Annotated in this window: 41 protein-coding genes (1 of these 41 running past the window's edge); 7 read left to right on the top strand and 34 right to left on the bottom strand. The window is 72.8% G+C overall.

What is annotated here, in order from left to right:
• Positions 1-38: 38 nt before the first annotated feature.
• Entirely contained in the window at positions 39-4,025 is a 3,987-nt protein-coding gene (locus ACFQ79_RS09255; RefSeq protein ID WP_383580615.1) for a discoidin domain-containing protein, read from the bottom strand.
• Positions 4,026-4,353: 328 nt separating this feature from the next.
• Between ACFQ79_RS09255 and ACFQ79_RS09250 the strand changes: the two genes are divergently transcribed.
• Positions 4,354-5,235: an endo alpha-1,4 polygalactosaminidase gene (locus ACFQ79_RS09250; RefSeq protein ID WP_383580621.1), complete on the top strand. Its 882-nt coding sequence runs from the start codon at positions 4,354-4,356 to the stop codon at positions 5,233-5,235.
• Between the two features lie 56 nt (positions 5,236-5,291).
• Here the strand turns inward: ACFQ79_RS09250 and ACFQ79_RS09245 are convergent, their stop codons facing one another.
• The 4 genes from ACFQ79_RS09245 to ACFQ79_RS09230 all read right to left on the bottom strand — a co-directional run bounded on the left by ACFQ79_RS09245 (position 5,292) and on the right by ACFQ79_RS09230 (position 9,125).
• Entirely contained in the window at positions 5,292-6,170 is an 879-nt protein-coding gene (locus ACFQ79_RS09245; protein WP_383580613.1) for a hypothetical protein, read from the bottom strand.
• Positions 6,167-8,029, bottom strand: a complete 1,863-nt coding sequence (locus tag ACFQ79_RS09240; RefSeq protein WP_383580610.1) for a GMC family oxidoreductase — start codon at positions 8,027-8,029, stop codon at positions 6,167-6,169. The genes ACFQ79_RS09245 and ACFQ79_RS09240 overlap by 4 nt, the downstream gene beginning before the upstream one ends.
• The gene (locus ACFQ79_RS09235; RefSeq protein WP_383580607.1) at positions 8,026-8,448 is read right to left on the bottom strand and encodes a hypothetical protein; all 423 of its coding nucleotides are present in this window, start codon (positions 8,446-8,448) and stop codon (positions 8,026-8,028) included. The genes ACFQ79_RS09240 and ACFQ79_RS09235 overlap by 4 nt, the downstream gene beginning before the upstream one ends.
• Before the next feature lie 80 nt (positions 8,449-8,528).
• A complete protein-coding gene (locus ACFQ79_RS09230; protein WP_383580604.1) occupies positions 8,529-9,125 on the bottom strand; it encodes a hypothetical protein in 597 nt (198 codons plus the stop codon).
• Positions 9,126-9,326: 201 nt separating this feature from the next.
• Between ACFQ79_RS09230 and ACFQ79_RS09225 the strand changes: the two genes are divergently transcribed.
• The 3 genes from ACFQ79_RS09225 (at position 9,327) to ACFQ79_RS09215 (ending at position 14,515) form a co-directional block, all read left to right on the top strand.
• Positions 9,327-11,666 (top strand): hypothetical protein, encoded by a 2,340-nt coding sequence (locus tag ACFQ79_RS09225; protein ID WP_383580601.1) that lies wholly within the window; start codon positions 9,327-9,329, stop codon positions 11,664-11,666.
• A gap of 192 nt (positions 11,667-11,858) precedes the next feature.
• Positions 11,859-13,253, top strand: coding sequence for a glycoside hydrolase family 1 protein (locus ACFQ79_RS09220; protein WP_383580598.1), 1,395 nt, complete (start codon positions 11,859-11,861; stop codon positions 13,251-13,253).
• Positions 13,250-14,515, top strand: coding sequence for an MFS transporter (locus ACFQ79_RS09215; protein WP_383580595.1), 1,266 nt, complete (start codon positions 13,250-13,252; stop codon positions 14,513-14,515). The genes ACFQ79_RS09220 and ACFQ79_RS09215 overlap by 4 nt, the downstream gene beginning before the upstream one ends.
• A gap of 12 nt (positions 14,516-14,527) precedes the next feature.
• On the opposite strand, the gene ACFQ79_RS09210 is transcribed toward ACFQ79_RS09215, so the two are convergent.
• The 4 genes from ACFQ79_RS09210 to ACFQ79_RS09195 all read right to left on the bottom strand — a co-directional run bounded on the left by ACFQ79_RS09210 (position 14,528) and on the right by ACFQ79_RS09195 (position 19,217).
• The gene (locus tag ACFQ79_RS09210) at positions 14,528-16,537 is read right to left on the bottom strand and encodes an alkyl/aryl-sulfatase (RefSeq protein WP_383580592.1); all 2,010 of its coding nucleotides are present in this window, start codon (positions 16,535-16,537) and stop codon (positions 14,528-14,530) included.
• 68 nt (positions 16,538-16,605) lie between these two features.
• Entirely contained in the window at positions 16,606-17,238 is a 633-nt protein-coding gene (locus ACFQ79_RS09205; protein ID WP_383580589.1) for a TetR/AcrR family transcriptional regulator, read from the bottom strand.
• Between the two features lies 1 nt (position 17,239).
• Positions 17,240-17,788, bottom strand: coding sequence for a GNAT family N-acetyltransferase (locus tag ACFQ79_RS09200; RefSeq protein WP_383580587.1), 549 nt, complete (start codon positions 17,786-17,788; stop codon positions 17,240-17,242).
• Between the two features lie 28 nt (positions 17,789-17,816).
• Positions 17,817-19,217, bottom strand: coding sequence for a M1 family metallopeptidase (locus tag ACFQ79_RS09195; RefSeq protein WP_383580584.1), 1,401 nt, complete (start codon positions 19,215-19,217; stop codon positions 17,817-17,819).
• Between the two features lie 184 nt (positions 19,218-19,401).
• Here ACFQ79_RS09195 and ACFQ79_RS09190 point away from each other — a divergent pair, with 184 nt between their 5' ends.
• Together ACFQ79_RS09190 and ACFQ79_RS09185 are read left to right on the top strand one after the other, a co-directional pair.
• Positions 19,402-20,226: a S1 family peptidase gene (locus ACFQ79_RS09190; protein WP_383580582.1), complete on the top strand. Its 825-nt coding sequence runs from the start codon at positions 19,402-19,404 to the stop codon at positions 20,224-20,226.
• 520 nt (positions 20,227-20,746) lie between these two features.
• On the top strand, positions 20,747-21,367 hold the full coding sequence (locus ACFQ79_RS09185; RefSeq protein WP_383580618.1) for a phosphatase PAP2 family protein: 621 nt from the start codon (positions 20,747-20,749) through the stop codon (positions 21,365-21,367).
• A 76-nt stretch (positions 21,368-21,443) separates the two neighbouring features.
• On the opposite strand, the gene ACFQ79_RS09180 is transcribed toward ACFQ79_RS09185, so the two are convergent.
• From ACFQ79_RS09180 to ACFQ79_RS09070, 23 genes are all read right to left on the bottom strand, one after another.
• Positions 21,444-22,814, bottom strand: coding sequence for a glutamate-1-semialdehyde 2,1-aminomutase (locus ACFQ79_RS09180; protein ID WP_383580579.1), 1,371 nt, complete (start codon positions 22,812-22,814; stop codon positions 21,444-21,446).
• Between the two features lie 22 nt (positions 22,815-22,836).
• The gene (locus ACFQ79_RS09175; RefSeq protein WP_383580577.1) at positions 22,837-23,385 is read right to left on the bottom strand and encodes a dTDP-4-dehydrorhamnose 3,5-epimerase family protein; all 549 of its coding nucleotides are present in this window, start codon (positions 23,383-23,385) and stop codon (positions 22,837-22,839) included.
• Complete coding sequence (locus ACFQ79_RS09170) at positions 23,382-24,626, bottom strand: polysaccharide pyruvyl transferase family protein (RefSeq protein ID WP_383580575.1); 1,245 nt, start codon at positions 24,624-24,626, stop codon at positions 23,382-23,384. The genes ACFQ79_RS09175 and ACFQ79_RS09170 overlap by 4 nt, the downstream gene beginning before the upstream one ends.
• A complete protein-coding gene (locus ACFQ79_RS09165; RefSeq protein WP_383580573.1) occupies positions 24,623-25,570 on the bottom strand; it encodes a glycosyltransferase family 2 protein in 948 nt (315 codons plus the stop codon). The genes ACFQ79_RS09170 and ACFQ79_RS09165 overlap by 4 nt, the downstream gene beginning before the upstream one ends.
• Positions 25,567-26,880 (bottom strand): hypothetical protein, encoded by a 1,314-nt coding sequence (locus ACFQ79_RS09160; protein ID WP_383580571.1) that lies wholly within the window; start codon positions 26,878-26,880, stop codon positions 25,567-25,569. The genes ACFQ79_RS09165 and ACFQ79_RS09160 overlap by 4 nt, the downstream gene beginning before the upstream one ends.
• 1 nt (position 26,881) lies before the next feature.
• On the bottom strand, positions 26,882-28,180 hold the full coding sequence (locus ACFQ79_RS09155; RefSeq protein ID WP_383580569.1) for a DUF4910 domain-containing protein: 1,299 nt from the start codon (positions 28,178-28,180) through the stop codon (positions 26,882-26,884).
• Positions 28,177-29,202 (bottom strand): NAD-dependent epimerase/dehydratase family protein, encoded by a 1,026-nt coding sequence (locus ACFQ79_RS09150; RefSeq protein ID WP_383580567.1) that lies wholly within the window; start codon positions 29,200-29,202, stop codon positions 28,177-28,179. The genes ACFQ79_RS09155 and ACFQ79_RS09150 overlap by 4 nt, the downstream gene beginning before the upstream one ends.
• A gap of 3 nt (positions 29,203-29,205) precedes the next feature.
• Positions 29,206-29,853 carry a PIG-L deacetylase family protein gene (locus ACFQ79_RS09145; protein ID WP_383580565.1) on the bottom strand — a complete coding sequence of 216 codons (648 nt, stop codon included), beginning with the start codon at positions 29,851-29,853 and terminating at the stop codon, positions 29,206-29,208.
• Positions 29,850-30,659, bottom strand: a complete 810-nt coding sequence (locus tag ACFQ79_RS09140; RefSeq protein ID WP_383580563.1) for a glucose-1-phosphate cytidylyltransferase — start codon at positions 30,657-30,659, stop codon at positions 29,850-29,852. The genes ACFQ79_RS09145 and ACFQ79_RS09140 overlap by 4 nt, the downstream gene beginning before the upstream one ends.
• Positions 30,656-31,891, bottom strand: coding sequence for a class I SAM-dependent methyltransferase (locus ACFQ79_RS09135; protein WP_383580561.1), 1,236 nt, complete (start codon positions 31,889-31,891; stop codon positions 30,656-30,658). The genes ACFQ79_RS09140 and ACFQ79_RS09135 overlap by 4 nt, the downstream gene beginning before the upstream one ends.
• Entirely contained in the window at positions 31,888-33,168 is a 1,281-nt protein-coding gene (locus ACFQ79_RS09130; RefSeq protein WP_383580558.1) for a glycosyltransferase family 4 protein, read from the bottom strand. Before ACFQ79_RS09130 ends, ACFQ79_RS09135 begins: the two co-directional genes overlap by 4 nt.
• Positions 33,169-33,175: 7 nt before the next feature.
• A complete protein-coding gene (locus tag ACFQ79_RS09125) occupies positions 33,176-34,468 on the bottom strand; it encodes an O-antigen ligase domain-containing protein (protein WP_383580556.1) in 1,293 nt (430 codons plus the stop codon).
• A 1-nt stretch (position 34,469) separates the two neighbouring features.
• Complete coding sequence (locus tag ACFQ79_RS09120; protein WP_383580553.1) at positions 34,470-36,071, bottom strand: right-handed parallel beta-helix repeat-containing protein; 1,602 nt, start codon at positions 36,069-36,071, stop codon at positions 34,470-34,472.
• A gap of 8 nt (positions 36,072-36,079) precedes the next feature.
• Complete coding sequence (locus ACFQ79_RS09115; protein WP_383580550.1) at positions 36,080-38,041, bottom strand: alginate lyase family protein; 1,962 nt, start codon at positions 38,039-38,041, stop codon at positions 36,080-36,082.
• A complete protein-coding gene (locus tag ACFQ79_RS09110) occupies positions 38,038-40,218 on the bottom strand; it encodes a bi-domain-containing oxidoreductase (RefSeq protein WP_383580547.1) in 2,181 nt (726 codons plus the stop codon). Before ACFQ79_RS09110 ends, ACFQ79_RS09115 begins: the two co-directional genes overlap by 4 nt.
• A gap of 16 nt (positions 40,219-40,234) precedes the next feature.
• Entirely contained in the window at positions 40,235-42,169 is a 1,935-nt protein-coding gene (asnB, locus tag ACFQ79_RS09105; RefSeq protein WP_383580545.1) for an asparagine synthase (glutamine-hydrolyzing), read from the bottom strand.
• Positions 42,170-42,172: 3 nt separating this feature from the next.
• The gene (locus ACFQ79_RS09100; protein ID WP_383580542.1) at positions 42,173-43,696 is read right to left on the bottom strand and encodes a Wzz/FepE/Etk N-terminal domain-containing protein; all 1,524 of its coding nucleotides are present in this window, start codon (positions 43,694-43,696) and stop codon (positions 42,173-42,175) included.
• Positions 43,693-45,087, bottom strand: a complete 1,395-nt coding sequence (locus ACFQ79_RS09095) for a polysaccharide biosynthesis protein (protein ID WP_383580539.1) — start codon at positions 45,085-45,087, stop codon at positions 43,693-43,695. Before ACFQ79_RS09095 ends, ACFQ79_RS09100 begins: the two co-directional genes overlap by 4 nt.
• On the bottom strand, positions 45,084-46,337 hold the full coding sequence (locus ACFQ79_RS09090; RefSeq protein WP_383580536.1) for a glycosyltransferase family 4 protein: 1,254 nt from the start codon (positions 46,335-46,337) through the stop codon (positions 45,084-45,086). The genes ACFQ79_RS09095 and ACFQ79_RS09090 overlap by 4 nt, the downstream gene beginning before the upstream one ends.
• A gap of 1 nt (position 46,338) precedes the next feature.
• Positions 46,339-47,655, bottom strand: coding sequence for a nucleotide sugar dehydrogenase (locus ACFQ79_RS09085; protein ID WP_383580534.1), 1,317 nt, complete (start codon positions 47,653-47,655; stop codon positions 46,339-46,341).
• A 73-nt stretch (positions 47,656-47,728) separates the two neighbouring features.
• Positions 47,729-49,207: a sugar transferase gene (locus tag ACFQ79_RS09080; protein WP_383580532.1), complete on the bottom strand. Its 1,479-nt coding sequence runs from the start codon at positions 49,205-49,207 to the stop codon at positions 47,729-47,731.
• 575 nt (positions 49,208-49,782) lie between these two features.
• On the bottom strand, positions 49,783-50,568 hold the full coding sequence (locus ACFQ79_RS09075; protein WP_383580529.1) for a heparin lyase I family protein: 786 nt from the start codon (positions 50,566-50,568) through the stop codon (positions 49,783-49,785).
• Between the two features lie 126 nt (positions 50,569-50,694).
• Positions 50,695-53,148, bottom strand: a complete 2,454-nt coding sequence (locus tag ACFQ79_RS09070; protein ID WP_383580527.1) for a polysaccharide lyase 8 family protein — start codon at positions 53,146-53,148, stop codon at positions 50,695-50,697.
• Positions 53,149-53,358: 210 nt separating this feature from the next.
• On the opposite strand from ACFQ79_RS09070, the gene ACFQ79_RS09065 reads away from it, so the two are divergent.
• The gene (locus ACFQ79_RS09065) at positions 53,359-54,423 is read left to right on the top strand and encodes a substrate-binding domain-containing protein (protein WP_383580525.1); all 1,065 of its coding nucleotides are present in this window, start codon (positions 53,359-53,361) and stop codon (positions 54,421-54,423) included.
• A 48-nt stretch (positions 54,424-54,471) separates the two neighbouring features.
• Here ACFQ79_RS09065 and ACFQ79_RS09060 read toward each other — a convergent pair whose 3' ends face one another.
• Together ACFQ79_RS09060 and ACFQ79_RS09055 are read right to left on the bottom strand one after the other, a co-directional pair.
• The gene (locus ACFQ79_RS09060; protein ID WP_383580522.1) at positions 54,472-56,565 is read right to left on the bottom strand and encodes a SpoIIE family protein phosphatase; all 2,094 of its coding nucleotides are present in this window, start codon (positions 56,563-56,565) and stop codon (positions 54,472-54,474) included.
• A 171-nt stretch (positions 56,566-56,736) separates the two neighbouring features.
• Positions 56,737-57,247, bottom strand: the 3' end of a protein-coding gene (locus tag ACFQ79_RS09055; RefSeq protein WP_383580520.1) for a glycerol-3-phosphate dehydrogenase/oxidase. It continues 1,073 nt past the right edge of the window; only the last 511 of its 1,584 coding nucleotides appear in the window; its start codon lies off the right edge, out of view — the gene reads right to left on this strand; the stop codon is at positions 56,737-56,739.

Here is a 57,247-nt window from a genome sequence, read left to right as displayed (position 1 = left end):
CGCCGGCGCGGGCCGCACCCCCTCCTCCTTCCTGCCGGTCAGGGCGTGACGGGGACGTTCGTCAGGCCGCTGCCGGCGTTCGTCACCGTGTTGGAGGCGTGCACGACGTTCAGGTCGGCGGCGCACTTCGACGTCGAGGTGATCCTGATGGCGTACGCACCCACGCCCCCGAGGTCGGAACGGTTCCCGCGCCAGACGTTGCCGCAGCCGTTCGGGAACGACGGCGTCGTCGACGGGTTGTGGGTCTCGTAGCCGTTCGCGAACGTGCCGGGCGAGGAGAACGTCCCGGTGTTGTCCTCGATGAGATAGCCGACGCCCTTGGCGTCCACCCACGAGTCGGCGGAGTTGGAGCCGCTGATCCCCGTGCCGTCGAAGGTGTTCCCGCGGATCACGCCGTCGGACGTGCCCTCCTTGATGTCGATGTGCTCGGCGGCGACCGACGGGCCGATCCTGTTGTCCAGCACCTGGACGCGGTCCGAGCGGTCCACGCCGCCCTGGTTGCCGTGGCAGGCCCAGTTGGAGCTCGCCGAGCCGATGTAGACCGCCTCGCCGTACCCGGCCTGGACCAGGCCCGTGTGGGTGATCGTCGAGTTCTTGACGACGCCGTCGGCCGAGGAGCGCCGGAAGTGCACCGCCTCCTCGTCGACGTGGTGCACGGAGAGCCCGTCGAGCGTCACGTGGGGCGAGTCGTCGAGGACGACGCCCTTCTTCGACTCCTTCACCGTGAAGCCGGTCAGCCGCCAGTACGGCGCGCCGTACAGCCAGAGTCCGTAGCCGGAGTCCCAGCCGGCGGTCGGAGCGGGGCAGGACGGGGCCGTACCCGACGGGCCGTCGTTGACGAGGACGGCGTTCGGCGGACCGGTGAGCGTGATCGGCGCGGCGGCCGTCCCCGCCCGCTGCGTCACGAACGAGCCCCGGTACTCACCGGCGGCCAGCCGGATGGTCTGCCCCGGCTGCGCGTCCGCCAGCGCGCTCCGCAACTGTCCCGCCGTGGACACCTCGACGACCGGACCGCCACCGCCGGCCGGTCCGGTGGTCACACCGACGGAGCCGCTCGCGGCGGACAGGTTCCCCGCCGCGTCCCGCGCCCTGACCGTGTAGGCGTACGGGGTCGAGGCCGCGAGCCCGGTGTCCGTGTACGCGGTCGACGCGGTGCTCCCGACCCTCGTACCGCCCCGGAAGACCTCGTAGCCGGTGACCCCCACGTCGTCCGTGGCGGCGTCCCAGGCCAGCGAGACACTGCTCGCGCTCGTGCCCGTCGAGCGGAGCCCGCCGGGGACGCTCGGCGCCGTCGTGTCCGCGCCGCCGCCCGGTGCGGGGGAGCCGTACACGTCGAACTCCCACAGCGAGTAGCCGTACGCCGTGCCGCGCGCCGTCCCGAGTACCCGGACGTAGCGCCCGGTGCCGGTCACCGCGAGGTCGTCCACGCCGCCGTCGCCGGTGCCGGTGGAGTGGACGTCGGTCCAGTTCGTGCCGTCGTTCGAGGTCTGGATCCGGTACGCCTTCCCGTACGCGGCCTCCCAGGCGAGCCTGACCCGGGAGACGGCGTGCGGGGTGCCGAGGTCGACGCGGATCCACTGCGGGTCCACGCCCTCCGCGCTGGCCCACCGGGTCCCGCCGTCGCCGTCCACCGCCAGTGAGGCCTCGAAGCCGGCCGACTCGACGGAGGAGGCCGTCGCCGGCCGGCCCCGCGAGACCAGGGTCGGCGTGGGCGTGCCCCCGCCGCTCTGCGTGGTGGCGGAGACCGTGGCGCTCGCGCCGGAGGCGTTCCCGGCGGCGTCACGGGCCCTGACGGTGTAGCCGTACGCGGTGGAGGCCGTGAGGCCGGTGTCGGTGTACGTGGTCGAGGTCGACGTCCCCACCGGGGAGCCGCCCCGGTACACGTCGTAGCCGGTCACGCCCACGTTGTCGGTGGACGCGTTCCACGCGAGCGAGACGCTGTTCGCCGTGGTGCCGGTGGTCCGCGGCGAACCCGGGACGCTCGGCGCCTCGGTGTCGCCACCGGGTCCCGAGCCCGTCGACTTCAGGAAGAGCGACCCGGAGGTGTCCGTCCTCGTCGCGTTCACACCGAGGTGCGGGGCCCTGCTGTAGTCCAGGTTCTCCCGGCCCGCCCAGTCCGGGATCGGCGCGCCGTTCTCCGCCAGGTGCTGGTACGCCGCCGGGTCCGCGGCCGCGCTGCCCAGCTGGTACAGCCGCCGGCGGTCGGCGTAGTAGGGCTGGTAGGCGCCGCCGGCCGTGGTCTGCTTGCTGAGGTCGTTGCCGTAGAAGACGTTCTGCGGGCCGGTGGCCCCCGACCACTTGACGGCCTTGGGGCCCGCGCCCCACCAGATCGGCCACCAGGTCGAGTCGTCGGGGCCGCCGCCGCCCTCCTCGCCGCAGTTCGCGCGGCAGTTCTTCGAGGAGTTCTCGAAGGGGACCGCGGCCTTGTTGTTCTCGAAGAGGTTGCGCCGCTCCCAGCCGCCGTGCAGGTTCAGATCGCTGTCGAAGTCGTTGCCGACGACGACGTTGTCCGAGGCGGACCACTGGAAGGTGAAGTGGCGCAGGTTGCGGCTGGTGTTGTACGCGTACAGCGAGTCCCAGACCCGGGAGCCGCGGAAGTAGCCGTTGCCGCCCTTGCCCTTGTTCCAGGAGCCGTCGAAGGAGGACTCCTGCACCTGGATGTTCTTGGCGCTCTCGGTGACGACGGCGTGGGAGCCGGTCATCCGGGTGCCGACGCGCCGGATCCAGACGTTGGCCGCCCACTTCAGGACGATGCCGTGCTGGGCGTACTCCGGGGCGATGTTGCCGAAGTTCGCCTCGGCGTCGGCCGGCTCGACGTCGTAGGTGCCGCCGCCGAGCCTGGGCATCCCGTCGAGCTCCTGGGTGATGCTCAGGTCCTCGATGCCGACGCCCTGGACGACCTTGAGCGGGGTGACACGGCTCGGGTAGACGGTGCCGCCGATCGCGGCCGAGCCGTCGGAGGTCGAGTTGAGCGGCAGATCGTACTCGAGGGGCTTGTCGAGGGTGAGGTTCCTGCCCGCGGTGTCCACCGCGGCGATCTGGAAGATCTGCTGACGCATATGCAGGTTCACGTACGTGGACGAGTCGGTGATCGTCTGCTGCTGGTAGAACTTCGCCGTGTTCGCCGCGCCGACCCAGAGGTGGGCGCCGGCCTTGAAGCGCGACATGTCCGCGGAGGCGGCGAGTCTGATCTGGGTGGTGCCGATCGCCGAACCCTCGCGCAGCGGGACTCCGCTCGCCCAGTGCTGGTTGACGCTGCCCTCGAAGATGTCCTTGCGGTTGGCCGGGGCTGAGGCGTGGTCGCCGGTGTACTTCGGCGAGACCTCACGGGTCTGCACCCGGAGCAGTCCGCGGCCCGGCCAGGTCCAGCCGCCCTTCCCGGCCCCGTGGGTCATCCCGTCCTCGTCCCAGTCGCTGCCGTCCGGGGTGAGGGTGTCGTAGCGGGTGTCGGCGTCCGGCCGGAACGCGAGCGTGGTCTGCGCCATGCCCGCACCGCGGAGCACCAGGTAGTCGGCGTCCAGGGAGAGTTGACGGGTGACGAGGATCCGGCCGGCAGGCAGGGTGATCGAGGAGAGACGGGTGTAGCCGGCCGACGGGGTGCAGCCCGTCCTGATGGCGTCGACGGCCCGCTGGAGGCCGGTCGTGGCGTTGCTGCCGTCGGCGCGCACGCCGTACTGGGAGGCGAGCTCCTGTGCCGTGATGTGGCAGGCGGCGTCGGGGTGGGCCTCGGCGGGCCCGGGCAGTGCGGCGCCGCCCCGGTATCCCGCCTTGCTCCAGTCGGGCAGGCCCGCGACGGGCGTCCGCCGGTTCGCGCTGGTCAGGTCGGGTATCGCGGCGGCGGCCGCCGTGCGGGTGGTGGCCGTGGTGCCGGCCCGTCCCCCGTCGGGGGCCGCGGCGGCGGTGCCACCGGCCAGGCCGGTGATGCCGGTCAGTGCGGTGGCGACGGCCGCGGCGACCGCCAGGGGGCGGCGCCATCGGGGGATGCGGTCTCTGTGTGCGGGGCGTGCCTGATGTGCGTAGGACATCCGACGTCCTCCGGGTGAGTGCTGCGCGAAGGCAGCGGTGGGGGCTCACATCGATGTGCGGTCGAAGGTTAGGAAATGTTCCTAACCATTGCGCGGGAGAGTAGAGACGGCCGAGGGGGCGGCGCAAGACCCCGCGCACGATCCGCAGACATGACTTCGGTTCAGGTATGTGGTCGGTGAGGGGGTTTGAGGCCCGTGCGGACCGTGTCGGGTCGTTCGCGTGGCGTCCGGCAGGCCGCTACGAACCGGTCGGAGAGCGCCCGTACCGTAGGCCCGTGGGCGGCCGTGCGCCGCCCGAGGAATCGACGACCAGGAGCCCCGCACCGTGATCGCCCGCGAACCCCGTCCCCTCCGCAGCGTGCGCCGCCGCCGTCTGCCGGCCCTGACCCTGGTCGGCCTCCTCGCTGTCGGCGCGGCCGGATGCACCTCGTCCGGTGACGGGGGAGACGGCGACTCCGCCCCCTCCTCCCCGCCGCCCTCCGCCGCCCGCACGGTCGTCCCGCCCGAGCCCCACGTCGGATTCGACTACCAGATCGGCGGACCCTACGCACCGCCCCACGGGGTGGGCGCCGTCTCCCGCGACCGTACGGCGAAGCCCGCCGAGGGCCTCTACAACATCTGCTACGTCAATGCCTTCCAGGCCCAGCCGGACGCCACCGACTGGTGGGAGGAGAACCACCCCGACCTGCTCCTGCGGAGCGCCGGGGGAGCACCGATCGTCGACCAGGACTGGGACGAGGCCCTCTTCGACGTCTCCACCCCGGCCAAGCGCGAGCGGCTCGCCGCGATCGTCGGCGAGTGGATCGACGGCTGCGCCGACGCCGGCTACCAGGCCGTCGAGGCGGACAACCTCGACTCCTACGAACGGTCCCAGGGCCGCCTCACGCGCGAACACGACCTCGCCTTCGCCCGGCTGCTCGTCGCCCGCGCCCACTCCGCCGGACTCGCGATCGGGCAGAAGAACGCCCCCGACCTCGCGCAGCAGGGCCGGAAGCTCGGCTTCGACTTCGCGGTCGCCGAGGAGTGCGGTCAGTACGACGAATGCGGCCCCTACGCGAGCGCCTTCGACGACCGGGTGCTCGTCATCGAGTACGAGCGGAAGGGCCTCGACCGGGCCTGCGCCCGATGGGGCGGAACGCTCTCCGTCGTCCTGCGCGACACCGACGTCCGCCCGGCGGGCGAAGCCGGGTACGTCCGCGAGACCTGCTGACGGGGGCGGCCGGCGGCGTGGACCCGGCTCTGCCGCGGGCCACCCCCCCGGGCGGGTCAGGGACGAGCCGCGGCCGGCACGTAGTACGGGCGGTTGTGGGCGGCCACCGGGGGCGACTGGTACGTCCAGGCGCCGGCGGCCGGTGCCTCGTCGCCGACCAGGGCGAGCACGTCGCGGCCCAGGTCGCTCTCCGGGGCGTGCACCGCGAGCCGTGCGCGTCCCGCGCGGGCGGGCGCGGCCAGGTCGTACCAGCGGTACGGCTGGTAGACGTTCATCGGGCCGGCGAGCAGGCGTCCCTCGAGGTCGGTGCCGTAGCCGGTGATCGGGGCGGAGTTGGCGACGGCGGGGGCGAGGCCGTCGAGTTCCGCCGTGAGGGCCAGCAGGGGGCCAAGGTCCTGCTCCAGGGCGTCGTCCGCGCCGAGGGAGGCCGCCGCGCACCGTACGCTCCAGGTCTCGCCCGCAGGCCCGTTGAGCGACGGCAGATCCACCTCGAAACGGCCCGGGTACTTGGGTTCGGCGTAGAGTTCGCGCCCCGCCCTGATCGCGAACGGGTTGTCGCAGACGACATGGACGCGTGCGATGCCGAGCAGCTTCGTCTGGTCCCAGCCCTGCGCGTACTGGGCGTAGCTCAGCCGCGGCAGCCGCCCCTCCGCACCGGTCGGGAAGGCGACGACGCTGAACTCGATCTCCTGCGTGACCCCGCCGCCGAAGGCGTACTGCGCGAAGTACAGCTGGTAGTTGAGGGAGACCAGGGCACGCCCGTCCTCGAACCCGGCCGCGGTCAGGTCAGGGTGGTGCTTCGCGAGCAGCTCCCGGACCGGCCCGGGAGCGACCAGCCAGTCGAGGCCGATCTGGTGCAACGCCCCGTAGTGGAAGGGGAGTCGGAAGGGCTCGCTCACGGGCGGCAGGGGCAGCGGGGGCACGGGTGCGGTCATTCCGGGACTCCTCGGGTCGGTGCGTTCTCGCTGGTGGCGAGGGAGGTCGGAGGCGGGGCGGGGGACACCGGACGGTCACGGGAGGCCAGGTCCGCCTCGACGCGCTCCGCGCTGCGCAGCGCGAGCGCGGCCATGGTCAGCGTCGGGTTGGAGGTGGCCACCGAGGGCATGCTGCCGCAGCCGACCGCGTACAGACCGGGGTGGTCCCAGCAGCGCTGCCAGGCGTCGACCACCGACGTGCCGGGGGAGTCGCCCATGATGTGGGTGCCCGCGGCGTGGCCCGCCCCGCGATAGCCGTACGTACGGCCGCGGTGCTCGAAGCGGCCGGGCCAGGCCGCCGCCGGAGCGAAGTCGGTGTGGTCCTCGGCGCCGAGGAGCCCGAAGATCTGGTCCGAGACCGCACGGGCCGCGGCCATCCCCTCCTTCACGTGCTCGTCGAGGTCGTAGGTGACGAGGGGGCGGGGCAGACCCAGCGGATCGCGCTCGGTCGGATGGAGCCTGACCCGGTTCGCCGGGTCGGCGCTCTGCTCCATCTCGAACTGCAGGGTGAACTGACGGCGGAGCCGGTCACCGACCGCCTTCCGCAGGTCGGCCCCGAACAGCCCGCGTTCGGCGAGGAAGTGCCGTACGTCGGTGTCGACGGGGCCCTTCGCCCAGACCCACCCCCAGGTCCCGAACTCGATGCGGAACGGGGCCCGGAGCCGACGCGCCGGGCCCGCCCGGAAGCCCTCGAATCCGGAGACCGAGCCGGGCCCCCGGTACGGTCCCGCGTCCTCGGGCAGCAGGCCCCAGGTCAGCAGGACGGGGTGGTCCATCAGATTGCGGCCGACCTGGCCGCTGCGGCCGGCGAGCCCGGAGAGAAGCAGCAGCCGGGCGTTCTCCACCGCGTGCGCGGCGAGCACCACCACATCGGCGTGCGCGACGGAGACCCTCCCGTCGTGCGCGTGGTACTCCACGCCCGTGGCCCGCCCGCTCGCGTCGACGAGGACGCGGCTCACCACGGACCGGTCCCGGAGCGTGACGCCCGGGCTCCAGCGGCCCTGGGTCTTGAGCGGGGTGTACTTCGCGTACGAGGGGCAGTGCGGGATGCAGCTCGCGTTGCCCACGCAGCGGCTCTCCGGGTCCGGCCGCCCGTGGCGGCCGCGCGGGACGTACCCGCGACCCGCGTCGTACCGGGGGTCCGGGACGCCGTTGCGCGCGTGCGGGGTGCCGACCACCCGCAGTTCGACCTCGCGGCGGGCCACCGGATCCTTCACACGGCGCCCGTCGAGGCGGGCCGCGAGGACGCCGTCAAGGCGCGCGGCCGGCAGCGGCCGCATGGGAAACGCGTAGCCGTCGGGCAGGGGCAGCCCGACGTGCTCGCGCTGCTCGTCGGCATCGCCGGCGACCCCCAGCTCCTCCTCGGCCGCCCGGTAGTGGGGCTCGAGATCCTCGTATCCGAGGGGCCACCGCCGCCCGTACCCGAAGACCTCGGTGTCGAAGTCCTCCGGCAGCATCCGGGGTGCGAGCCCGGTCCAGACGTTGCCGGTACCGCCGTTGGCGCGGACGTATCCGCTGGCGTACGGCAGCGGCCCGTCCTGCCGGAGATGCCCGGCCGTCCGGTACCCGGGGGTCCCGCCCGCGCCGGTGATGTCCGTCGCCTGGGGCGCGGGCGCCTCCGGACGGGGCCCGAGGGGCGCACCGGGCACCAGGCCCGAGGCGGCGAGATACCTGGTCAGCGGGGCGTCGGCAGCTCCGTCTCCGGAGTCCGCCGCGCCCGCCTCCAGGACCAGGACACGTCGCCCGTGGTGTCCGAGCCGGTGCGCGACCAGCGAGCCCGCGACGCCGGCGCCGACCACGATCACGTCGTACCGCGTCACGGCCCGCTCCCCTCGACCGCGTCACCCCGGCCGCGGCCTTCGGGACGGCCGGGCGCCTCGGCCCAACTCCCGTACCCGCCAGGACCGGTGGCAGGTGCCTTCAGACCGGCCGCCTTCCACACCAGGCCCTCGGCGTAGGCCCGCGGGGACACCAGGAACGGCGGCGGTCCCGGCCAACTGCCCGTGTACCAGAGGTACGTGACCGCTTCCGCCGCCTTCCGCAGCTCCCGGTCCCCGGCGTCGTCGGGGTCCTCCGGCAGCTCGCGCAGCAGCCGCGCGTACCGCTGCGCGCCGAGCTGCTCCGCGGCGACCGCACGGTACACCTCGGCCATCCCGGTGGCTTCCAGGTCCGCTCCGTCGAAACCGGTCAACCGTGCGGACAGGGAGGTGAAGTGCTGTGACTCGTCTGTAGGGTGCACGCGGGCATGGGTGCCCCACCGCCTCCCCGGCCATGCGCCGCACCCCGGGAAGGGCTTGATCACGTCCCTGGGCGTACGGATCACTCCGCCCCGTCGTCACCGCCGGGCTCGTACGCGTCCAGTTCGGCGCGGAGCGAGCCCGTGCCGGTGGCGGAACCCTCCCGGAGGAGGGCGAGGAGGCCGCTGAGGGGATGGTGCAGCGGACGGGCGTCGTAGTCGATGCCCTCGGGGTCCCGGTACGCGTCCAGCACCGCGAACGGCACGATGACGTAGGGGCGCCGGGACCAGGGGTGGCTGTCGGCGGGGTCGGGGTCCAGGCGCCACTCGGTGCCCCGGGTGCGGTTGTGGACCTCGCCGACGTACCAGCAGGCGATCTGGACCAAGGGGGTCCGCTCCCGGGCGAACAGGTCGTCGACGGAGGTGACGTGCTCACGGACGAGGGCCTCCACGCGGTCCAGGGAGCGCTCGTCGAAGTCCCATCCGCCGCCGTGGCGGCGGCTCCAGTCGGCGAAGCCCTCCCGCTGCTCGTCCAGCCATGCGCTCAGGCGGGGGTTGTCGGCGTGCGCCCTGTCGATGCGCTCGGCGACGGCGTGCTCGTCGCCGTCCTCGCCGTCCTCGTCGGCTGCGCCGTCCCCGTCGGCCCCTTCGGCCCCGTACTCCCAGATTTCATCGCTCACAGCAGCTAAGCCTATCCCTCCGTGTGACGGCAAGAATCCGCAATCTGCACGGAGTTAACACATGCCACGCCGTCGAAACCACATTGCGGCGGCAAAGAGAGCCCCTAGTATCGGAGCGCTTGCGCGGCGCCTACTTGAGCATCGGGGGCCCTGGTGCCGCGCAACTCTGAATCGACCCGTGGGGCTCCCGGGGGAAGCACTGTGAAGCCAGCTCGAATAACGCGCCGCTGGCGTGCGCTCAGGAACAGCCTGTCAGCACTCGCCTGTGCCACCGTCATCACGATCACCGGCCAGCCCGTCGGAGGCGTCGCCGAGGCCGCGCCCGCGCCGCCGAAGCTGAAGCCGGGCAAGCGCTGCGACGAGATGTACGGGGTGAAGAACGTACCCACGGGCGGCCTGCCCCAGGGCGACGCCTCCCGTGCGGTGGACCGTTGGGACACGTACGACTACACCAACCCCGGTCTCCAGTTCGACGGCCTCAACCCCACCCGCGCCGAACTCGACGCGGCGGGAACCGACTACAAGAAGTACGACCACAGCGACCCGAGGCGCATCTACGCCCGCTTCAACGCGCAGCGGCGGTGGACCTCCTTCGGCGACTACCTCTCGAAGGTCTACATCCCGAACCAGGGCTACGACGCCCGGGGCAAGGCCTTCATGGGCAAGGTCGTGCGGGAGATGGGCCTGACCGGCCCGGACTGGATCTGCGAGAAGGAGTTCTACTTCAAGGACCCCGACACGGGCAAGCAGCACCTGCGCCGCCTCGACGCGTACAACAAGCGCACCCGGGAGATCGTGGAGGTCAAGTCCAACGGCAACCCCGACGGCCGCGAGAAGCCCGCGGACCGCGCCTGGGCCAAGAACCAGGGCTGGCGCTCGTACAAGTACACCTACGTCTTCGCCGAGAACCAGACCCGCGACGCCAAGAACTTCATGAAGGAGCTCAAGGACACCGCGGGCAAGGACACGCTCGGCCGCGACCGGGTCCGTAGCTACGACTACCAGTCCCACCACAAGGGCGTACCGCCCAAGGGCACCGAGAACGGCCCGTACCGCGCGAACAGCACGACCATGTCGCCGGGCAACGGCGCCTCCACCGGATCCCGCGGCTCCGGCAACCAGGTCATCAACCAGTCCCCGCCGAACCCGCAGACCCTCAAGGACCAGCTCGACCGGCTCGGGAGGACCGGCGAGCGCGCCCAGATGAACCGCGGCCTCGGGGGCATCGACTTCACCACCCTCGACCTGCGCTACATCGGCAAGGGCAAGGCCGGCAAGGGCCTGGACTACGCGTTCTCCGCCAAGTCGGTCGAGGACGAGTACGCGGCCGGCTGGGGCGGCCAGGAGAAGGGCAACCTGATCTCCGACGCCTTCTTCACCTGGCTCGCCCTCGACCCGTCCACGTTCTGGGTCAACCTCAACCCGGACGAGCCGAACCGCATCATCGACGCGGGCTTCGGCAAGACCGACGCGGGCCGCGTCCTCCTGGAGGCCGACCTGGAGCTGAAGCACGACATCTTCAAGGCCATGGACCCGGAGACGGACGCGGGCCGCGACTTCATGAACGCCCTGCCCCAGCGCAACGGCTTCCCCTGCTGGGCCGGCTTCCGGTACTGGATCGAGCCGGAGACCGCGGTCGTGCGCGAGCAGGACGGCGGCATCCACATCCTCGACACCCCGCTCAAGCTGTCCACGGTGCCGCAGGAGACCACCACGCAGCCGCCCGGCGGGAAGGGCTGCGACCTCACCGAGGCGGAGACGCAGCAGTCGGACCGCGTGCTCGACCGCTACATCACCCCCCTCGTCGCGGAGAAGGTCAACAACGGCGACTACTACGCCGACCTGCGCCGCGTCTACACGGCCCGGGTGGCCGCCGAGTGGGTGCGCCAGAACGCCGCCGACATGCCCGCCGAGTACCGCGGGATCATCGACAGCAACGACGTGCGTCGCTGGCCGCTGCGCGCCCCGCACCAGAACTGGACCGGCAAGCAGGTCTGGGACCGCTACTACAAGGCCTTCACCGAGGGCACGTTCAAGTACAAGTGGTCCAACGGCGAAGAGGTCTACGTCTACACCGTGGGCGGGGTCGACTTCTCCAAGCAGCCCAAGAGCAACATGAACCCGGTGCGCTTCCGCACCGAGCAGCGCTACAAGCCCCGCACGGTCGGCTACGCGGTCGACACGATCGCCGACGACCCGAACAAGAAGGGCTATCTGATGTTCGGCGGCAACAGCGCCGGACGGTCCGAGACCGGTACGCCCACTCCCACTCCCGCCCCGACCGGTACGGCGGGTCCGACCGCTACCCCGTCCCCGACGGGCACGGGCAAGCCGACTCCGACCCCGTCGGATCCGGGGACGACGGCCCCCCAGTCGCCCGGGGCCACCCCTCCGCCCGGTCCGAAGGACCCCGACGGCGGCCTCGCCGACACGGGCAGCAGCGCTCCCGTCGGTCTGATCGCCGGCACCGCGGCCGTCGCGATCGGCGCGGGCGGGGCCCTCGTCTGGTGGCGCCGCCGCCGGGCGCACAGCGGAGGCTGACCGGTACCGCACCTGTACGGAGGACGGGCCCTTCCCTCATGGGGTAGGGCCCGTCCGCGTGTGCGGGAAGCGCCCGTCCCGCGTCCCGCGTTCGGAAAACCTGAGAATTGTTCACTTTCCATTGACAGGCTGGACCCGGGGACCCGAAAGTGCCGTGAGCAGCCCGCACGCCGCCGATCGAAGCGAGTCCTCATGACAGCGTCCGTACCCGAGTTCCCGGCCGGTTTCCTCTGGGGAGTCTCGGCCTCCGCCTTCCAGATCGAAGGCTCGCTCACGGCCGACGGCCGCGGCCCCTCCAGCTGGGACGCCTTCACCGGAGAAGAGGGACGCGTCAAGGACGGCTCGCACGCGGACGTGGCCACCGACCACTACCGGCGCTACCGCGAGGACGTGGCGCTGATGGCCGAACTCGGCGTCGGTGCCTACCGGTTCTCGGTCTCCTGGTCCCGCGTCCTGCCCGAGGGACACGGCCGCGTCAACGAGAAGGGGCTGGACTTCTACGACCGACTCGTCGACGAGCTCTGTGCCTCGGGGATCGCCCCGGTGCCGACGCTCTTCCACTGGGACACCCCGCTCGCCCTGGAGAAGGACGGCGGCTGGCTCAGCCGTGACACCGCCGAGCGGTTCGCGGCGTACGCCTCGGTGGTCGCGGAGCGGCTCGCCGACCGCGTGCCCCGGTGGATCACCATCAACGAACCCGCCGAGGTCACCCTCCTCGGCTACGGCCTCGGCGAGCACGCCCCCGGCCGGCGCCTGGTCTTCGACGCCCTGCCCGCGGCGCACCACCAACTCCTGGCCCACGGCCTCGGCGTGCAGGCCCTGCGCGCCGCCGGCGCCCGCGAGATCGGCATCGCCGCCTCCCACAGCCCCGTCTGGACCGCCGGCGACAGCGACGACGACCGGGCGGCCGCCGAGCTGTACGACACCCTCACGAACCGCCTCTTCGCCGACCCCATCCTCACCGGCACCTACCCGGCGGGCCTCGACTCGCTCCTCCCCGGCCCGGTCGCGGAGGACCTCGAGGTGATCTCCGAACCCCTCGACTGGTACGGGATCAACTACTACAACCCGATGCTCATCGGCGCCCCGCAGCCGGCCGCCGCCCCGTCCGCCGCCCCGTCCGCCACCGGCTCCTCCTTCGGCGGCATCGAGATTCCGGCGGACCTGCCCTTCGCCATCCGGCAGATCGAAGGACGCGAACTCACCGACTTCGGCTGGCCGGTGGTCCCGGACGGACTGCGGGAACTCCTCGCCACGATGCGCGAGCGCTACGGCGACCGGCTGCCGCCGCTCTGCATCACCGAGAACGGCTGCTCGTACGGTGACGGCCCGGACCCCGGGACGGGGCGCGTCGACGACGCCCGCCGGATCGCCTACCACGACGGCCACGTCCGCGCGCTGCACCAGGCGATGGCCGAGGGGGCCGACGTCCGCGGCTACTTCATCTGGTCGATCCTCGACAACTTCGAGTGGGCGGAGGGGTACCGGCAGCGCTTCGGGCTCGTCCACGTCGACTACGAGACGCTGGTACGGACGCCCAAGGAGTCCTTCGCCTGGTACCGCGACCTGATCAAGAGCGGCAGATGACCGCCGAGGGGGCGGCGGCGGAGGGAACCGCCGCCGGTCCGGCCCCCGAGCCCGCCACCCCGGCCGGCGGGCGGTGGGTGGGCGCGCTCTCCCTCGCCAACCTCGGGGTCTGGGTCGGCTGGTTCGGGCCGCTCCAGCTGCTCCTGGCCCGCCAGGCCGAGCAGCTCACCCCCGACCACAAGGCGTCCACCCTCGCCCTCGTGACGGGAGTCGGAGCGGCGGTGTCGATGATCGCCAACCCGGTCTTCGGAGCGCTCTCCGACCGGACGACGACCTCCGTGGGACGGCGGATCCCCTGGGTGGCCGGCGGAGTCGCGGGCGGCGCGGCCGGGCTGCTCGTCCTCGCCGCGGCGCAGAGCGTCGCGACCGTGATCGCCGGCTGGTGTCTGGTCCAGCTCGCCCTCAACGCGGCCTTCGCCGCGCTCACCGCGGCCGTCCCCGACCAGGTGCCGCCGCGGCAGCGCGGTCTGGTCGGCGGCTGGCTCGGCGTCTCCCAGGTCGTCGGCATCCTGGTGGGCACGGCGCTGGCCACGGTCGCGGGCGGGGTGGTCGGCGGGTATCTGGCCTGTGCGGTCTTCACGGTGCTCGCGGCCGTTCCGTACGTCGTGATGCGGCGCGACACCGCGCTCCCCCCGGCCGCCCGGCCGGCCTTCCGGTGGCGGACGTTCCTCGGCGGCTTCTGGATCGACCCGCGCCGCCATCCCGACTTCGGCTGGGCCTGGCTCACCCGGTTCCTGATGAACCTGTCGTACTCCATCAGCACGATGTACCTGCTCTACTACCTGACCGACGCCGTGCGGTACGACGGCGACGCGGACAACGGCGTACTGATCCTCACGGCGCTCAACGCGCTCACCCTGCTCTCCACGGTGGTGATCAGCGGCATCCGGTCGGACCGCAGCGGCCGGCGGAAGTCCTACGTCATCCGCTCCGGTCTCGTCATCGCCGCGGCCACGCTGCTGCTCGCCGTCTGGCAGACCTGGACGGGCGCCGTCGTCGCCTCGCTCGTGCTCGGCCTCGGCTTCGGCGTGTACACGGCCGTGGACTTCGCCCTGCTCACGGACGTGCTGCCGACGGCGGAGGACCGGGGCAAGGACCTGGGCGTCATCAACATCGCCAACGCGCTGCCGCAGGTCCTCGCGCCCGTGATCGCGGCCCCGGTGGTCACCCACTTCGGCGGATACACGGCCCTGTACGCCCTCGCGGGCGCCCTGGCTCTCGCGGGGTCGGTGCTGGTACGCCGCATCCGCTCCGTCCCCTGACGCTCACCGGTGTCACGGTGTCACGATCGGGAACTCCGGATCGGGGGCTTCGAGGACCGAGAGCAGCCGGGGGAGGAGCCTGCGGTCGCCCGTCATGGCGATGCCGTCCGTTCCCTTCCCCGCGAGCAGGGAGATGAGCTGGGGCTTGGTCATCGTCAGGGTCAGGTCCGCGTCGGCGGCGGGCCGGGCGTCCTGGGTCCAGGTCAGCAGCCCGTTGGCGAGGCGCAGATGCCAGTGGTCGGCGCCGATGTGCCAGTCCATGGCGATCCGCAGCGACCAGGCCTTCGGACCGTCGACGCGGACGGCGAGGCTGTCGATGATCTGGCCGACGGTCAGGGCCAGGTACATGTCGGGGCCGAGCGCGGCGGACGCGTGCGGGGTGATCCCGTGGAGGAGCTCCTGCGCGCCGGTGAGGTAGAAGTTCCGCCAGACGGCGTTCTCGACGGCCTGCCCCAGGCGGGTGTAGAGCGCGGCGAGCCGGCGCTTGGCCCGGTCGTCCCGGGGGTCGTTGAAGACGGCATGGTTGAGCAGGGTGACCGCGAAGCGCAGCTCGCCCCGCTCGGCGTAGTGCCGGGCGCGGGCGCGGACCGCGGCCTGGCCGCCGAGGGACTCCACCCAGAGCCGGGCCTCCTCGGCGGGCGGGTGCTCCCAGAGGTGGGCCGGGTTGCCGTCGAACCAGCCCATGTACCGCTGGTAGACCGCCTTGACGTTGTGGCTGAGTGAGCCGTAGTAGCCGCGGTCGGCCCAGACGCCCTCGAGCTGGGGCGGGAGCCGGAAGGTCTCCGCGATCTCGGTGCCGGTGAGGCCCCGGTTGATGAGCCGCACGGTCTGGTCGTGCAGATAGCCGTAGAGGTCCCGCTGGTGGGTGAGGAGGCCGACGATGGCGTCGTTGCCCCAGGTGGGCCAGTGGTGCGAGGCGAAGGCGACGTCGGCGACGCCGTCGTAGAGGCCGATCGACTCGGTGAGGTAGCCGGCCCAGGCATGGGCGTCGCGCACCTGGGCGCCGCGCAGGGTGAGGATGTTGTGCATGGTGTGGGTGGCGTTCTCCGCCATGCACACCGCGCGCAGGTCCGGGAAGAGGAAGTTCATCTCCTCCTGGGACTCGGTCCCCGGTGTCATCTGGAACCGGATCCGCACCCCGTCGAGCACGACCTCCTCGCCCGTGGTGCCGATGAAGCGGGTGGGTGCGATGAGTCCGACGGTGCCGAGGGAGACCGTGAGCCCGAGCCCGCAGCCGACCTGCGCGCTCGCGTTCTTGGGGAGCGTGGAGCCGTACATGTAGGCGGCGCGGCGGGCCATGGCGGTTCCGACGTACACGTTCTCGCTGACCGCGTGCTCCATGAAGCCCTTCGGGGCGAGCACGGGTACGTCCCCGGCGCCGTCCGGCAGCACGCCCCGGCAGCCGCCGAAGTGGTCCACGTGCGGATGGGTGTAGATCATCGCCCGGACGGCGCGGTCGCCGCGGTGGGCGCGATAGAGCCCCAGTGCCGCGGCTGCGGTCTCGGCGGAGATGAGCGGGTCGATGACGATGATGCCGGTGTCGCCCTCGACGATCGTCATGTTCGACAGGTCAAGGCCCCTGACCTGGTAGACGCGGTCGGTGACCCGGTACAGGCCCTGGTGCGACAGGAGACGGGCCTGCCGCCAGAGGCTGGGGTCGACGGTGGCGGGGGCTCCCTGGCCGTCGTGGCGGCCGTGGCCCTCGTGCGGGTCTCCCGCCTCGGCGAGGAAGCGGTAGGCGCCGGGGTCCCAGGCCGTCTTCCCGGCGGCGGTGGTGATCGGCCCGCCGGTGAACGCGGCGATGAAGCCGCGCTCCGCGTCGGCGAAGTCGGCCACGTCGTCGTACGGGAGCCCGTCGGTCCGTGTCGGCGTCGGCGTCGCGCCTCGCGTGGGTTTCCCCGCGCCCTGGGGCAGGTGCCCGGCCAGCGCCTGGGCGGTCTGCGGGTTCAGGGAGACGGACGCGGCCGCGGCGCCCATCGCGGCGGCGGCCGCGACGAAGCCGCGCCGGTTCATCGGATTCATGGCAGGGCACGCCCTTCTCGGTGGGGCTCGATGGCAGGCCCACTATTGCAGTCCGACTGCAATACGCGTCAAGAGGTGTGCGGCCCGACTCCCAGGAGCGCCCGCAGGGTGCGGTCGATCGCCGCACGGGCCGCCGCCTCGTCGAGTCCCCTGCGGGAGCGCAGATGGTCCCAGACCGCCCACGACGAGGAGGCATCGAGCGCGTCGAGCAGCCCTCCGGCCTCCTCGGCGTCCGGCACCCGGCCCAACTCCGGCGCGAACACCTCCGCGAGGTCCGCCCTGAACCAGGCGTCGCCCTCGGCCATCACCCCGCGCAGGCCCGGTGAGTCCGGCTCCAGACCGAGGCCGATCTTCCTGATCGGCGACATCACCTCGTACATCCGGCCGCGCTGTGCCAGGAGCGCCGAGACCTTCCGTGCCGCCTCCCAGGCGGGTGGCACCGGTTCCGCGTGGGCGCGCCAGCGTTCGGCCTGCCGCCGCGCCGCCGCCACGTACAGCGCCTCGCGGTCGGTGAAGTGCACGAACACGGTCCGCTCGGACGCCCCCGCCCGCTCCGCGATCGCCTTCCGGGTGGGCTCCCGGCCGCCCTCCGAGATCAGCGCGAGCAGCGCGTCGAGCAGCGCCGCGTACGTCCGTTCCGGGTCCCGCCGGCGCCGCCCCCGCGCGCCGGAGTCCGCGCGTCCCGGGTCGTCCCCGGCCACCTCAGACCTCCGGAAGGGACGGATCGGGCGTCCAGGGGGTCGGTGCGGTGATGGCCCAGCGTTCGTGGTCGCGCCAGTCCCCGTCGATGTAGAGGTAGGCGGGGGAGAGGCCCTCGTGGCGGAAGCCCAGCCGCCGGACCACGGCCAGGGAGGCCTCGTTGCCCGGCTGGATGTTGGCCTCCAGGCGGTGGAGCCGCAGCTCCGTGAACGCGTACTCCAGGACGGCGGAGAGCCCCTCGGTCATGTAGCCGCGCCCCGCGGACGGGGCGAAGGCCGCATAGCCGAGGGACGCGCCCTGGTAGCGGCCCCGGATGATCGAGTTGATGTTGACCATGCCGGCGGCCGCGCCGGTCTCCCTGACACGGATGAGCAGGCCCAGGTTGGCGCCGTCGTCGAAACGGCGCATCCAGGTGCGGAACTCCTCGGCGGTGGAGGGCAGTTGCATCCAGGGCCCGTGCAGCTGGGCGCTGGCCCGTACGAGCGAGCAGAACTCGTCCTGGTCGGAGAGGGTGAGCGGGTGCAGTTCGACCCGTGACGGAGTGGTGAGCATGGGCCCACGTTATCCCCGGCCCCGGGGGTCAGTGGATCCTGTGCTCCGTCCAGAACGGGCCGAGGTCCTTCGGGGTCGCCGCCTGGGCCGCGCGCTTGAAGTCCGCGGTGGTGGCGACGCCCAGCCAGTGGTCCCGTACGTAGCCGCGCAGCATGCCCGCCGTCTCCGGGCCGCCCAGTTCGCGCTCCAGGTCGTGCAGGGCGCACGAGCCGCGCCGGTAGACGACACGGCCGTACTCCGAGCGGTGACCGTCCGCGTAGTAGGCCATGGACCGGGTGATGGCGGCCGTGTCGCTGGGCCACATGCCCTGCTCCTCCCAGCAGGTGGCGGTGTCGAAGCGGTAGTACAGCTCGGTCGCGTACTGGGCGAAGGACTCGTCCAGCCAGGGCGCGGCGAACTGGTCGTTGCCGACGATGCCGTAGAACCACTGGTGGGCGATCTCGTGGACGACGGCGGACCCCTCGGGTTCGGTCCACAGCAGGACGAGGCCCGGGAACTCCATGCTGCCGAAGTCGTCGAGGTTGTCGCTCATGACGAGGTCGAGCTCGCCGTACGGGTAGCGCCCGAAGCGCTTGCCGAACTCGTCGACCGAGCCGACGGCGTCCCGCAGGTCGGTGGCGACGCCCTCGGGGGACGTGGCGGCGGTCCAGTACGCGTTGAGCCGGACCCCGCCGGGCGTGGTCACCGTCCTCGACGCGAAGGGACCCGCCGCCCACGCGAAGTCCCGTACCCCGCGCGCGACGCTGGTGCTGACCGTGCGGCCGGGTGCGCCCGCGCGCCGGGCGGTGGTGCCGGTCGCGGGGACGACGAGCGCGCTCGGGTGGTCGAGGACGACGCGGAAGTCACCGGCGAGGGTGTGGAAGCTCTCGCCGAAGCCGACGTCCGGGTCGAGGTGCCGGCCCTGTGCGTCGCGCACCGAGAGCAGCGGCAGCGCGTTGCCGAGATAGCGGTACGCGCCGTCCTTGCCGAAGCGGTGGACGCGGTCCGGGACGGTGATCGCGACGTCGAAGGAGACGCTCGCGCGTGCCCCGTACGGCAGCGGCGCCGGCAGGTCGATCCGCAGCGCGGAACAGCCCACGGTGAGCGGCCGCGGTGTGCCGCCGGCGACCCCGCTCACCCGGACCGGGGACGGGCTGCCCGGGGTCCCGCAGCCGTCGGTGCCGTTGCCCCACAGTCGTACGTCCACCGAACGCAGGGGCGTGCGGGCGGCGTTGCGGAAGGAGACCGTCTGGCGGCCGGTCCAGCGCGAGCCGTCGTCGTCGGCGCGCAGTGCCACGTCGTACGAGGGGCGGTCCGGTGTCGCCGCCCGCGCCGGGGAGGCCGACTCCGTGGGGTCCGCCGGGGCCTGCGCCACGGCCGACTGCGGGACGAGCGACAGGACGGCTGCGAGGGCGAGCGCCGGCGCCCGCCAAAGCCTGAGCGAGGTCATGACAAGCACGCTAGAGCGAGGGTGTGCCCGGACGGGCGGGTTCCGGGGTGACGCCGGGCGACGGCGACCCCGCGGCCGGGGGACAGCCACACCCCGCACCTGCCCGCTGACCGGATGGTCCGGCGGACCCCGGACCGAGCAGGGTGGGCCGGGCACACCGGATTCACGAGGGAAGGAACCCCCTGTGTTCAGCTTGAAGTCGGTCGGCCGCGCGGCGCGCACCACCGCCGTCGGCGCGCTCGCCGTCGCGACCTGCGCCACCCTGATGGCCGGCAGCGCCGGAGCGATCGTCAACGGGACCGATTCCACCGAGCGTTATCCGTTCATGGCGACGATCCCCGAGTCGGCCCCGGAGCACGGCTTGTACGACGGCAACTGCGGGGCGTCGCTGATCGATCCCCAGTGGGTGCTGACGGCGGCCCACTGTGTGACCGGTGACGGCCTGGTCCTCGACGGCATCGTCCGGATCGGCAGCGAGGCGCGCAAGTCGGGCGGAACCGTCCGGGCCATCGAGCGGACCGTCGTCCACCCCGGCTTCGTCAGCGGTGAGAGGAAGGCCGCCAACAGGAACGACATCGCGCTGGTCCGCCTCGACCGCCCGGTCTCCGAGCAGCCCGTCAGGATCGCGGAGCGGGCCGCACGGCCCGGCACCCCGACCCGGATCCTGGGATTCGGCACCACCGTCGACACCGGACTCAGGTTCGCGGAGCGGCTGCGGGAGCTGCGGACGCGCACCGGTGCCGTCGGCGAGTGCGCCCCCGGCTACGCGGACCGGACCCGGCTGTGCACGATCAGCCGGGTGCCAGGGGCCATGGCGTGCTTCGGGGACTCCGGCGGGCCGCAGCTCCAGAAGGGCGGGCACGGGCGGTGGGAGCTGGTCGGAGTCACCTCGGGTCCCGGCGTCCCCGGGGTCGCCTGTTCGGCCGGACCGGGGCTCTACACCCACGTGCCCGCGTACGCGGACTGGATCCGGAAGACGATCCGGAAGACCCCCGGGCACGCCTCCTGACCCCGGTCACGGATTCCCCGGGACGCGACGCAACCCCGGGCCCCGCCGGACGTCTGTCGAAACGAAGCCACCGCGGGGCGCCGGGAGCCGCTCCCGGCGCCCCGCGCGCGTGGCACACCGTTCACCGCCCACGGCTCATGGAGACCGACTCTTGAACCACGCCGACACCCCCACGGCCGCTCGCCGCCGCCCGCTGCGCGCCTGCGCGCTCGCCGCGTCCACGGCGGCCCTCCTCGTACCACAGGCGCCCCGGTGGTTCCGCCTACGCGCCCCAGCTGTCCGAAGCGGACCAGCGGCGGGTCGGCGCCGCTTACGCCGAGGCCTTCTTCCGGCGGTACCTCGGCGACGACCGGCGGTTCTGAGCCCGGAGGAGCGGAGGAATCGGCCCAGAACCGGCCCCACCGCCGGTATAGGCTCGCTGGAGGCCGGCCCGGCGACGACGGTCGGACACGACGGGGGGCTCGCCTTGGAACGCCTGGCCGAAGGGGACCGGCCCGCGCCCGCGGTGCTGCCCGCGCCGATGCGCGGACAGCTCGGGCTGACAGCGGCGGTCGCCGCACTGGTGGTCGTCGTGCTCGGGGTCCTGTACGCCGACGCCGGCCGGCCCGGCAGTGTGGACGCGCGGATCCTGGCCGCGGTCGAGGGGGTGGGGCCGCGGGCGCGGCACGTCGCCCTGGCCACGGACTTCCTGGGCGAGCCGGTGGGCGCCGCGACACTGGTCGCGGCCGTCGTCGCGGTCTGTCTGCTGCTGCGGCGTCCTCGCGCGGCGGTGCTCGTCGTCGCCGGCGTCGGCCTCGCCGTGGTGACGACGAGGCTGCTCAAGCACCTGGTGGGACGCACCATCCACGGCGACGAGAACCTCTCGTACCCGAGCGGGCACACCGCCTTCCTCACCGCGCTCGCCCTCACCGTGACGCTGCTCGCGACCGGCCGGTCCGGCCTCGGCAGGACGGCCGGCACCTCGCTCGTGCTGCTCGTGGCGCTGGTCGCCGGTGTCGCCATGGGCTGGGCGCAGGTCGTCCTGGGCGCCCACTATCCGACCGACGCCCTCGGCGGCTGGTTCACCGCGCTCGCGGTGATCCCGGCGACCGCGTGGGTGGTCGACCGGGTGGCCGACTCCGTGCACCGCAAGGCTCCCTGACGTGACGTCACCCGACCTCGGGTGACGTCACGCCGAGCCGCTCAGACCAAGCTCCGGAGACGTCACGCCGAGCGGTTCACACCAGGCGCCGGAAGACGGGCTTCACCGGTCGCCCGGCCAGCCACGGCGTGGGATCCGCGGCGTCCAGCGCCTTCCGGTACACCGCGCACGCCTGGGCCACCACATCGACCGTGCGGTCGATGTCGGCGTCGTCGAGCGCGCTGCTCACCACGAACGACGGGGCGAGGACCCCGCCCGCGAGGAGCCGGCGCAGGAACAGCGTGCGGTACTCCTGCGACGGCCGCCCGTTCGCGTCGAGGGTGGCGAAGACCAGGTTGCTGGCCCGGCCCCGGACGACGAGGTGGTCGCCGACGCCCATGGCGGCAGCCGCCTCGCGGACTCCGGCGGCCAGCCGCTCGCCGAGGGCGTGCAGTCGCGCGGTGACGCCCTCCTCGACGTAGGTGGTCTGCACGGCCGACGCGGCGGCGAGCGCGTGCGTCTCCGCGCCGTGCGTGGTGGACAGCAGGAACACCCGCTCGCCGGAGTGACGCAGCCCGCCCCACTCCATCAGTTCGCGGCGCCCGGCGAGCGCGGAGACGGCGAAACCGTTGCCCAGCGCCTTGCCGAAGGTCGAGAGGTCGGGGACGACGCCGTAGAGACCCTGCGCCCCCGCCTCGGACCAGCGCAGACCGGTGATCATCTCGTCGAAGACCAGGACGACGCCGTGCCGGTCGGCCAGTTCGCGCAGGCCGGCGAGGTACCCGGGCGGGGGTTCGGTGTGCCCGGCGGGTTCGAGGATCAGACAGGCGACCTCGTCCCGGTACCGGGTGAGCAGCTCCTCGGTGGCGGCCAGGTCCCCGTACGGAAACGTCACGGTGAGGTCGGTGGTCGATGCCGGGATGCCGGCGGACATCGGCGTGGTGCCGATGAACCAGTCGTCGACGGAGAAGAACGGATGGTCGCCGCAGACGGCCACCCGGGGGCGCCCGGTGACGGCGCGGGCGAGGCGCACCGCGGCGGTGGTGACGTCGGAGCCGTTCTTCGCGAACTTGACCATCTCGGCGGTCGGCACCGTGGCGAGGAAGCGCTCGGCGGCCTCGACCTCCACGATCGAGGGCCGGACGAAGTTGCCGCCCCGGTCGATCTCCCGCCGTACCGCTTCGAGCACGCGCGGGTGGGCGTGGCCGAGACTGACCGACCGCAGCCCGGAGCCGTACTCGATGTAGCGGTTGCCGTCGACGTCCCACACGTGGGCGCCGCGGCCGTGGCTGATGACCGGGGCCAGGTTCTCGGGGTACTGGTCGTCGCCCTTGGCATAGGTGTGCGCGCCCCCGGGGATCAGGGCGTGCAGCCGCTCGTTCGCCTGCCGCGACCGGGGCAGGGAGAACTCTTCGGTCTCTTCGGTCACTTCAGTCAGTTCGGTCTCTTCGGTCACTTCGGTGTCCACGCGGACTTCACTCTCCAGGGCGTCAGGGCTTGTGCTTCAGGGCCTCGGCGAGGCTCGGTGCCTCCCGGTCCCGCGGGGACATCGACACCGGGGGCAGCGGCCAGGGGATGGCGAGTTCCGGGTCGTCGAAGGCGATCGTCACGTCCTCGGCCGGGTCGTGCGGACGGTCGATCCGGTACGAGGTGTCGGCGGTCCCGGTCAGCGCCTGGAAGCCGTGCGCGCACCCCGCCGGGATGTAGAGGGTCGTCTGCGTCTCGCCGGACAGCTCGAAGAAGGCCCGGTTGCGGTAGGTCGGCGAGTCCGTCCGCAGGTCCACGACGACGTCGAAGATCCTGCCGTACGAGCACCGCACCAGCTTGGCCTCGCCCGCGCCGGAGCGCAGGTGCATGCCGCGCAGCACGCCCCGGACCGAACGGGACACGCTGTCCTGGACGAAGGCGTCCGGGTCGAGGCCCACCGAGCGGACCACGTCGGCGTCGAACGTGCGGCAGAAGAAGCCGCGTTCGTCGGCGTACGGCGTCGGCTCGAAGAGGTACGCGCCGTCGATCTCGGGGACTCGGATGGCTTTCATGGGGTCTCCCGCAAGGCGTGGGCGTGGGCGTGGGCCCGGCCGGTTCTCGGGAACACGGCCTCGGTCAGGGCGGTGAACTGCCGGTCGAGCTGACGGGCGACGGTCGCGTTCCGCTCGGCGAGGGTCCGCCGCAGCTCCGCCGCGTGCTTCTCCAGCTCCCGGAACGCGTCGAGCAGCCGGTCGGCGTCGACCTCGCGGGCCGGGTGGCAGTACGCGCCGAGACCCATCCGGTCCATGAGCGCGTCGCTCTTCGCCGCGTAGCTGAGCGCGAGGGTCGGCACGCCGACCTTCAGCGCGCAGACCAGGTTGTGGTATCGGGTCGCCACCACGGCGTCGGCGGCCGCCATCTCCTTCATCAGGTCGTCGAGCGAGGCCGTCTCGGCGGCGGTCACCAGCGGGGAGTCCACCGCGTCGAGGATCGCGGCGACCACCTCCCCGTCGACCTCGTCGCCGGTGAGCAGCCGGACCGGTCTGCCGTCCTCGACCAGGGCGCGGACGAAACGGGTCGTCCCGTCCAGGTACCGCCGGTGGATCTCCTCGGCCCTGGCACGGTCGTCGTCGCCGCCGTGGAAGGCCATGACGCCGACGCACACCGGGCCCGGCGTCCCCGAGGGGGCGCCGGACGGCGGTGTCGGCAGGGCGAACGCGAGGTCCGGGTAGACCTCGTCGCGCGCGGTGTCCACGCCCATCGCCCGCAGGGCGTCGCGGGACTGGCCGTCCCGGTACGACCGGTACGCGGCGAGCCGCGCCGACCGGCGCACCAGGGCCCGGGTGGCCCGGTTGCCGATCGGCCCGGCGCCGACGCCGACCAGCGCGACCCGGGTGCCGAACAGCCGGCCGGACGCGCAGAGCAGGAACAGCGCGTACGGGAAGCCCCAGGGCCGCAGCGGCAGCGTGGCCTCGAGGACGCCCATGCCCGGCACGATCACCACGTCGTGCCGGCGCACCCAGGCGGCGGTGCGGAAGGCGTCGACGAGTTTGCCGAGCCCCTTCCCCATGACCGCGCCCGCCCGCGACGCCGTCCGGTACTCGCCGCGGTACCAGTGCAGCCGCGTCGCGGGGAGCCGGTTCCGGAGCCGTACGACCTCGGGACCGCCGCACATCGCGTCCACGGCCGCCTCCCCGTGGTCCCGGCGGAGATAGGCGAGTACGGCCTCCATCGAACCGTCGTTGCCGAGGTTGCCGGAGCCGAGCAGTCCGAACAGCCCGACGCGGACCGGAGGCCCCGTCGGGGGCCTCATGCCCGCCTGCCTTCCCGGCCGGCGACGATCGCGTCGAGGGAGACGGTGAGCCGGGCCGGATCGACCGGGGCACGGTCCTCGACCCGTTCGCCGGCGCCCGGCCGGGCCCGGCTGGCCGCCCAGGAGACGAGGTGGCCGTAGCACGCGCGCCGGTCCGCCCGCGACAACGGCGCCCGCCGGATCGCCGCGACGAATCCCCAGACGTACTCGGCGAGCAGCCGGGGCGTCGGGTGCAGCGCGCCGGCCCGGCGCGGGTCCAGGTTGACGCACCGGGAGCGCTTGGAGGGGTTGGCCCGCTCGGCGCGGGTGGGGTGGTCCCGGCGGAAGTACAGCAGCTCCGGCACCTGGTGGAAGGGCCCGTGCAGGCCGATCTCGGAGACGAACGTGCGGTCCGCGTGGTGGTAGCTGTCGTGCGGCTTCACCCGGCGCAGCACGTCGGCCCGCATCACCCCGTAGAAGTCGTCCCCGCCGGGCTCGAACAGCATGCTGCGGAAGCGCTCCGGGGCGCGTGGCGAGTCGGTGGCGAGCGTGTAGTCGTACGGGACCTTCACCCGGCCCTCGCCGTCGATGACGGCCTGGTCGGCGTGGGCCAGGATCACGTCCGGCCGCTCGTCCAGCGCGTCCACGCAGCGCTGCAGCAGGTCCCGGGCGTACAGGTCGTCGTGCGAGGCCCACTTGAAGAGCTCGCCGCGGCACTGGGTGAACACGTAGTTGTGGTTCGGCGCGGCGCCGATGTTCCGGGTCAGCCGGATGTACCGGATGCGCGAGTCCCGCGCCGCGTACGTGCGGCAGATGTCCTGGGTGCCGTCGGTCGAGGCGTTGTCGGAGATGACCAGCTCGAAGTCCTCGTAGGTCTGACCGAGCAGGGCGTCGAGCGCCTCGGCGAGGTACTCCTCGCCGTTGTACACGGGCAGCCCGATGCCGAGCCGGGGTGGGGCGGTCATGGTGTCCTCACTTCGGGAAGGGGGTTCTGGTGGTGCTCGCGCAGGGCGGACCGCAGCTCCAGCCACCACACGGCCGAGCTGCCGAGCGTCGCGGCGGCGACGCCCCAGGCCGAGCCGACCGTGCCGGCGACGACCGCTCCGCCGAGCCCGCCGCCGACGTAGAGGGTGGAGGCGATCAGCTGGCAGCGCAGACTGCGCCGGGCCGCGGCGAGCGCGCGGAGCCCGGCGGCCGCGCCGGTGCCGAGGCTCGCGGCGGCGACGCCGAGCGTGGCCGGCACGATGAGCTCCGACGCGGCGTGCCAGACGTCGCCGAGCACGAGCTCGCCGAGCCGGTCCGGCACGAGCAGCAGCGCCGCGCCCCAGAGCAGCGCGGCGGCGGCCTGCCCGCCGCCGAGCAGGAGGCAGAACGCGCGCAGGCGGTGCGGGGCCTGCCGCAGCACCCGTGCCGCCTCCGCGACGGTGACCAGCGACAGGCCCATCAGGACGGCGAGGAACGGGCCGAGCAGGAGCTCGGCGCCCCGGACCACCCCGACCGCGCTGACGCCGACGATCGCGCCGAGCCCGTACGCCCGCAGCTGGCCCGCGCCGCTGACGCCCACGTTCTCGACGAGGTACCGGTAGCCGAGGTCGCGCTGCTCGCGGGTCCACGCGCGCGCTCCGGCCGGACGGGGCCGGATGCCGGACTGGAGCAGGCCGTATGCCGCGGCCACCGCGGCGGACGCCCCCCAGGCGAGCACGAAGGCGCCCACGCTGCCCACACGGGCCGCCACGATCATGGCGGGGACGAGCGCGACGCCCATCACGAGGTCGTTGACGAACGCCTTGCGCCCGGCCCCGGCGGCGAAGAACGAGAACCGCCAGGCGTCCTGGAGCAGCAGCCCGGGCAGGGCGACACCGAGGCAGGCGAACGCGGATCCCACGGAGCCGCCGAGCCCGGCTCCGAGGGCCAGACACACCGCGCCGACGGCGACGCCGACGGCGAGGGCGGTGCCCGACGAACGGGCCACCGCCCCGCGCCAGGACGCCTCCGGCACGCCGCTGAAGCGCACCATGAGCGGGTCGGTGGCCAGCCCGCGGGAGATTCCGAGCACCACGCCGAAGGTCACCCAGGCCAGGCTGAACACGCCGAACGCGGCCAGTCCGAGCGAGCGTGCCACATAGATGCCCACCACGAAGTTGGTGGCGCTGGACGCCGCCTGGTCGGCGAGACCCCAGGACAGCCGGCCGGCCATGGCCCGCCGCGCGTTCGGCCGGGCGGGTCCGGCCGGGTCCGCGACCGTCGTCGTCTTCTCCCTCTCGGTGCTCGTCATGTCATGCCTTGATCAGTCCGGCGGCGGCCAGGGCGTCGGCCGCCCCGGCGACCGAGTCGAACGGCAGCCCCGACCGCTCGGCGACGTCCAGCAGACCGCGCTCGCCGTCGGCCTGGCTGAGCACCCACAGCATGGCCATCTGGGCCTGCTTCGCGTCGCTGCGGCCGCCGAGCGAGTCGTACAGCCCACGCCGGCCCAACTGCGGCTCGCCGTAAGGGCTGAGATTGACGTACCGCCGGTTGCGGTCGAGGACGGAGAACGCCTCGCGGCAGACGGCCAGCGTGTCCTCCATCGCCTCCGGGGAGACGAAGTCCGGGTTGTCCGCCGAGGTGTGGTACTCGGGGTACCCGGCGTACGGAGTACGGCTGAGCGAGCCCACACCGAGATCGAACCCGGGCGAGCAGTACTGCCGCTCGTCGTAGCCGTACGGCGTGAACTCGTTGATCTGGTGCGGGCGTTCGGAGGCGGCCAGGACGTGCGCCATCACCCGGTCGATCTCCGCGTCGCCGCGCCTGCTCCGCTTGTACGTCAGCCGGCCCGAGTCGCCGGCACAGGCCAGCACGAGCCCGTGCCTGACCCTCTCGATCCGCTCCGCGTTGCGGGCCAGCCAGGTGATCGCCCCGATGGTGCCGGGCGCGTAGATGAACCGGTAGGTGTAGTACGGCGTCTCCTCGGCCAGCGCCCTGGCCAGGAACGTCGCCACCGCGATGCCGGCCAGATTGTCGTTGGCCAGCGACGGGTGGCAGACGTGACAGGAGACGATCACCTCGTCGGAGACCTGCCCGGGGACCACGTGCTCGGCGTAGGTGAGGTGGCCGTCCGCGAGCGTGGAGTCGACCCGCACCTCGTACTCGCCGTCCGGCAGCGCGTCCAGGGTCTCCTGGGCCAGGCAGAACCCCCACTCCGGTGTGTAGTAACTGGTCCGGTACGGCACCCACGTCGGGTGGTCCGGCAGGGTGTGCAGGTGTTCCCGCAGCTCGGCCAGCGGCATCCTCCGCGACACCGGCACGCTGTAGCCGAGCACGTGCAGGCTCGACGCGGCGAAGTCGACGACGCGACGCCCGGCGGAGTCGGCGATGTACGCGTCCCGGATGTTCCACTCCTGCGGCACCGTCCAGTCGAGCACCTGCGTCCCGGTCGGCACCTCGTGCACCTCCAGCGGAACGTACTCGCCGACGATGTCCAGGGTGGCGCGCACCCCGTCGCCGGTGATGCTCCGGCAGAGCGGGTACAGCCGCTCCACCAGCGCGTGCATCCGCTCGCCGGCCGAGGTCGTCGGCTCCTCGCCGGCCGCGGTCATCGGCGCCACCGCAGGGTGTCGTCGACGGCGCCGTTCTCGGACGCCGAGCGCAGCACCGCGAGCCGGGTGAAGCGACGCTCGAAGGCCTCCCGGGTCAGTCCGAAATCGCGGTAGGCGTCGGCGAGTTCGAGCGCACCGCGCTTCACCGTCCACTCGCAGTCGAAGCCGGGCAGCGCGTCCCGGAACCGGGAGAAGTCCACCCGGTACGACCGCGGATCGGCGCCGGTCTCCCCGGTGATCACCACCTTCGAACCCGACACCGCCTCGGCGACCTGCCCGGCGATCTCGGCGACCGTGACGTTGTTGGTCTCGCTGCCGATGTTGAACGCCCGGTCGTGCACCGCCTCGCGCGGTGCGGTCAGCGCGGCGGAGAAGGCGCGTGCGATGTCGGCGGCGTGCACCAGCGGACGCCACGGCGTGCCGTCGGACATCACGAGGACCTCGCCGGACAGGAGCGCGTGGCCCACCAGGTTGTTCAGCACGATGTCGGCACGCAGCCGCGGCGAGAAGCCGAACGCGGTGGCGTTGCGCATGTACACCGGGCTGAAGTCCCCGTCGGCGAGCGCGTGCAGATCGTCCTCGACCCGCACCTTGGACTCCGCGTACGGCGTCACCGGGCGCAACGGGGCGTCCTCCGCGACCAGTTCGTCACCGCCCGCGGCGCCGTAGACCGAGCACGTGGACGCGTACAGGAAACGCCGCACCCCGGCGTCCTTGGCCAGCCGGGCGAGCCGCACGGAGGCGTGGTGGTTGATGTCGTAGGTGAGGTCCGGCGCCAGCGAGCCCAGCGGGTCGTTGGAGAGCGCGGCCAGATGGATCACCGCGTCCACCCCGGCCACGTGCTCGGCCGTGACGTCGCGCAGGTCCACCCGGTGCCCGGACGGGTCCGCGGGCGACGGGCCCAGCACGCAGTCCGCGAACAGGCCGGAGTCGAGACCGACGACCTCGTGCCCGTCGGCCGCGAGGACAGGGGCCATCACGGTGCCCAGGTAGCCCTGGTGTCCCGTCAGCAGTACGCGCAAGGTTCATTCCCCCAGATCGAGAGTGAGTTTGGTGACCGCGAACGCCTCGGCGTACCGCGCGTGGCATTCGATACCGCGGATCCGGGCGAGGCCGAGGAAGGCCTCCCGGTCGTACCAGGGACGGTGCCGCTGCGAGGGGTAGTGCTCCTGCAGCAGCCGCACCTTCTCCTCCGCGACCTCCGGCGACAGCGGCTGGTACGCCGCCGGACGGCCGAGGTCCCCGTCCCACTTGACGATCTCGTAGCCGAGCACGAGATGGTCGCGGAACGCGGTGGGAAGCAGCCGCGCCAGACCGCGATGGTCCTGGTGCGCGTCGTCCGTGCGCGGCGCCAGGATCACGTCGGGCTCGGTCCGGGCGCGCAGCTCCTCGACCGCGGACTTGGCCTCCTCCCAGTGCGCGGGAAGCCGTCCGTCCGGCAGCTTGAGCACGGTCAGCCGCAGATCGGCCCCCGGGCAGAAGGCCGCGAGCGCGGCCCGCTCCTCCTCCTCGCGCTCGCCGCCGCCGCCGGAGAGCACCAGCGCGTCGACCCGTGTGCCCGGCCGCGCGAGGCACATCGTGAGCAGCGTGCCGCCGGCACCGATGGCGATGTCGTCGCAGTGCGCCCCCACCGCGACGACCCGGTCGAGGCGCCCCGAGCCGAGCCGGATCACGCGGACCTCACCGGCGCGCCGGTGCCCACGCCGTCCCGCTCCCACACGGCCCACGGACGGTCGCCCCGGGTGTAGGCGGCGTCGAGCGCCGCCCGCTCCTTCACGGTGTCGGTCGGCTTCCAGAAGCCGCGGTGCTGGAAGGCCGACAGCCGCCCGCGCTTGGCCAGTTGGGCACAGCCGTCGGCGACCAGGTCCCCGTTCTCCGGTATGTGGTCGAAGACCTCCTGGCGGAGCACGAAGTAACCGCCGTTCTCCCACAGAGGCATGTCGCTCACCGCGGTGATGCCCCCGACCAGGCCGTCCTCGCCCAGGTCCACGCAGTGGAACGACTGCTGCGGCGGCACCACCATCATCGACGCGCCGGCGTCGCGCTGCGCGAACCGGTCGATCATCTCCGGCAGCGGGGCGTCGGTGAGCACGTCGGCGTAGTTGGCGAGGAACATCTCGTCGCCGTCCAGGTGGTGCCGGACCCGGCGCAGCCGCTCCCCGATCGGCGACTCGATGCCGGTCTGCGCGAACGTGATCGTCCAGTCCGCTATGTCGGTGGAGAGCAGCTCGGTCTTCCCGCCCCGCAGAACGAAGTCGTTGGACGTCGTCTCCTCGTAGGTGAGGAAGAAGTCCTTGATGTGGTGCGCGCCGTACCCGAGGCACAGGATGAACTCGGTGTGTCCGAAGTGCGCGTAGTAGCGCATCACGTGCCAGATCAGCGGGCGCGGGCCGACCATCGCCATCGGCTTGGGCACGTCGTCGGAGGTGCCGTTGCGCATCCGCATCCCGTAACCGCCGCAGAACAGGACGACCTTCATGCCTTCACCTCGACGATGCTCAGTTCCGGGATGGGGAAGACCAGCCGGCCGCCCCACTCGTGCACGAAGGACAGCTGCTCGACCAGCTCCTCCCGCAGGTTCCACGGGAGGACGAGGACGTAGTCCGGCCGGTCGGCGGCGATCCGCTCGGGCGGCAGGATCGGGATGCGGGTGCCCGGCGTGAACCGGCCGTGCTTGTAGGGGTTGCGGTCGACCGTGTAGGCCAGCAGGTCGGGCCGGATGCCGCAGTGGTTGAGCAGGGTGTTGCCCTTGCCCGGGGCGCCGTAGCCGACGACCGTCTCGCCGCGCTCGGCGGCGTCGATGAGGAACCGCAGGAGGTCCCGGCGCACCTTGGCCACCCGGGCCGAGAACTCCGCGTACCCGGACAGCTCCTGGAGCCCGGCGGCCTTCTCCCGGTCGAGGACGTCGGCCACCCGGCCGCTCGGCTCGCCGGCGACCTCGGACGGCCGTGCCCACAGCCGGATGGAGCCGCCGTGCGTGGGCAGCAGCTCGACGTCCACGAGCGTCAGCCCGCCGCTCGCGAGCGCCCGGGCGGCGGACGCGACCGTGTAGTACTGGAAGTGCTCGTGGTAGATCGTGTCGTACTGGTTCTCCTCGATCAGGGTCAGCAGGTGCTGCACCTCGATGGAGACCCAGCCGTCGTCCGCGACCAGGGCGCGCAGCCCCTCGGTGAAGCCGACCACGTCGGGGATGTGCGCGTACACGTTGTTGGCCACCACCAGGTCCGCCGGTCCGTGCTCGGCGCGGACGGCCGAGCCGGTCTCCGGGGACAGGAACTCGGTGAGCGTGGGCACACCCGCGTCCCGCGCCGCGGCGCCGACGTTCACCGACGGCTCGACGCCGAGGCAGCGGATCCCCCGGTCCACCACGTGCTTCAGCAGGTAGCCGTCATTGCTCGCGACCTCGACCACGAAGGAGTCGGGGCCGAGCCCGACCCGCCGCACGGCGTCGGCGACGAACGTGCGCGCGTGCTCCACCCAGGAGGTCGAGTACGAGGAGAAGTACGCGTACTCCTGGAACGTCTCCTCCGGCGTGATCAGCGGCGGGATCTGCGCGAGCCAGCAGTCGGTGCAGACCCGCAGGTGCAGCGGGTACGCGGGCTCGGGCAGGTCCAGTCGGTCCGCGGCGAGAAAGCTCTCGCACGGCGGAGTCGCCCCCAGATCGACGACGCTGGCCAGCGCCGCCGAACCGCAGAGTCGGCATCGTGTCATGTCTTCTGCCCCCCATCTCCGCTCGCGCGGGTGCCCCGCGACGAGCCGGCTTCTTCGTTCCCTACCGGCGGCGCGCTGTTCCCGCCGCCCGACCGCCCCGCGATCGCGGTGCGGTACTCCTCCAGGAGGCGCTCAAGACCCACGGACGGGCTGAACCCCTTCTCGTAACGGCGCCGGGCCGCCTCGCCCATCTCCCGGTTGCGGTCCGGCTCCGCCGCGATCCGGCGGAGGCGGGACGCGAGCGAGCCGGGATCGCCCGGCGTGTGCAGCAGGCCGGTCACCCCGTCGTCGACGAGCTCGACGAAGGCGCCGTGCGCGGCGGCGACGGCCGGGACCCCCGCCGCCATCGCCTCCGCGACCACCAGGCCGAAGGTCTCCATGGCCAGCGAAGGAGCCACCACGGCCACGGACCGCGCGAGGGCCCGCCGGCACTCCGCCGGGTCCCACAGGCCGGCGTACCGGACGTCGTCCCGGCCCGCCGCCCAGGCGGTCACCTCCGGCTGCAGCGGCCCCGCCCCGGCGATCACCAGGGGCACGCCCACACCGCCGTCCGCGGCGACCTCGTCCCATGCCGCCATGAGCAGCCGTACGCCCTTGGCCTCGGCGAGCCGGCCGAGGAACAGCAGCTGCTCGCCGGCGCCCGTCCGCACGGTTCCCGGGTCGGGCACGAAGTTGTGCTTCACGGCGAGCCGTTCGGCCGGCATGCCGGACCGCACGAGGACGTCGCGCTGTGCCGCGGAGATGCAGAAGAACCGCTCCACGCCGGACCACCACCGTCGCCGGTTGACCGACAGGCTGACCGCGAGCGGCACCGTCGCGAGCCGGGAGTTCCGGTAGCAGCCGTGCCGGACGGCGGGCAGCGGCACCGCCTTCCCGACGCACTCGGTGCACTGTCGGCCGTCCCGGTGCAGCGTGCCGGGCGGGCAGACCTGGGTGTAGTTGTGCAGCGTGGCGACGACGGGCACGCCGGCGTCCGCGCAGGCGGCGAGCACCGAGGGCGACAGGAGCGGGAACACGTTGTGGACGTGCACCACGTCCGGCCGGTCGGCGCGGAGCCGGGCGGTGAGCTCGGCGCGGGCCGAGGGGTTCCACGGCACGAGCAGCGGCACCGCCACCTTGCCCGGCAGGGAGCGGGCGGCGATGTCGTCGCTGCGCCGCTCGAACAGGTCGACCCGGTGGCCGGCCGCGCGCAGCAGCCCCACCTCTTCGTCGACGACCCTGTTCTCGCCGCTCGGCTGCGCCGATGAGTAGCGGTTGTGGACCACTAGGACATGCATGTTCAGGTCACCTCCTGGCCCAGAGCGGGATACGTCGTCGGGGGATGTCGTGCGTCGGGAGGGGCGCGGCCGGGGCGGGGAGCGCGAGGAGCGAGGCGGCCAGGGCCAGATGGAGCAGATACGCCGAGGCGTCGCCGAGTCCCACCTCGGTGTACGAGGAGATCCCGCAGTAGCCGATCAGGAAGATCGCGCAGGCCCTCGGCAGCGACGGTGGCCGCAGCAGCGCCACACCGCCGAGGACGATGACGATCGCCGCCACGAGGGTGACGCCGACCAGCCCCTGCTCGTCGTAGACGGCCAGCCAGCTGTTGTCGATGGGCAGCCCGTCGAACGACTTGTCGCCCAGGCCCGTGCCGAAGACCCTCTCCCCGGTCGTCCGGGGCGCCGAGAGGAGCGCGTCCCAGACCTTGGCCCGCCCGGTCAGGTTGGCGAAGTTCTCCTGGCTCTGTCCGCGCAGGAACCACGCCCGCAGCGCGGAGCTGAACACCACCGCGGCCACCGTGGCGCACAGCACCGCCCAGGCGAAGAACCGGCGGGCCGCGGCGCTCGTCAGGACGAGCGAGCCGATCGCGAGCACGAGCCCGATGAGCAGGCCGAGCGTGGCCGTCCGGGTGTGGGTCATCGCGAGCAGGACGAGGGACGGCACGATGACCACCGCGGCCCCGGCCCCGGTGGTCCGGCGGCCGAGCAGGAGCAGCACGGCGAGCCCGATGACCACCGCGGCGTACTGGCCGATCTGCGGCGGGGTGAGCGGCCACAGCGCGCCGACCAGACGCCCGCCGTAGTACTCGGGCATGGCCGTGGCCGGGGAGACGGCCAGGCCCGCGGCCACCAGGACGAGGACCGCGAAGTACATCCGGATGTGGTGGCGGACGAAGGTCAGGCTGCCGTCCCACCAGCGGCTGAGCAGCCACAGCGTGCCGACGAAGAGCGCCAGCCGGGCACAGCGGAACAGCGCCCCGACCTCGACCTCCAGCTGCACGCTGGCGATCAGGCTCGGCACGAGCAGCAGCGTGAGCAGGAACACGAAGGCGCTGGGCCGGATGCGCAGCCGGGGATTGAGCGCCAGGGCCAGCGCGAACGCCGCGACCAGCGCACCCATCGTGGCCATCTGGATGAGGGAGCGGGGGATCGCCACGACGGTCTTCGCCCCCGCGGAGCCCAGCGTGTTGAGGCCGAGCAGTGCCCAGACGATTCCGACGGCCTTCGGAGTGCCGACCGGGCGCGGTGCGGCGGCGGTCCGGGTGCCCGCCGTGTCCGCTCCGTCCGGCAGCCGGTCGCGCTTCAGGTCCTCGTCCATCTCAACCACCGGCCCGGGGGCCGAAGTCGCTGTCCGCGTCCTGCCGGTACGGCGTGCCCCGCCACTGCCGGGAGTCCAGCGTCCGGCTCCCGTCGCCGGCGACGAAGCTCCACGGTCCGCGGTAGACGTTGCCGTGCCAGCGGTTCTGCTGCCGGTGGGTGATCGCGTCGGCCACCCGCCTGCCCTTGTACGGCGACCAGTCCGGGGAGGTGCCCTCGTTGGCGAACACCGCCATGCGCCCGCACTCCGTCGTGCATCCGACGACGGACGGGTCGAGGACGAAACGGTTGCCGTGGATGTCCACCCGCTGCGTCTTCCACCGGCAGTCGCCGTAGAGCGGCTCGGTGGCGATCGCCGGGCGCGCACAGCGGCCGGTGTCCTTCACGAGCCGGGTGCAGTAGCCGGTCGACGTGTTGGCCGGGCTGTTGCAGAACCGGTCGGCGTTCTCCCACAGGGTGATCCCGTTCCAGTTGTCCTCCAGGACGTTCCCGTAGATCTCGATCCTGTCCGTGCGGGCCGGGATCCGCGGTTCGCCGCCGGCCTCGGACACGTAGACGGTCGCGTACGGGAAGTCGTCGCCGCCCTTGGCGTAGGCGCGGCCCTCGACCCAGTTGTTCCGCCGGATCGTGTTGTTGCGGATGACCGCGTTGTAGCTGGTCTCGTACATCAGTGCGGCACCGTCGTTGGACTCGAGGAGGTTGTCCTCGATAAGGAAGTCGTTGTTGTTGTTGTCGGCCCACAACCCCGTTCCGCGGTTGTGGTGCACCCAGTTGCCGCGCACGTCGGCGCCGTCCACGGCCCAGAACTTGATGCCGCCGGTGCAGCCGCAGCCGGGCTGCCGCCGCTCCCAGTCGTCGGTGTTGTTGCCCGTGATCTCGTTGCCCTCGACCACCAGGCCGCGGATCGAGTCGCCGGTCTTGTACGCGTTCATGCCGTACTGGCCGTTGTTCCGCAGGCAGCTCGCGCGGACCCGCTGGCGAGCACCGGCCATCAGCCCGGCCCCGGAGTTGCCCTGGACGGTCGCGTGCTCGATCACCCACCCGTCGGCCATGTCGTGGTTGACCACGCCCTCGTCGTGCGGCGCGATGAAGCGCTCCACGGTCAGATGGCTGATGGTGACGTCGGGGGCGGTGCCGCTGAACGCGTACTGGTTGATCCTCCGGCCGTCGAGCACCGCGCCCGGCGCGCCGAGGTAGCGGTTGCCCTCCTTGGCCATGACCTGGGCATAGGGATCCGACTCCAGGGTGTGCCTGCCCGGCCGAAGCCAGAACGTGGTGTGCGGGGGGCTGTTCTCCGTCTTCGTGGCCAGGTCGCCGACGACCGCGGGGTCGACCGTCACCGCACCGGCCGGCGCCTTCACCGGCCCGGCAGCGGGCCGGTCGCACACCCGGGCCGGGGCGGCGGAGGGGGCTCCGGGGGCCTCGGACACTCCGGAGACCTGGGGGGAGGCGGACGCGTCGGACGAGGCGGACGCCCCGGAACCGGCGGCTCCGCCCGTCGCCCTCGCCGGGGCGTCCGGCGTGCCCGTGCAGCCGGCCGTCAGCAGCAGGACCGCCGCCAGCGGTGCGGCCGCCCACGCCCCGTACCTCCCCCTGATCCCCACGCGCCCCCCTAGCCGCGGAATCCGAGCACGGTGGTGAACCCGGACACGCCGTCGGCGAAACCGGTGCCGACCAGCGTGGTCGCGGGCTCCTTGCGCCCGAAGCCGGCGGAGTACCAGCCCAGCGGCGGGTCGGTCTCCCCGCGGTGCGCCCGCCAGGACAGCTCCCCGGGCAGGTCGAGCACCGCCGAGCGGTCCTCGCCGTCCCGGGTCCAGGTGAGCACCGCCCGGCTTCCCGACAGGTCCGCGGAGATCGCCGGACCCAGGTGGAACGCCAGGCGTACGGCCCCGGGGTCGCCGCGCACCTCGTCCACCACGCGGACCTCCCGGCTCGCGGGGGTCAGTTCCACCCGGCGGCGGTGCACGGAGCGCTGGTAGCCGTCGTGCTCGGCACACCAGCGGGCCGTTCCCCCGGTGGTGGCGAAGGACGGGTCCGCGACCAGGACGCGGGTGCGGGCGTGCCGGGTCCACAGGAACGGGCCGCCCGAGACGGACTGGTCACCTCCGTCCCACTGCAGGGTGTTGTGGCCGAGGGTCGACCGGAAGTACTGCCGCCACTCGGGCTGCCCGTGATAGCAGAACGTCCCCGGGTCGGCGAGCACGTCGACCCCGTCGTGCCGGACCTCCACGGAGAGCGCGTCCGCGTGGGCGTGCGCGGCGATCGACAGGAACCCGTGCGGACCGCCGTCGCAGCGGCACCAGATCTCCTCGGGACCGCGCAGGATCGTCATGCCCGCGTCGGCGAAGTGCGCCGGCCGGCTCGCCGGGCGGGTCACCGCCGGTCCCGTCTTCGCGTACGGCCGGACGAGCGCGGCGAGCAGCGGGGTGCGCACATCGGTGCCGGTCACCTCCGGCCACCAGTCGAGGCGGCCGAACACGGCGTCCCCGGTGGCGAGCAGCGAGGCCCACCGGTCGGTGCCCGCGCCGTCCACGATCAGACCGTGCCCGTCGTCGGCGTCGCCCTGACGCGGGGGCCGTAACCGGCCGTCCACGACCGCGGCCAGCGCGTCGGTCATCCGCAGCAGCACCAGCCGGGTCGTGGCCGGAACCGCCACACCCGCGGCATCGGCCTCGGCCACCGCGGCCAGGCCGAGTTCGAGCACGAGCCCGTGGTACTCGGTGGCCAGCTCGCGGTTGAGGCCGGAGCCGAAGGTGTTGCTCCGCAGATGCCGGTCGAGGGACCGCATCGCGTCGGCCCGCCAGCCCGCCGACGAGGGGAACCACCCGAACGCGCAGGCCGCGGCGAGCTGCCCGGCGGCCTCGGCGATGATGTGGTTGTTCGCCGAGGACCCCCGGCTGGGGAAGGCGGCGAGCCAGCGCTGGTGGTGCCAGATCTGCTTCCGCGCCACCGGGTTGTCCTCGAACAGCGCGGCCGCGCCCGGCCAGCCGTCGAGCAGCCGCCGGATCCACACCCAGGACAGCAGCCGGATCCCCAGCTCGATGCCGCTGATCCAGTGCACCCCGCGCAGCGGCGCGTTGGCCGCCCACCACAGGCGCAGATGCCGGGCCACCCGCTCGGCGTACCGCTCGTCCCCGGTGACCGCGTAGGCGGCGGCGAGCACGGTGAGGTACTGGTGCCGGGACAGCTCCCAGATCTGCTTGATGTCCCCGACCGTCTCCTCCTTCCGGTACGGCACGTCGAAGGCGTACCCCCACGGAGCGCGGCGCCCGGTCTTCGGGTCGTACCACCAGTCCGGGTCGGTCAGGTCGTCGCGGTGCACCCCGAAGTACTCGGCGTGCCCGGCCATCAGCCGGTCCGCCTCGGCGACGAGCCGCTTCGCCGCGTCCGGCGGCACCGCGGCGATCGCCCCGGCGGGCAGGACGGCGGTGAAACGGGCGCCGGTCACGCTCGGCGCGTCCGGCAGCGCCGACCGCCAGCGCCGCCTGCGCACCGTGTCGCCCACCCGGCCGCCGACCTCCTGCGGTCCCATCCGGGACAGGCGCCGGAGGTACCAGCCCGCGCTCATGCTCATCGAGCCCCCGCCAGGGTCACCGGCGCACCGCCGGCCAGACCGGCCCGCACGGCGAGGGTGGCCGCCGTGGTCGCGACCAGCGACTCCAGCGGCACCGGCATCGGCCCGCCGGTCCGCACCGCCCTGACGAACGCGGCCAGTTCGGCGTTCTGCCCCTTGTCCCGGGCCTGCGGCAGCCGGGAGCTGACCCAGCGCTTGGTTCCGTAGACCGAGGCGCGGACGAAGTCGTCGAGCCGCAGCACCTTGCCGTCCGCGACGAGGTCCAGCGTCTCCTTGGGGAAGCTGGACGGCCCGGTGGTGACGTAGCTGATGGTGGCGGTGGACCCGTCCGGGTAGCGCAGCACGACCTGCAGATCGTCGTTGCCGGACGTGGAGACCGCGTACACCGAGACCGGGTCGGCCCCGAGCAGCCAGCTCGCCGTGTCGATGAAGTGTCCGCCCTCACCGGCGAACCGCGAGCCCTCGGTGCCCTGCTGGAGGTACCAGCTGCCGTGCTGCAGCCGGCCCGCGTTGACCAGGTACCGGAGGTTCGCCGGACCGGTCCGGACGCCGAACCGGCTCTTCGCCTCCAGCAGCAGTGGCGCGAACCGGCGGTTGAAGCCCACCTGGAGCCGGTCGTTGCCGGACTCCTCCACCGCCGCGAGGACCCCGGCCAGCTCGTCCTCGGAGAGGGCGAGCGGCTTCTCCACGAACACCGTCTTGCCGGCGAGGAGCGCCTTGCGGGTCAGTTCGGCGTGCGAGCTGTGCCGGGTGACGACGAACACCGCGTCGACGGACGGGTCGCCGAGCACGGCGTCGAGATCCGTGGTCGCCCCGGCGAAGCCGAACTTCCGCTGCGCGTTGGCCGCGGACAGCGCCGTCGTGGTGACGACGGTGGACAGCTCGACGCCGTCGCGCCCGACCAGGTGGGGCAGCAGCATCGACGTCGCGTAGTTCCCGGCGCCGACGAACGCGAGGCGCACCGGGCCGTTGGCCGGCCGGGCCGGGGCGGGAGCCGCGCCGCCGCGCCGTACCGCGGGCACGGCCACCGTCGGGGCCGGTGCCCCGGCCTTCTCCTCGGGGTAGCGGAACAGCACCGCCACGGCCTTCAGGTCGCCGTCCTTCAGCCGCCGGTACGTGTCGACGGCGTCGTCGAAGTCGGCGACGTGCGACACGAGGGGCTCCACGTCGACCCGGCCGCGGGCCATGAGATCGAGGAAGCACGCCAGGTTGCGGCGCTCGGTCCACCGGACGTAGCCGATCGGGTAGTCCCGCCCCTCGAGCTCGTACGCCGGGTCGTAGCGCCCGGGGCCGTACGAGCGGGAGAAGCGGACGTCCAGCTCCTTCTCGTAGTACGCGTTCCACGGCAGGTCCAGGCGGCACTTGCCGATGTCGACCACCCGGCCGCGGTCACGGCACAGCCGGGCGGCCAGCTCGACGGGCTGGTTGCTGCCGCCGCCGGCGGCCAGGTACACCTGGTCCACGCCGTGGCCGTCGGTGAGTTCGGCGGCGGCGGCCTCCACGGCCGTGGACGCGGGATCGCCGCAGGCCACGGCGCCCAGGCGCTCGGCGAGCTCGCAGCGCGCCGGGTCGGGGTCGGCCCCGACGACGCGGACGCCCGCGGCGGTGAGGAGCTGCACGACCAGTTGCCCGATCAGTCCGAGTCCGATGACGAGCGCCACCTCGCCGAGCTGCGGCTCGCCCTGCCGGACGCCCTGCATCGCGATCGAGCCGACGGTGCCGAACGCCGCGTGCCGCGGCGCGAGGCCGTCCGGCACCCTGGCGTAGAGGTTCTTCGGCACCCAGTTCAGCTCGGCGTGCAGGGCGTGCTCGTTGCCGGCGCAGGCCACGACGTCCCCGACCTTCACGTCGTCGACGCCTGGGCCGACCTGCTCGACCACCCCGCACAGCGAGTAGCCCAGCGGGGTGTAGGAGTCCAGCTTGCCCATCACCTTCTGATAGGTGGCGGGAATCCCGTTGGTGGCCACGCTCTGCATGACCTTGGCCACCTGGTCCGGCCGGGAACGGGCCTTGCCCAGCATCGACATGCCGGCCTCGGAGACCTTCATGAGCTCGGTCCCGGTCGATATCAGCGAGTACGAGGTGCGGACGAGCACACCGCCCGGCTTGCACCCCGGCACCGGCACGTCGAGCACCGCGAGCTCGCCGGTCTTGTAGTTCTGTACAACCTGTTTCACCGAAGTCCCCTTGTTTCTAAGCCTTCTCGTGCGTATCCCGGCCGGACCCGGAGGTCGCGCCGCGATACCAGTACTCGAGGGTCAGCACATGCCAGAGATGCTTGGAGAAGTCCCGCTGCCCGGCCGCGTCCTCGGCGACCATCCGCGCCAGCGCGTCGCGGCGCAGGAAGCCGTTCCGCACGAGCACCCCGTCGTTCACCACCTCGCGCACCAGCGGTGCCAGGTCCCGGCTCATCCAGGCGCGCAGCGGGGCGCTGAACAGGCCCTTGGGCCGGTACACGATCTCCCTCGGCAGGATCGAGGTGGCCGCCTCCTTGAGGACGGCCTTGCCCTGCCGGCCGACGATCTTGCGATCGCCCGGCACGGCGAACGCCGCCCTGACCACCTCGACGTCCACGTACGGCACCCGCACCTCGGTCGACGCGGCCATGCTCGACCGGTCCGTGTACGCGAGGTTCAGGCCCGGCAGGAACATCCGGGCGTCGCCCAGGCACATGCGGTTGACGAAGTCGTCGAGTGCGTTGTCCTCGTAGACGTCCGCGTGCTCGGTCAGCACGTCCCCGACCGTCCCGGCCAGGTCCGGATTGACCAGGGCGAGCAGCTCGTCCTGGTCGTACATGGTGTAGCTGCGCCGGAACGCCGTCTCCTCCGGCAGGTCGGCGAAGGAGAGGAACCGCTTCGCGAAGCGCACCGACCGGTAGCCCCGGCGGGCCGAGGCGACCGGCAGCCGGTCCACCGCCGCGGACAGGCCGCGCCGCAGCGGGCCCGGGACGCGCTGGTAGCGCAGCGCGATCAGGTTGGCCAGGTGCTTGCGGTACCCGGCGAACAGCTCGTCGGCGCCCATTCCCGAGAGCATCACCTTGACCCCGGCCTCCCGGGCGGCCGAGCAGATCAGGAAGGTGTTGATCGCGGCGGGGTCGCCGATCGGCTCGTCCAGGTGGTACGTCATCCGCGGCAGCAGATCGAGCACGTCCGGAGCGATCTCGATCTCGTGCAGGTCGACGCCGAACCGCTCGGCCACCTGACGGGCGTAGCGCAGGTCGTCCGGCATCGCCTCGAACCGGGCGTCCTCGGCGCGGAACCCGATCGTGTAGGCGGAGATCCCGGGCCGGTCGCGGGCCGCGAGCGCGGTCAGATAGCTGGAGTCGAGACCGCCGGACAGGAACGTCGCCACGGGGACGTCGGAGAGCAGATGGCGCCGGGTCGACTCCTCGACGATCGCGGCGATGTCCGGCAGCTCGCCGCTCAGGGCGCGCTCCCGGCCCTCGGCGGCGACGTCCCGGAGGTGCCAGAACCGGCCGCGATCCACCCGGCCGTCGGGCCGGAACCGGAGCCAGCTGCCCGGCGGCAGCTTCTCCGCCTCGCGGAACGCGCACCGCGAGTCCGGCACCCAGTAGTACAGCAGCGAGGCCACCAGCGCCGCGTCGTCCACCTCGAGCGATCCGCCGGTGGCGGCCGCCAGCGCCTTCAGCTCGGAGGCGAACACCAGCCCCTCTCCGCGCCGGAGCAGGAAGAGCGGCTTGATGCCGAGCTGGTCGCGGACGAGCACCAGCTCCCCGGTGCGCTCGTCGAAGATCCCGAACGCGAACATGCCGCGCAGCCGGGGCAGACAGTCCGTGCCCCAGCGCCGCCACGCCTCGAGCAGCACCTCCGTGTCGGACGTACCGCGGAAGCGCACCCCGCCGGCCGCCAGCTCGGCCCGCAGCTCGGGCGCGTTGTACAGCTCGCCGTTGTACGTCAGGACGAGGCCGTCCGAGACCATCGGCTGGGCGCCGGTCTCCGACAGGTCCATGATCGCCAGTCGGCGGTGCCCGAGGTGCACCTCGCCGTCACCGGCGCGATGGCTGTACCGGCCCGCCCCGTCCGGGCCGCGGTGGGCGAGGGTGTCGGTGAGCCGGTCGGTCACGACCTTCCCCTCCGGCCACCGGTACGTGCCTGCGATGCCACACATGTCCTACCGCTCCCCCTGGTCGTCGCTGTCCGGAACCCGTGCCGCCCACATCGGCAGCCGCTCCGCCCGTCGCCGGCCCGTCCCGTTCCGCCGGGCCGGCCGCTCGCCCTCACCGCGTGGCGCCGCGTGCGTCCCCTCCCACAGCGTGCCGTCGGTCCGGTCGGCCGGATCGGGGTCGATCAGCACCACACCGACCATCTCGATGCGTTGGTCCGCGAGGTGCCGCGCCACCGTGTGCAGCCACGCGGTACTGCCGTGCCCGGCGCGTACGACGAGGACCGTCCGGGTGCCGAGGTGCTGGAGATCGGTCCACGCCGTACCGGGTGCCACCGAACCGACGCCGAGCCGGCGCTGCTGGTGCGGGACGGACGCGGCCCCCTCGGCGCTGACCACGGTGGGGTCTCCCGGCTTCGGGCGGCGGTGGGTGAGCGGCAGGCCGGGCAGGCCGTCGATGACGGCGACGGGCCCGTCCGCCGCGAGCGCCCCGGCGAGTTCCAGGGCGATCCCGGTGGTGGCGCGCGCGGAGCCCAGTTCCAGCAGGGACACCGGTCCCGCGGAGCCGCGCACGGTGCGCGCCAGGGAGGCGGTGAGCCTCGTCCGGGCCGCCCGGACCCGGCGGCGGTGCCACAACCGGGGTGAGCGGTGGGGCAGTTCGGCGATGACGGAGGCGCCGAGGTGCGCCGCGATCTCGCGGCGCAGCACGGGGCGGTCCGCCACCACCGCGCCGACCGCGGCCACCGCGAGCCCGAGGGCGAGCCCCAGGGCGAGCCCGATCGCGGCGTTGGTGGCGGCGGTCCTGGGCAGGGAGTGCCGCACCGCGCGCGGTGCGTCCACGATCTGGGTGCCGGAGACGAGCCGGGGCGTGCCGATCCGCGCCTCCGCGGCGCGCCGGCCGAAGTCGGATATCTGCGAGGTGAGTTCGGCCCGGCGTGCGAAGAGCGACTCCATGTCGGCCGACACCTTCGGTCCGCTCTCCGACGATCCCTCCCCGATGGCCTTGTCGACCTGGGCGAGGTCCGTCCGCAGCCGGTCACGCTGGTCGAGCAGGGCCTTGGACTCCGCGTTCGCCGCCTCCCTTATGCGCCGGACGTGGTCGGCGACGAACGCGTCGGCGAGCGCCTGGGCGCGGGCCACGGCCTCCGCGTCGCTGTCGCCCGACACATCGATCCGCAGCAGGTTGTTGGTCAGGCCGACGCCCTCGTAGTCCTTCATGAACTCCTCGGGCTTCTCCCGGGAGCCGAGGGACCGGAGTGCCTGGTCGGCGATCCGTGTGGTCTGCAGCAGCGCGGCGTCGGTCCGGATCAGGGTTCCGGGGTCGTTCGGCTGGTCCTCCTGATGGGCGACCAGGAGCTTGGTCGTCGCGGTCGGCGGCGGCGGCATCAGCACGGCCATCGCCACGCCCAGGAGCAGCCCGATCAGGGTCAGGGAGCCCCAGAGGCGGCGTCGCCTGCGGACCGCCACCACCAGGACCTGGAGGTCGAGCAGGGGAGCGGTGGCCGAGGGCTCCTGCGTCGTACGCGTCGTCACTTCGCACCCCCGGCCGTGTCGCCGCCGACCGCGAGCACCGGCGTGGTGACGCGGCGCGAGCGCCCGGAGGAGCGCGCCGGACGGGCCCAGACCGTGCCGGCGAGGACGGTGCCGACGACCTCGTGCCCGGCGTCGGCACAGGCCTCGGCGATTCCGGAGAGTTCCCCCGCGGTCCAGCTGCCCGCGCTGACCACGATCACGGCACCGGACTCGCCCGCGCGGTCCGGCACCATCGGACGGGACACCGGGACCTCCACGACGTGCAGCACGAGGAGTCCGCTGCCCGAGGAGTCAGGAGAGGTGTCGTTCCCGGCCTCCGTGACGAGCTGCTCGGCGGCCCGGCGGGCGATCGCGTCGCCGTCCGGGACGACGACGAGAAGCCGCCGGGGGGCCGGCAGCCGGTCCCTGAGTCGGGCGCACACCCGCCGGTAGCGGATCAGCCTGCTCTCGTCGTCGCCTGAGGCCCCCGGGGACGGGATGTCCCAGCGGACGTCGAGGCCGAGCAGCCGGCGGAACAGGGCCCGGGGGCCGCCCTTCGGCCGGTGCGCGGCCCGCTGGCCCGGCACGTCGACGGCGCCGAGCAGGGTCGAGCCCAGTACCGCGCTGATGTCCGCCCCCGTGCGCGGCCGGCGACCCACCCGCGCGGCGGCGAGATGACCGATGACGGCGAACAGCACGAACAGCAGCGCCCCGCCGGCGATGAGCTGCGTCCTCGTCGGCGGCGCCTCGCCGGCCGGCCGGGCCGCCGGGCCCATGACGACCATGTCCGGCCGGTCGGTCTCCGGGTCGGCCTTGTCCAGTTTGTCCACGGCTTCCTGCAGAGAGGTGCGCAGCTTCGCGAGCTCGGTACGGGTCTGCACGCTCTCCACGCTCTGCCCCGGACCGGCCTCGTCGGCCAGTTCGTTGATGCGGCGGGTGGTCTTCATCACCAACTGCCGCAGTGCCTCGGGCTGCGCCGCCGCCTCGGGGTCGGCGGTGTCGCCCATGATCTGCGCGGCGAAGGTGACGAACTCCCTGGCGACCGTGTCGGACAGGCGCTGCGCGCGCTCCGGTGTGTCGGCCGTGCCCGAGATCTTGACGATGTTCCCGTCGGCGGCCTTGGCGGTCACCCGGTCCCGCAGTTCCATGCCGTCGACCCCGGCCCAGCCGAGCGCGGCGGCCGCGCGGTCGACCACCACCGAACTGGTCGCGATCTCCGCCTGGGTCAGCAGTTCGCGCTCCTCCCACGCCCCGGGCAGCAGCACCGATGCCGACGTCGTGTAGCGCGGCGGAATCAGCAGGGAGGCGCCGTAGCCGACGAGCGCTCCCACCAGGGCCAGGATGGTGAGAAGCCGCCCACGCCGACGGAAGATCCGTCCGATCGTGACCAGACGTATGGTGTCATCGCTCAACGGCGCGGCCTTCTCCCCGTCCGGACCGGGCCGTTCTCCGACACGGGGGTGTGGTCACGGCAGGCGGCGGCGTAGGCGGCCAGCAGCGACTCCTGCGAGTGCCGCCAGGCGAGCTGCCCGCTGATGCGTTCCTGGCCGATCTTGCCCATCCGGGCGCGCTCCTCCGGATCGTCGAGGAGCCGGGCGACGAGCCCGGCGAACGCGCCCTCGTCGTTGGCGGGCGCGTACACGGCGGCGTCACCGGCGGAGACCCGCGCCTCCCGGAGGTCGAACGAGACGATCGGCCGGCCCATCACCATGTACTCGAGGACCTTGTTCATGGTCGACACGTCGTTGAGCGGATTGCGCGGATCGGGCGAGAGGCACACGTCCGCGGTGGACAGGTAGCGCACCAGGTCGGCGTCCGGGATGCGGCCGGTGAACTGCACCTGCTCCGAGAGTCCGAGCTGCCGGGACAGCTCGACCATCGCGTCGAAGGCGTCGCCGGCACCGACGAACACCGCGTGCCAGTCGGTCCGCCCGAGCTCGTCGCGCAGCTTCGCGAGGGCCCGCAGGGCGTAGTCGACGCCGTCCTGCGGCCCCATGACGCCGAGGTAGCACAGCAGATGGGGCTTGCCGCGCTTCAGCTCCGGCTCGGGCGGCACCGGGTGGAACCGGTCGATGTCGGGCGCGCTGCGCACCACGAAGACGTCCTCGGGGCGTCGGCCGCCGCGGCGCAGCGCGACGTCCCGATAGCTCTCGTTCGTGGCGAGCACGACGTCCGCGGCCCGGTAGGTCATCCGTTCCAGCGCGCACACGGCGCGGTAGAGCAGGTCCTCGCCGCGGTCGAACCGCGAGAGGTACAGCTCGGGCACCAGGTCGTGCTGGTCGAAGACGAACCGCGCCCCGCGCCGCTTGAGCCACCGGGCCGGCAGGAACAGCAGGTCCGGCGGATTGCAGGCGTGGACCACGTCGACCGGACCGACCTCACGGGCCAGCCGGAGCGTGTGCCACAACGCCGTCCCGTACTCCCGCAGATAGCCGGCCGGACCACCGGTGGCGGCGCGCAGGGGGTAGCGGTGGATCCGCACCCCGTCGATCACCGCCTCCGCCTCCGTGTCCCGCTTCTCACCGCGGGGGCAGATGACGTGCACCTCCCAGCCCGCGTCGCGCAGGGTCGTGCACTCCTGCCACACCCGCCGGTCGAACGGCACCGACAGGTTCTCCACGAGGACGAGCGCGCGCCGAGCCGGCCCGTCGCCCCCGGTCATGTCACCAAGCAAGGCCCACGTACCCCGGTTCGGCCCGGCGCGCGTCGGCGTCGGGAAGGTGGATGAGATCGACGATCACCGGGCCGTCGCCATGGGGCAGCGCCGACAGTACGGCCGGATCCCCGGTCCCGACCAGGCACACCTCTGCATGGTCGAGCACCTCGTCGACGGAGTCCGCGAGGAGCTGCGCGAGGTGCGGCAGCCGGGTCTCGATGTACTCGCGGTTCGCGCCGAGCAGCCGGGAGAGGTTCACGTTGGGGTCGTAGATCCGCAGGTCGTACCCCTTGCCGAAGAGCCGCTCCGCCAGCTCGACGAGCGGGCTCTCGCGGAGGTCGTCGGTCCCCGGTTTGAAGGAGAGGCCGAACATGCCCACCCGCCGTTTGCCGGTGCGCTCGACCAGCTCCACCGCGCGCTGCAGATGGTCGGCGTTGGAGGGCAGCACATGGGCGAGGATCGGCACCGAGACGTCGTGCCGCTGCGCCGCGTGGACCAGGCTGCGCAGGTCCTTGGGCAGGCAGGAGCCGCCGAAGGCGAAGCCGGGCCGCAGGTAGGCGGGGCTGATGTTGAGCTTGCGGTCGGCGAGGAACACGTCCATCACCTGGTGCGAGTCCACCCCGAGCGCCTGGCACACGGCGCCCAGTTCGTTCGCGAAGCCGATCTTGAGGCCGTGGAACGCGTTGTCCGCGTACTTGATCGCCTCGGCCGTCGGGACCGGGACCCGGAACACCTCGCCGGGCAGTCCGTCGTACAGCGCCGCCACGACGTCGCCGCTCGCCGGGTCGAGCTCGCCGATGACGGTCTTGGGCGGGTCGAAGAAGTCCCGCACGCTCGTGCCCTCGCGCAGGAACTCCGGGTTGACCGCGACCCCGAAGTCCACTCCGGCCGTGCCGCCGGCGAACTTCTCCAGGATCGGTACGAGGAGGTTCAGGCACGTGCCGGGCAGCATCGTGCTGCGGAACACGACGGTCTGCCGCCCGCCCCGCTCGGCCACCGCGGCCCCGATCTCCTCGGTGACCCGCTCCAGGTACGTGGTGCACAGGCTGCCGTTGGGCTCCGACGGCGTGCCCACGCAGATCAGCGACACGTCGCTGTTCATGATCGCCTCGTGGACGTCCCGGGTGGCGCGCAACGTGCCGGCCCGCACGACGTCGGCGATGAGCTCGCCGATCCGCTCCTCGACCACGGGGGCCTTGCCGTCGTTGACCAGGTCGACCTTCACCTGGTTCACGTCCACTCCGATGACCTCGTGACCGAGGCTGGCCAGGCACGCGGCCGACACGCAGCCCACGTAGCCGAGCCCGAAAACGCTGACTCTCATGCCCTGTTCCTCCCCCTGGGCAGGCCCTTGTGGCCTGCCGTCCCCGAGCCCACCGGACGACGTCCCCCGCGCATCAGTAGGCCCCCTTGCCGTGGATCACCGCACGCAGCGTCTTCCACAAGATCACCGTGTCCAGGGCGAGCGACCAGTCCTCCACGTACCGGAGATCCAGCCGGACCGCCTCCTCCCACGACAGGTCGCTGCGCCCGCTGATCTGCCACAGGCCGGTGAGCCCGGGCTTCACGAGCAGCCGCCGCCGGATGTCCGGGCCGTACGCGGCGGACTCCTCCGGCAGCGGAGGCCGCGGGCCGACCAGCGACATGGAGCCGGTGAGCACGTTGAAGAGCTGCGGCAGTTCGTCGAGCGAGTACCGGCGCAGCACCGTTCCCACCCGGGTCACCCGCGGGTCGCGGCGCATCTTGAACAGCAGGCCTGCGCCCTCGTTGCGGTGGGCCAGCTCGGCGCGCGCCGCGTCGGCCCCGACGACCATCGTGCGGAACTTGAGAATGGTGAACTCGCGGCCGTCCTTGCCGACCCTGCGCTGGCGGTAGACCGCTCCACCCCTGCTGTCCACCAGGACGAGCAGCGCGACCAGCAGCATCAGCGGCGCGAACAGCATCAGCAGGACCGCCGCGCCCATCCGGTCGACGACCTCCTTGACCGCCCGGCGGCCGCCGGTGAAGGTCGGCATGCTGACCCGCAGCAGCGGGATGCCGAGCACCGCGTCGACGTGCAGCCGCGGACCGGCCACCTCCATGAGCACCGGGGCCACGACCATCTCGGCGTCGCTGCCCTCGAGGTTCCAGGCCAGCCGCTGCAGCCGGTCCGGCGACCAGTGCGGATCGGGTGTGACCGCGACGACCCGGTAGCCGTCGCGGCGTACATGGCCCGCGACGTCGGCCAGTTCACCGACGACCGGCACCCCGTCGACCTGGTCGACGTCGAGCCCGGGACTGTCCGCCGTGCACACCGCCTCCACGCGCCAGCCGAGGTGCGGGAACTTGCGGGTCCGGGTGATCAGGTCGCGCACGGTGGCCGGGCTCCCGGCGGCGAGCACCGGGCGCAGACACCTTCCCTCCTTCCTCTGTTTGTGCAGCCAGAGGCGGAGCAGATAGCGCTCGGTCATGGTGACGAGCGCGATCACCGGTATCGCGACGAAGATCCAGAGTTTGATGTTGCGCGAGGTCAGGGCGATCCCGACCAGGGCCAGCACGACGGCCGCCGTGCACAGCGAGCGTCCCAGCCTGCGGAACTCCTCGGCGCCCTGGCCGAGTACGGCCGGAGACCAGGAGCGGCTCACCGCGAGCGCCCCGAGCACGAGCAGTTCGGTGGCGAAGGCCAGGATCCTCCACTTCTCGTGCCAGTTGGCCGCGTCCCGGACCCCGAAGAAGCCACCGATCGCCGCCACCACGAAGGCGGTGGCCACGGTGTCACTGATGATCACGGCCCGGCGGTAACGCTGCTCCCAGTCGATCGTGGTCCTGCTGATCGACCCGTTCTCCAGGCGCCCGGGCGCCGATGGAAATGGACTGACTAACTCACCCTGCTGCACAGACCCCCCCAGGGCGTCAGTGGGCTCGACGTGTTGGCTCCACACGGTTCCTCCCCCCGGGAGGCACCCCCGCCCCCCGCGCCGCTCCTCCCCTCGGGAGGCCCCCGCCTCCCGCGCCGCGCTGTTCCTCACCTTCGGGGTGGGTCCCCGCCCACCCCGCGCATGACGTACCGGTGTTGCGACGTCATGTGAACGTGCTTACTCAGGCGACCGGGGACGGCGATGAAGGCCGTCCCCGACGCTGGATCGAAAGATCATGTTTTGTCGCCTGGTGTCCGAGCTGTGAAGCATGGTCAATCTAGAGCATCGGGGCCCGCCTGGAGAGGGGATGTATGCAATTTGTGCTGAACCTTTGAAGGTCAAGTCACCGCAGGGTGACGGCCCGCGACCGCGTTGACGGCGGGGACATGCCGTGTGACCTGTGACGACGCGATCACTGCGGGCTGCCGGCGCCGCCGATTCCGAGCCGATCCTGGGGTTCCGGTCGGGTCATGCTTGGCTTGTTCTTTAGCCTGCGCGCGCCTAAGTGCCCCCGCGCCCCCCTCTGTTGAGCTGCGCGCCCCCGCTCGCACGTTTCAGTCGACGTCGGCCCGTGTCGTGCCCATCTTCAGGCCGTCGACCCAGTGGACCGACTCGACGCCGGTGATGGTGGAGCCGTACGAACCCCAGCGCGGGACGTTGCCCTTGAGGTCCCAGGTCCGCGCGTTCCGGTGGTCCGCGACCAACTGGCCGTTCACGTAGAGGAGTACGGAACCGCTCGTGGAGGGGCGGACGTCGATGCCCAGCTCGATCTTGTTCCAGGTGCCGGGAGTCCAGGCGACGTTGCCGATGGGTGTCCACTGCTCGCCCGGGGCGACGTACCAGATCTTCAGACGGCTGTCCTCGACCTTCATGATCACCGGGTAGTTCTGGTCGTGCTCGGCGCCGGTGCCCCACGACTTCCACTGGAAGACGGTCTGGGCGTTGCCGGTCTTGGTCATGGACTCCCAGCCGAACCAGTACGTCCGGCCGGACGTGAGGGTGTGGCCGGCGATGCCGTGTCCCTCGCACCGCTCGGAACCCACCGCCTTGGTGAAGCCGAAGATCTTCCCGCGGCCGTCGTTCCAGTCGGGCTGGTAGACGTACGACGGGGAGTCGCAGAGAACCGCGTCGAACACGGCGGTGCCGCCGTTGTCCGCGTCGCCGTCCCACTCGACCGCGGCGTGCGCGGGGGTGGCAAGGGCGAGCGGGAGCACGGCCGCGAGCGCGGTGACGGCCGGCAGCCACCGGCGCCGGCGGTGCGGTGCCTGCCGACCGGCGGGGGAGCGGGGGGTGGCCGAGGGGGAGACGCGGGGGACGTCTCGGGTGTCGGCGTGCTGCATGCGTTCCTCCGGGGGGAGAGAGGGGTGGGATGTCACAAGGGGCGCGCGCCCGGGCTGTGTCGGGGGTGTGCACGGCCCGGGCACGCGCCTCCGGCCTCGGTGTCAGCCGAGGCGGACGCCTCGGTGTCAGCCGAGGCGGACGGTGACCTTCTGCGGTGCGCCGGCTTGCCCGCTGAGGTCGCCGAAGGCGAGCTTCAGGGAGGATCCGGTCGTGGCGTTGGTGACCGTGGCGGGCTTGGAGAGCACCTTCGTCACCCTGCGGTTCCAGACGATGTCCAGTGAGGTGGCCTGCCGCGCGGGGTCCGAGACGACGAGGGTCGCCGTGCCGTTGCGGTGCTCCCGGACGAGGACGGAGGCGGGGGCGCTCGCCCGGAGCCTCTCGACGGTGCCCGCGCTCCAGAAGTTCACCGCCGTGAGGCCCAGCTTCGGCACGCGGATGCCTTGCTGCGTACCGGAGTTGGCGAGGATGCGCAGCCAGCCCCGGTCCTGGGCGCGGCGCGCGGTGGTCCTCGCGCTCGCTCCCGGCAGCAGGACGTAGGCGTAGTCGCCGCCGGCCGGGTCGACGCCGTGGTCGGTGAAGAGGGTCAGGTACCGGCGGGTGACCGGGTCGGGGGAGCCGCCGGTGTTGATGTCCCGCCAGGAGCCGGTGCGCTCCTCGCGCACCGCGCCGAGCGTGGTGCCGCCGGGGAAGACATAGCCCGCCTGCCCGGCGATGTGGGCCCACTCGGCGTCCCCGAAGGTGGCCGTCCAGCCCTGGGTCACGGGCTGCGGCCGGCCGTCCACCGTGAGTACCGGGGCACCCGTGGCGCCGAGGGCGCGGTTGTCGACGGTCGTCTCGACGGCGTGGCCGTCCGTGGCGGTGATGCCGGCGCCGAGGCAGACGACGGAGTCGTCGAGGCAGAACCAGGACTTCTTGGCGTCCAGGGTGCTGGACAGCCCCTTGAGGTGCTGGCCGATGGCGGCGTACTCGCCGTCGGTCGTGCCGCCGACCCAGGCCGCGTCCGGCATCGGCTGCCCCCAGTTGCCGCCCTCGCCGTCGGCGAGCGGCTTGCGCGAGGCGGTGATGCCGGGCAGGCGGTAGGGGTCGACGGTGGGCCAGTACGCGTCCGAGTACTGCTCCAGACCGAAGTCGTCGCCCCACCAGGAGAGCCATCCGGCGCCGGTGTGGTAGCCGCGGGCGTGTTCGCCGTTGCCGAACTCGTAGTGGGCGATGCGGTTCGAGGCCATGGAGAAGGAGGCCGCCCAGCCGCGGCGCCGGTGCGTGGCCCGGGCCATGTTGGGGAACAGCCGGTGCTCGACGGGCTCGGGGGCGGCCTTCACGGAGGCGTCGTCCTGCAAGGCCTGCAGCAGCGACGCCCTGATCAGGCTGAGGCCGGGGTTCCTGAGCGCCGGGTAGTAGTAGTCGCGCCGCAGCCAGCCCTTGACCATCGCCCGCCAGCGGGCGTTCTCCTCGGGGCCGGCCCCCTGGCCGACCAGCAGGATGGTCGCCATCAGGCCGTGGGCGCGCTGGTGCTCGTCGGTGCCGATCCGGCTGATGCCCCGGCTGCTGACGTTGTCCATGATCAGGCCGTTGTAGATGAAGGGTGCGACGGCCTTCTCGATCGTGTCGAGGAAGAGCTGTGTGTCCGGGCCCGTCACCTCCCAGCTCGATCCGCGCAGCAGGGCGAGCAGCCGGCCAACGCCGTCGTGCAGCACCGCGCCGTAGCCGCCGATGTAGGGGACGTTGCGGTGCTGGACGAACGATCCGTCGTCGTAGAAACCGTCGCCCGAGGTGACGTACGGGAAGACGGGGGCCAGCGCCCGCGACGCCAGCGTGATCTTCGCCGGGTCCTTGCCGACGATGCCGCGCAGGACGACGCCGCGGCACAGGTCGACCCGGTTGGCCCCGGTGCTGGTCCCGGTGTACGAGGCGAAGACCGCATCCGGCACGAACGCGTCCACGGCCCGGCAGTAGTCGGCGATCCGGGTCGGCGACAGGTGGTCGTACATCAGCACGCAGGTGTCCATCAGTGCCTGAGGGGCGCCGATCTGCCAGTTGTACCAGTTGCCGTAGCGCGTCGTGCGCTCGTTGTAGACCTCGGAGTGGAGGTGGTCGAGGCCGGTGAGGACGGCGTCCCGGAGTCCGGTGTCCCCGGTCAGTCCGGTGCCCGGCTGGGAGTACGCCTCGGCCATGGTCCGCAGCCGGTTGTAACTGTCGTTCATGGTCGCGGAGAAGGCGTACGACTCGGCGTCGAGGTCGGGCTCCGGGTCGGCCCAGGAGCGGCCGGGCCAGAGCGAGCCGCTCGCCGGGGCCATGGTCGCCAGGTAGCCGGCCGCGGTCGTGCCGAGGGTGCCGAGGATGCTCCGGAACGGTTCCGCCGTCGGGCTGAAGCCCGTACCGAGGATGAGGTCGCGCCACTTGCCGCGCAGCGCGTCGAACTCCGCGTCGGCCTCCGCGGCGGACGTGGAGGTGAACGCCCCTGCGAGCCCGGGGACTTCGGCGGCGCCGGACGGGTGGGCGAGGGTCCCGCCGAGTCCGAGGGCGAGCGCGCCCCCGCCGGCGGCGTGGAGGAAGGTGCGGCGAGGCCAGGGAGATGGCATGGGAGACGACCTTTACGGGAGGAGCGCGTCGTTGCCTCGGCGCTGTCGCTGGCTCGTAAGCGTGGGGTTTCTAACACGCAGAAAACCAAGAGGGCAACGGTTTGGACAGGAACAGCCATCGGTTGTCCATTCGATGAAGAACAGACAGGATCGATCGCAAGGTGGCTACACTGCTCCTGAACTGGGCCGTCGTCCGAGGGGAGCGGGGAAGTGCACGCGGAACACAGGCATCAGGCGATCCTGCGCAGGCTGCGCGAGGAGGGCTCCCTCCGGGTCAGCGACTTCGCCGCCGAGCTGGGAGTCTCCCCGGTCACGATCCGCCGCGACGTGGAGGTCCTCGCCGACCGCGGTCTGGTCGCCCGGGTGCACGGCGGGGCCATGCTTCCCGAGACCTGGGCGGAGACCGCGCCCGCGGACGCGGACCCCGCCGCACCGGCCCGCGGCCGGGAGCGCGTCATCGGCCTGATCGTGCCGTCCGCCGACTACTACTACCCCGAGGTGATCAAGGGCGCACGCGAGGCGGCCGCCGCACGGAACGCCCGGCTGGTGCTCGACATCTCGGGGTACGACGCGGACGAGGAACGCGCGCAGGTCGACAGGATGATCGGCGACGGCGTCGACGGCCTCCTCGTCGTTCCGACCGGGCCGCGCGGCTGGTACGAGCACCTGCCCGTCCCCGTCGTGATCGTGGAGCGCCGGCCCGAGTCGGACGAGACGGCCGGCATCGACCACGTCGTGTCCGACCACGTCCACGGGGCGCGCCTGGCCGTGCGGCACCTCGCGGAGGCCGGCCGCACGCGCCTCGCGCTGCTCGTGCGCGGCACGAGCCCGACCGCACAGTGGATCATCGAGGGCTTCGAGGCGGGCGTGCGGGCTGCAGGCCTCGAAACGCCCCTTCCGGTGTCCGTCCTGGACACCGGCGACGCGGGTCCCGGGAGCCCGGAGTACGACGACCCGGTCGAGGAGCTGCTGGCCGCCGTGGCCGCCGGCCGCGTCGACGCGGTCATCGCCCATCCCGACAACCACGCGCTCGCGCTGCTGAGGAGGCTGCGCGCGCGATCCGTCCAGATCCCCGGCGACGTCGCCATCGTGGCGTACGACGACGAGGTGGCGGGACTCGCCGACGTCCCGCTCAGCGCCATCGCCCCGGCGAAGCACGAAGTCGGCGCGTCCGCGGTGGAGTTGCTGGTGCGCAGGATCGAGCAGCCGGACGCTCCCCGGCACCGGCTCTTCGTCCTCCCGCGACTGCGGGTGCGCTCGTCCAGCGGCGGCTGAGCGGAGCGGGTCTCGCCGGAGCCGCCGTGCCGGGGGCCGTCCCGTCGATCAGGCCGAGGCGTCCCCGAGGCCTTCGCGCTGGATCCGGGCGAGCACGATCACGGCGTCGTCGGTGGGCGCCTCGGGCAGCAGCCGTGCCAGGACGCCGTCCGCCGCCTCCTCCAACGTGCCGGTCGCGCCTTCGAGTTGCGAGCGCAGCGCGGCCATTCCCGCATCGATGTCGACGCCGCGCGCCTCGACGAGTCCGTCGGTGTACAGCGCGAGGGTGTCGCCGTCGTGGAGCTCGATCTCGGTCGTACGGAAGGGCACGCCGCCGACGCCCAGCGGCACCCCCAGCACCTCGTCCACCGACTCGACCGTGCCGCTCGCCCGGCGGAGCAGCGGGGGCAGATGACCCGCGTTCGCGATGCGGGCCAGGCCCGTCGTCGGGTCGTAGCGGATGTAGAGGCAGGTCGCGTACGCGATGCCCGCGTCCTGGGCGCAGGCGTCGAGCTCCTCCAGGAGGCCGGCGGGTTCCAGGTTCTGGCGGGCCAGGGCCTTGGCGGTGATGCGCAGCCGCCCCATCGCCGCCGCCGCGGGCACGCCGTGCCCCATCACGTCGCCGACCACCAGGGCCACCCGGCCGCCGGGCAGATCGATCACGTCGTACCAGTCGCCGCCGACCTCGGTGGCCTGGCTGCCCGGCAGGTAGCGGTGGGCCACGCGCACGGCCGGGCTGCTCGCGAGGGCGGTGGGCAGCAGCGCCCGCTGGAGGGTGAGCGCGATGTCCTGGACCCGGCTGTAGAGCCGTGCGTTGTCCAGGCACAGCGCGGCCCGCGAGGCGAGCTCGCCCGCCAGGCTGAGGTCGTCCTCGGTGAACTCCGGACGGCCGCCGGAGCGGCCGAACATGGTGATGCCCTGCACCGTGCCCCGCGCGATCAGCGGAGCGATGAGGAGCGAGGTCAGACCGCTGTCGATCAGGAGGCGGGCACGGGCCTGGTGGATGACCGTGCGGGTCATGAAATCCGCGTTCACGGGGACGCAGACGGGACGGCCCGTCGTGAGGGCCCGGTGGATGCTCGAGCCGGGCGGATACGTCACGCGCTCCAGGCCGCCGACCAGCTCGGGTGCGGGCGGCGGAAGACACGTGCCGGCGGCGATCCGGCGGGTGAGCAGCACCGCGTCCGGATCGAACACCTCGCGTTCGTCCTTCCACTCCACGACCTCCACCACGGAGGCTTCGCAGAACTCGGGAACGACCGCCTCGACCAGCTCGCGGGCCGTGACGTTCACGTCCAGCGTGGTGCCGATCCGGGCCGCGGCCCGGTCGAGCAGCGCCAGACGCCGTCTGCCGGCGGCCGCCTCCACGAGGGCCTGCTCACGGTCGGTGACGTCCACCAGGAGACCGCCCACCCCCGCCCGCGAGCCGACGGCCCGACTGAGCGGGAAGAAGCTCACGGAGCGTACCTGCTCGCGGTCGGGACGGCCCGGCGTGCGCAGCACGACCAGCGTGCTCACGACGGGCCGTCCCCCGTCGGCGACGGCGCGGAGCATGCGCTGGTACTCACCCCCGTCGGAGGTGATCATGAACTCGGCCATGGTCCGGCCGATGTGGTCCTCGATCGGGGTCCCGTCCATGTCGGCCAGGGCCTGGTTGAGGTGGACGTACCGGAGGTCCTCGTCGAGCATCACCAGGCCGATCGGGCACGTCGCGAACAGCGCGTCGAGAAACGCGAGGTTGGTCTTCACCCGGTCGAGCCCGGAGCTCTCGCTCGCCAGACCCAGGATGACGGAGCGGCCGCCCGTGCCGGTCACCGGGAAGACCCGGAACCCGCAGTCGAAGATCCTGCCGTCCCGGTGCAGCGTCGGCACCCGTGCCCGCCAGTAGCCCAAGGTCCGACCGCGCTCCGCGAGGCGCTCCGCGGTACCGGCCCCGTCCAGGGGAGCGGCGGGAAAGAGGACGGCGGCGGGCCGGGACAGCACGTCCGCGGCCCCGTGGCCGAAGAGCCGCTGCGCACCGGGCCCCCAGTAGCAGATCCGGCCGTCCTCGTCGATGCCGAGCACGGCCACGGCCACCTGCTCGAGCAGCGTCCCGGGCTCCGACCAGAGAGGCCCGGGAGCCTGTTCGTCTCCCGGCCGACCCCCCGGTCGAGGCGAGGACACACGGCCCCCTTTCCGGGCACGGACGGCCGGCGGGCGCGCTGCTCACCGACGGAGCGGGACTCTCCCGTCAATTCTGCCCGCGCTCGCCGGATCGGACATCACGGAGACCCCCGCGCGAAGAAGGCGCCGCCGGATCCCGCCAGGCCGCACCCGCCTCGACGTCACCGCACGTCACTTCACCGGGGCCGACTCCGCCAGGGCGTTCAGGGCGGCCTCCTCGGCCGCGGCGCGGTCCTCCGGGACCAGGCCGATGCGGGTGCGGCGGTCGAGGAGGTCGGAGACGTCGAGGGCGCCCTCGTGGCGGACGGCCCACACCAGCTCGGCGCCCGTGACCGGGTGACCGGGGACGACGGTACGGGCGAGGGCGGGGTCTTCGATGCCGAGCGCGTGCACGGCGGGTGCCTCGGAGCCGTAGCGGTACACGAGCCGGGCCGGGACGTCGAGCCCGGCGAGGACCTTCGGTCGGGCGGCGCCGACGAGGGGGACGGACGCGGTACGGCACGGCCCGGCGGTCAGGTCGCCGGCGGTCACGGCGGCGTCGACGGCGTCCTGGGCCATGCGGCGGTACGTGGTCAGCTTGCCGCCGACGACGGTGACGACGCCGGAGGGAGAGGTGAGCACGGCGTGCTTGCGCGAGATGTCGGCGGTGCGGCCCGCCGCGTCCGCGTCCCGGGTGTCGAGC

The organism is Streptomyces sp. NPDC056480 (genome assembly GCF_042795405.1).
Taxonomy (GTDB): Bacteria; Actinomycetota; Actinomycetes; order Streptomycetales; family Streptomycetaceae; genus Streptomyces.
Note: the sequence above shows the minus strand (reverse complement) of the source record. Positions and strands in the feature narration are given on the sequence as shown.

Coding starts and splice junctions, on each gene's coding strand:
- ACFQ79_RS09255 (WP_383580615.1), bottom strand. CDS start 4,025: ATGTCCTACGCACATCAGGCACGCCCCGCACACAGAGACCGCATCCCC.
- ACFQ79_RS09245 (WP_383580613.1), bottom strand. CDS start 6,170: ATGACCGCACCCGTGCCCCCGCTGCCCCTGCCGCCCGTGAGCGAGCCC.
- ACFQ79_RS09220 (WP_383580598.1), top strand. CDS start 11,859: ATGACAGCGTCCGTACCCGAGTTCCCGGCCGGTTTCCTCTGGGGAGTC.
- ACFQ79_RS09215 (WP_383580595.1), top strand. CDS start 13,250: ATGACCGCCGAGGGGGCGGCGGCGGAGGGAACCGCCGCCGGTCCGGCC.
- ACFQ79_RS09210 (WP_383580592.1), bottom strand. CDS start 16,537: ATGAATCCGATGAACCGGCGCGGCTTCGTCGCGGCCGCCGCCGCGATG.
- ACFQ79_RS09200 (WP_383580587.1), bottom strand. CDS start 17,788: ATGCTCACCACTCCGTCACGGGTCGAACTGCACCCGCTCACCCTCTCC.
- ACFQ79_RS09195 (WP_383580584.1), bottom strand. CDS start 19,217: ATGACCTCGCTCAGGCTTTGGCGGGCGCCGGCGCTCGCCCTCGCAGCC.
- ACFQ79_RS09185 (WP_383580618.1), top strand. CDS start 20,747: ATGCGCGGACAGCTCGGGCTGACAGCGGCGGTCGCCGCACTGGTGGTC.
- ACFQ79_RS09175 (WP_383580577.1), bottom strand. CDS start 23,385: ATGAAAGCCATCCGAGTCCCCGAGATCGACGGCGCGTACCTCTTCGAG.
- ACFQ79_RS09170 (WP_383580575.1), bottom strand. CDS start 24,626: ATGAGGCCCCCGACGGGGCCTCCGGTCCGCGTCGGGCTGTTCGGACTG.
- ACFQ79_RS09165 (WP_383580573.1), bottom strand. CDS start 25,570: ATGACCGCCCCACCCCGGCTCGGCATCGGGCTGCCCGTGTACAACGGC.
- ACFQ79_RS09160 (WP_383580571.1), bottom strand. CDS start 26,880: ATGACGAGCACCGAGAGGGAGAAGACGACGACGGTCGCGGACCCGGCC.
- ACFQ79_RS09155 (WP_383580569.1), bottom strand. CDS start 28,180: ATGACCGCGGCCGGCGAGGAGCCGACGACCTCGGCCGGCGAGCGGATG.
- ACFQ79_RS09140 (WP_383580563.1), bottom strand. CDS start 30,659: ATGAAGGTCGTCCTGTTCTGCGGCGGTTACGGGATGCGGATGCGCAAC.
- ACFQ79_RS09135 (WP_383580561.1), bottom strand. CDS start 31,891: ATGACACGATGCCGACTCTGCGGTTCGGCGGCGCTGGCCAGCGTCGTC.
- ACFQ79_RS09130 (WP_383580558.1), bottom strand. CDS start 33,168: ATGCATGTCCTAGTGGTCCACAACCGCTACTCATCGGCGCAGCCGAGC.
- ACFQ79_RS09125 (WP_383580556.1), bottom strand. CDS start 34,468: ATGGACGAGGACCTGAAGCGCGACCGGCTGCCGGACGGAGCGGACACG.
- ACFQ79_RS09115 (WP_383580550.1), bottom strand. CDS start 38,041: ATGAGCATGAGCGCGGGCTGGTACCTCCGGCGCCTGTCCCGGATGGGA.
- asnB (WP_383580545.1), bottom strand. CDS start 42,169: ATGTGTGGCATCGCAGGCACGTACCGGTGGCCGGAGGGGAAGGTCGTG.
- ACFQ79_RS09090 (WP_383580536.1), bottom strand. CDS start 46,337: ATGACCGGGGGCGACGGGCCGGCTCGGCGCGCGCTCGTCCTCGTGGAG.
- ACFQ79_RS09085 (WP_383580534.1), bottom strand. CDS start 47,655: ATGAGAGTCAGCGTTTTCGGGCTCGGCTACGTGGGCTGCGTGTCGGCC.
- ACFQ79_RS09075 (WP_383580529.1), bottom strand. CDS start 50,568: ATGCAGCACGCCGACACCCGAGACGTCCCCCGCGTCTCCCCCTCGGCC.
- ACFQ79_RS09070 (WP_383580527.1), bottom strand. CDS start 53,148: ATGCCATCTCCCTGGCCTCGCCGCACCTTCCTCCACGCCGCCGGCGGG.